We start from the raw sequence: 57,034 nt of genomic DNA, 5'->3' as shown, positions 1-57,034 counted from the left end.
CATCCTGCTCAGCAACACCCCGGACGTGCTCACCGAAACCACCGCTGACACCGGTTTCGCGTTAATCCTGGCCACCGCTCGGCGGGTGGTCGAACTGGCCAATCTGGTTCGCACCGGTCAGTGGAATCGCAACATCGGCCCGGCGCAATTCGGTACTGACGTGCATGGCAAAACCCTGGGCATCATCGGCATGGGGCGCATCGGTGAAGCGCTGGCTCAGCGCGGGCATTTCGGTTTCGGCATGCCGGTGATCTATCACAGTCACTCGCCGAAACCGGCGGTGGAGCAGCGTTTTGATGCGCAATACCGCAGCTTGCCGGAGCTGCTGCAACAGGCGGATTTTGTCTGCCTGACCTTACCGCTGACCGCTGAAACCGAGGGTTTGATTGGCGCCGAACAGTTTGCCTTGATGCGCCCGGAAACGATTTTTATCAATATTTCACGGGGCAAAGTGGTGGACGAAGCGGCGTTGATCCAGGCCTTGCGCGACGGGCAGATTCGCGCGGCGGGGCTGGATGTGTTCGAGCGGGAGCCGTTGAATCAGGATTCACCGTTGATGCAGTTGAACAACGTGGTGGCGACGCCGCACATTGGCTCGGCGACCCATGAAACCCGAGAGGCGATGGCCAAATGTGCGGTAGACAACCTGCTGATGGCGTTGGCGGGTGAGCGGCCGGTGAATTTGGTCAATGTTTTAGCCTGGAAGGCTTGAAGATCAAAAGATCGCAGCCTTCGGCAGCTCCTACGGGGAATTGAGTACACCCCGTAGGAGCTGCCGAAGGCTGCGATCTTTTTGCGTCACCCCATCAGGCCCGCCGCGCTTCCAGAAGATCCGCCGCACACCGCGCAATCCGCCGACACGCATCGGCCAATTTCACCTGATCCACCACCAACCCGATCCGGATATGCCCTGCCGCACTCGGCCCGAACGCTTCGCCGGCCAGCACTGACACGCCATACCCTTCCAGCAGGCGTTCGGCAAACCCTTGGGCGCATAACCCGGTTTGACGCACATCGACCATCACGAACATCCCGCCATCGGGTTTGATCGGGCGAATGCCTGGGCACGTACTCAAACGCGCACAGACCAGATCCCGCCGCTGGCGATATTCCTCGCGCATCTGCGCCACTTCCGGCAGGTCCGCGTCCAACGCGACCTGCGCGGCGTTCTGCACAAAATCCGGAATCCCGAACAACATGCACAACGACAAATGCACCAAATGTTCAGCCAAGGGTTTGGGGCCGATCACCCAGCCGACCCGCCAACCGCTCATGGCGTGGGATTTGGACAAACTGTTGATGGTCGCCGTACGCTCGGCCATGCCCGGCAGACTGGCCGGGCTGATGTGTTCACCGTCGTACAGCAAGTCGCTGTAGACCTCATCGCTGATCAGCCACAAATCGTGACGAACGCAGAGCGCCGCCAGTTCCTGCCAGATCGGCAAGGACAGGCTCGCGCCGGATGGATTGTTGGGACTGTTGAGCAGAATGACCCGGGTCTTGGGCGTGATCAGTGCCGCGACATCCGCCGGATCGACGCGAAAACCGTTCTCCGGACGCACCGCCACCGGCACCACTTTCGCCCCGCAGGCGCCGAACACACCTTCGTAGGTGACGTACATCGGCTCGGCGACAATCACTTCATCGCCCGGATCGAGCAGGCATTGCGCAACCGAATACACCGCACATTGTGCGCCCGGCAGCACGATCACATGCCCGGCATCCACCGCCTGACCACTGCGTCGCCGATGACGGCTGGCGATGCTGTTGCGCAGCGACCGAGTGCCGCGCACGTCCGAGTAATGCGTATCGCCGGCCAACAGGCTGTCGATGGCAGCCTGGACGATCGGTTTGGGCGTATCGAAATCCGGATCGCCCACCGACAGCAGCAGTACATCAATGCCCTGCTCGCGCATCTCCAGCGCTCGATCATGAATTTGCCAAGCTGCCGCTCCGTCACCGGCGATGCGTTGGGTCAGGGCTGAATAGCGCATGTACTTCTCCTGTCGCGCGTGTTCCAGACTCAACCCTATCTCAAATTACAAAACGCGCCACCATGGCGTTCAAATCCACGGCCAAACGTGATAATTCGTGGGTGGCGGTGCTGGTCTGGTTGGCACCGGCGGCGGACTGGGTGGCGAGGTCGCGAATATTGACCAGGTTGCGGTCCACTTCGCGGGAGACTTGGGCCTGTTCTTCCGAGGCGCTGGCGATCACCAGGTTGCGTTCGTTGATCAGGTGGATCGATTGGGTGATCTGCTCCAGCGCCACGCCGGCGGCGCGGGCCATTTCCAGGGTGCTTTGGGTGCGCTGGTTGCTTTGCTGCATCGAGGACACCGCTTCGCCGGTGCCGTTCTGGATGCCGGCGACCATTTTTTCGATTTCCTGGGTCGATTGCGCAGTGCGATGGGCCAGTGCCCGAACTTCGTCCGCCACCACGGCAAAACCACGCCCGGCTTCACCGGCACGGGCGGCTTCGATGGCGGCGTTGAGCGCCAGCAGGTTGGTCTGTTCGGCGATGGCGCGGATCACGTCCAGCACTTTGCCAATGTCACGCCCCTGAGCGGCCAGGCCTTCGATCATCACTGCAGTGTTTTGCACGTCATGGGTCATGGTCTGGATCGCGTCGACGGTTTCCACCACGCGGTTGCGACCTTCGCGGGCAGCCTGGGTTGATTGATTCGAGGCTTCGGACGTCGACACTGCGTTGCGCGCGACTTCTTCGACAGCGGCGGTCATTTCGTTGACCGCCGTGGCAGCCTGTTCGATTTCGTTGTTCTGCTGTTGCAGACCGCGCGAAGCTTCTTCGGTGACGGCGCTGAGTTCTTCGGCGGCGGCGCCCAACTGAGTGGCCGAACCGGCGATTTGCTCAATGGTGTTGCGCAGGTTGGTTTGCATCGTGGCCAACGCACCGAGCAAGCGAGCCGGCTCGTCATTGCCATCCACTTCGATGGCTTTGCTCAGGTTGCCGCCAGCAATGGTTTCAGCAGCCTGAACGGCGCGGTTCAACGGAGAGACGATACTGCGGGTCAACAGCCAGGCAAGCAACACGGTCATCAGCGCGGCAATCACCGAGACCGCAATGATGCCGTTGACGGCGGTGTGGTAATTCTCTTCAGCGACAATCCCTGCCGCTTTGGCGCCATCGTTGTTAAGCGCAATCAGTTTGTTGAGTTGCTCGCCCATCAGGTCGGTGCCGTCCTTGATACGCGTGTTGATCAGGCTGCGCATCTCATCGGTTTTGTTCTGGCGCGACAGGTCCATCATCTCGCGCTGGGCCTGCATGTAACTGTCGAAGGTGGCGCTGAAGGTTTTATACAGCGCGGCCTCGTCTGGGCCGGCCGGCAACGCGGCATAGTCGGCCTGGGCCTTGCGGGCTTTTTCAGTGAGCACGGTGATGCGGGTTTCGGCTTCCTGCAAACTCGCAGGCTCGCGGTTCACCAGAATCCGGAAGGACAGAATGCGCATGCGCAACACGTTCTCGGTGACATTGCCCAGGAAACTGACGCTGGGCAACTGGTTGCTGCCCATGTCGATGGAGCTTTGGCGGATGATCGACATCCGATTCACCGCGAACACACCCAGGACAATGACCAGCAAGGCAATGAAAGCGAAACCGAGGAAAGCTCGAGGCGCGATGTTCAGATTACGCAGGGACATAGGATGATTCTCGGGTGAGTGAGCGTCGAGCATCCGTGCCGTGATTGCTGTCAGGCGAGCAGGCAGCCGGCCGGATCAATTGGGCGCACCTGTTGAAATAGGTTTGGGTGCGCCTACAAGGGTTATCGGCTGGACTTGAGGTTTTTTGCGGGGGAAGTAGAAATATATTTCAAGAGGTTACGAGTGTTTCAGCGGTGAAACACTCATGCCATCGAGGACACGATTTTTTGTGGCGATGGGGCAAGTCCCCTCGCCACAAAAAGCTTTCTCGCCGCACCAGAAGGATCAGGCCTGGTAAGTTGCAATCCGCCATACCCGCGCAATGTCAGTTGCCCTTTCACGCAACAACCGGGGCGCCTCTGAACACGCCTGCTCCAGCGTCATCGGCCCACTCGCCAGGGCAAATGCCGCATCGATCCCATGTTCATACAACGCCTGATAGCCCTCGCCCAAGGTCCCGGCGATGACAATCACCGGGACCCCCTGCTGCCGGGCAATTCGCGCCACACCAAACGGTGTCTTGCCGCGCAACGTCTGCGCATCGAATCGGCCCTCGCCGGTGATCACCAGGTCCGCGCCTTTAACGGCCTCAGCCAGCCCGACCAGTTCGGCAACCACTTCGACACCGGCCTGAAACTGCGCGCCGAGAAACGCCTTGGCCGCGAAGCCCAAGCCGCCCGCCGCGCCGCTGCCCGGTTCGTCGCGCACGTCTTTATCGAGAACCTGAGCGCACAGATCGGCGAAATGCCCCAGGGCTTGATCCAGTTGCTGGACCTGTTCCGGCGAGGCGCCTTTCTGTGGCCCGAAAATCGCGGAGGCGCCGTGGGGGCCACACAGTGGATTGTTGACGTCGGCAGCGATGTCGAAGCGCACCGCGTTCAACCGTGGGTCCATCTCGCCCAGGTCGATGCTGGCCAATTGCGCCAGGGCCAGACCGCCGGGAGCGAGGATTTTTCCCTGAACGTCGAACAGTTTGACGCCCAGGGCCTGCATCGCCCCGGCGCCGCCGTCATTGGTCGCACTGCCGCCAATCGCCAGAATCACCCGTTGCGCCCCGGCATCCAGCGCCGCACGGATCAGTTCACCGGTGCCGAAGGTGCTGCTGATGCACGCATCGCGCTGCACTGGCGGCACCCGCTGCAAACCGCTGGCCTCGGCCATTTCGATGATTGCCGTGTGGTTGTGCGGCAACCAGCCCCAGACGGCTTCGACCGATGCGCCCAGCGGACCATGCACGGTGGTGCGCCGTAATTCACCCGCGCAGGCCGCCAGAATCGACTCGACCGTCCCTTCCCCGCCATCAGCCATTGGGCATTTGAGCAACTGTGCATCCGGCCAGACCTCCGCCAACCCGAGCGCGATGGCATCGGCCACGCCCTGGGCACTCAGGCTGTCCTTGAACGAATCGGGGGCGATGACGATTTTCATGAGTATTCTCCAGTTCCAATGCATCCATGCTGCCAGTTGCCCGGAGCGATGACGCCTGTCCGCTGCACAAGCGGGTGTGGCGTTTATTGTTCATTTCTACAAATGCCAGGCGTTTGTAGGAGCTGCCGAAGGCTGCGATCTTTTGACGTTGCCCTTTAAAAGCAAGATCAAAAGATCGCAGCCTTCGGCAGCTCCTACGGGGGGGGCGTCGTTTTTAGTCGGTTTGGGGGAGCAGTTGCACGCCCAGGTATAGCGCCAGCATCCCGTCCAGGCGCAACGGATCAACCCCACTCAACTCGGCAATCCGCTCCATGCGATAACGCAAACTGTTGCGATGGATGCCCAACGCATCCGCACACGCCTGGCTCTGCCCGTCGTGGTCACACCAACTGCGCAGGGTCGCCAGCAACTGGCCGTTGTTGTCTTTGGCAATGACTTTGCGTAGCGGTTTAAGCAATTCGTCGAGGGCATCGTCGTTGCGGTGCCGCCAGAGCATCACCGGCAGCCGATAACGGTTCAGCGTCAGCAACCGCGAGCGCGGCAGCACATCGCGGCCGTACGCCAGCAAGTCACCGACCCGACGATAGCAGCGGCGCAACCCCGGCAGCCCATCGGCCTGCCCGCCGACGGCAATGCGCAGAATGTTCCAGCCCAAGCCATCGAGTTTTTCCAGCAGGCGATCATGCTCGATCGTCTGGCTCGCCGGCCGGCACCACAGCAGCGATGACTTGGCGGAACTGACGCACCAACTGTCGGGGTAACGACTGATCAACCAGGCACTGAGCGCTTCCACGGTTTGTCCCGGCCCATGCTCCAGGCCCAATTCGAACAGGTACGGCACCCGCGTCAGTTGCGGCTTGAGCCCCAGTTGTTGCGCTTCATCGACCAGACGCGGCGAATCCCCGGCGTCGCTCAGCAGCAACGCGAGCAAATCATCGCAACGCTGACGCCGCCATTGCTGCTCGGCCTGTTGGTTGCGCTGGCCCACCAGCATCTCGGCGGTCATGCGCACCAGTTCGGCGTAGGTGCGCAGTTGCTCCGGTTCGCCGGTAATGCCGAGCACGCCGATCAGCCGTTGATCGAGCAACAGCGGCAGGTTGATGCCGGGTTGCACGCCTTTAAGATGAATCGCGGTTTGCGCGTCGATTTCCACCACCCGCCCGTTGGCCAGCACCAGTTGCGCACCTTCGTGGCGGGTGTTGATGCGCTCGGGTTCGCCGCTGCCCAGAATCAATCCCTGACTGTCCATGACGTTGACGTTATAGGGCAGGATGGCCATCGCCCGGTCGACGATGTCCTGGGCCAGGTCGTGATCGAGTTCAAACATGGGGCAAATCCTTGAAAGCGTGATGGGACAGGTTGTTCACCCGCACAGGCCTTGTTGGCAAACCCTGTGCTCAGGCACAAAGACAATCACCCAAAGGGTGGCCGAGACTCACAGGGCGATCAACGTTACCCTTTGCATCGCAAAAAATCATAATAAAGAGAGAGCCCGCCATGTCACAGAGCGCCGCCGCTACCCAGGCCATCGTTGACGACAAAAACGCCGTCTACAAACGCATTACCCTGCGTTTGATCCCCTTCATTTTCATCTGCTACCTGTTCAACTACCTCGACCGGGTGAACGTTGGATTTGCCAAATTGCAGATGCTCGACGCGCTGAAGTTCAGCGAAACGGTGTACGGCCTCGGGGCCGGGATCTTCTTTATCGGCTACGTGCTGTGCGGTGTACCCAGTAACCTGGCGCTGACCAAATTCGGCCCACGGCGCTGGATTGCGCTGATGATGATCGTCTGGGGCTCGCTCTCGACCTGCCTGCTGTTCGTCACCACGCCGACCGAGTTCTACACCTTGCGCCTGTTCACCGGCGCCGCCGAAGCCGGGTTCTTCCCGGGCGTGGTGCTCTATCTTTCGCAGTGGTTCCCAACCTTCCGCCGTGGCCGCATCATGGCGCTGTTCATGTCCGCCATCCCGGTCTCCGGCCTGCTCGGCAGCCCGTTTTCCGGCTGGATTCTTAACCACTTCGGCGCCGGCCAGGCAGGTTTGGCCGGTTGGCAGTGGATGTTTTTGCTGCAAGGCATCCCAACGGTCATCCTCGGCGCCCTCGCCTACTTCCTGCTCAGCGACAGCTATGCCAATGCCAAGTGGCTGACGCCCCACGAGCGCTCGGTGCTGGAAGCCGATCACGCCGAAGACCTGGCCAACAAGCCGAAAACCACCACCGACTCCCTGGCCGCCGTGTTCAAGAACCCGGCAATCTGGGCCTTTGGTCTGATCTACTTCTGCATCCAGAGCGGTGTTTACGCGATCAACTTCTGGCTGCCGTCGATTATCAAGAACCTCGGTTTCAGCGATAACCTGGTGATCGGCTGGTTGAGTGCGATTCCCTACCTGTTGGCAGCGGTGTTCATGTTGCTGGTCGGTCGCTCGGCGGACCTGCGCAAAGAACGTCGCTGGCACTTGGTGGTGCCCATGTTGATGGGCGCGGTGGGCTTGCTGATTGCGGTGAACTTCGCCACCACGCCGGCCATTGCAATTCTCGGCCTGACCATCGCCACCATGGGCGCCCTTACCGGCCTGCCAATGTTCTGGCCGGTGCCGACCGCCCTGCTCAGCGCGGGCGCGGCGGCCGGTGGTCTGGCGCTGATCAACTCCATGGGGCAGATGGCTGGATTCCTGAGCCCGTATTTGGTGGGTTGGGTCAAGGACAGCACCGGCTCGACCGATGCGGCGTTATACCTGCTGGCCGGCGTGATTGTCTGCGGGAGCCTGTTGGCGTTGCGGATGACGCGCACGTTGAAGGTTTAGACGGGTAGGTCAAAAGATCGCAGCCTGCGGCAGCTCCTACGGTAAATCGCCAATGTAAGCGATAACCCGTAGGAGCTGCCGCAGGCTGCGATCTTTTGCTTTTGGGGCTTTTTATCACCACTACCCCAAGAAGAATTGAGTGGATTTTCCGATTGCCCCCGATCACCGTTCTGGTATTTGATTGACGCCTTTCCATCGGCAAAAGGATTTCGTCATGAGTTACCGCACACTGGGTCATTCGGGTCTGCAGGTGTCCACCCTGACCCTGGGCACGATGATGTTCGGCGAACAGACCAGCACCGAAGATTCCCTGCGGATCATCGACAAGGCCTGGGACCAGGGCATCAATTTCATCGACACCGCCGATGTCTACACCGGCGGCCGTTCCGAAGAGATTGTCGGTGAAGCCATTGCCGGCAACCGTCACGAATGGGTACTCGCCACCAAAGTCGGTTTCGGCCCGGTGGACGGTGTGCCAAACCGCAGCGGTTTGAGCCGCAAGCACCTGTTCAATGGCATCGACGCCAGCCTGACACGCCTGGGCACCGATTATGTCGACATCTATTACCTGCACCGCGAAGACCACAACACCCCGCTGGAAGTGACGATTTCGGCCATCGGCGATCTGATCCGCCAAGGCAAGATTCGCTATTGGGGCCTGTCTAACTACCGTGGCTGGCGCATCGCCGAAGTCATTCGCGTGGCCGACAAACTCGGCGTTGACCGCCCGGTGATCAGCCAGCCGCTGTACAACATCGTCAATCGCCAGACCGAAACCGAGCAAATCACCGCCGCGCACGCTTATGGCCTCGGCGTGGTGCCTTATAGCCCGTTGGCGCGCGGCGTACTGAGCGGCAAATACGCACCGGACGTCACACCGGACGCCAACAGCCGCGCCGGCCGTCAGGACAAACGCATCCTCGAAACCGAATGGCGCGTCGAGTCGCTGCGCATTGCCCAGCAGATTCAGCAGTACACCCAGGGTCGCGGCGTCGGCATTGTCGAATTCGCCATCGCCTGGGTGCTGAACAACAGCGCCGTGACCTCCGCCATCGTCGGGCCGCGCACCGAGGAACAGTGGGACGCCTACACCAAGGCGCAAGAGGTGAAGATCACGGCGGAAGACGAGGCGTTTATCGATTCGCTGGTGACGCCAGGGCACTCGTCGACACCGGGCTTCAACGACGTCAGTCACTTCGTGTCGGGCCGTAAACCGCGTAATACCTGAAGAAACACACTCTCATGTGGGAGCGGGCTTGCTCGCGAAGGCGTCGTGTCAGTCAATATAGATGTCGACTGACACGACGCCTTCGCGAGCAAGCTCGCTTCCACAGGGGATTTATATCGATGACAGAATCAATGTTCGATCTTGATCATTCGATCAATGTTCTACGCTAAAACCACGTATCCTCCGCACCCGTTTCACGTTCAACCCCGCGAGGACAGTTTGTCTAAAGGTATCGCTTTATCGGTCACAGCCTCAGTGCTGTTTGCCGTCATGTATTACTACACGTCGTTGCTCACCCCGTTGAGCGGCGTAGAAATCTTCGGCTGGCGGATGCTACTCACCGTGCCCTGCATGACGGTGTTCATGGTGGTGTCCGGCGAATGGCGACGCTCGCTGGATATCCTCAAACGCCTGAGCGGCGCGCCCAAGCTGTTTGCCGCGCTGGTCGTTTCAGCAACATTGCTGGGCGTGCAACTCTGGCTGTTCATGTGGGCGCCGCTCAATGGCTACAGCCTCGACGTGTCGCTGGGCTACTTCCTGTTGCCGCTGGCGATGGTGCTGACCGGGCGGATTGCCTATGGCGAACGCCTGTCCTACTTGCAAAAAGTCGCGGTGTTTTTCGCCTCCCTCGGCGTAGTCAACGAGTTGTACCAAGTGGGTGGTTTTTCCTGGGCGACCTTGCTGGTGGTCATCGGATACCCGACCTACTTCGTGTTACGCAAATGGTTGAAGACCGACAACCTCGGCGGTTTGTGGCTGGACATGACCCTGATGCTGCCGGTGGCGTTCTGGTTTGTCTGGGGCGGAGCACAAGGTTTTGGTGTGTTCGATCAATACCCGTGGCTGTCGCTGCTGATCCCGGTGCTTGGCTTGATCAGTGCTTCGGCGTTGGTGGTCTACATCATCGCGAGCCGCTTGCTGCCATTCAGCCTGTTCGGCTTGCTGAGTTATGTCGAGCCGGTGCTGTTGCTTGGCGTCGCGTTGCTGCTGGGGGAAAGCATCAAACACGGTGAATGGCTGACCTACATTCCAATCTGGCTGGCGGTGGTGGTGCTGGTGTTTGAAGGGTTCAAACATATGGTCCGACAACGCCGCAGGCCGATGTAAACGTAGGAGCGAGGCTTGCCTGCGAAGCTTTTAGCGCCTTCAAGGGCCCCTTCGCGGGCAAGCCTTGCTCCTACGTGCAGCAAAAACGAAAAAGCCCGACCAGCATTGCTACTGATCGGGCTTTTCTATTTCTGCAACGGCTTACTCGGTAGCGAGCACGCCACGACGCACCTGATCCCGCTCGATGGATTCGAACAGCGCCTTGAAGTTGCCTTCACCGAAACCATCATCGCCTTTGCGCTGGATGAATTCGAAGAACACCGGCCCCATCAGGGTTTCCGAGAAGATCTGCAGTAACAGGCGCTTGTCGCCCGACTCAGACGAACCGTCCAGCAGAATCCCGCGCATTTGCAGTTGATCCACCGGCTCGCCGTGGTTCGGCAAACGGCCTTCGAGCATTTCGTAGTAGGTTTCCGGTGGCGCGGTCATGAAGCGCATGCCGATTTTCTTCAGGCGATCCCAGGTGTCGATCAGGTTGTCGCTGAGGAACGCGACGTGCTGGATGCCTTCGCCGTTGAACTGCATCAGGAACTCTTCGATCTGACCGGCGCCCTTGGACGATTCTTCGTTCAACGGGATGCGGATCATGCCATCCGGCGCGGTCATGGCCTTGGAGGTCAGGCCGGTGTATTCACCCTTGATGTCGAAGTAACGGATTTCACGGAAGTTGAACAGCTTCTCGTAGAAGTTGGCCCAGTAGGCCATGCGACCGCGATAGACGTTGTGGGTCAGGTGATCGATGATCTTCAGGCCCGCCCCTTCCGGGTTGCGGTCAACGCCTTCGATGAACACGAAGTCGATGTCGTAGATCGAGCTGCCTTCACCGAAACGGTCGATCAGGTACAGCGGCGCGCCGCCGATGCCTTTGATCGCCGGCAGGTTCAGTTCCATCGGGCCGGTTTCGATGTGGATCGGCTGGGCGCCGAGTTCGAGGGCGCGGTTGTAGGCTTTTTGCGAATCCTTGACCCGGAACGCCATGCCGCACACCGACGGGCCATGCTCGGCCGCGAAGTAGGAAGCGACGCTGTGGGGTTCGTTGTTGAGGATCAGGTTGATCTGGCCCTGGCGATACAGGTGCACGTCTTTGGAACGGTGGGTCGCGACCTTGGTGAAGCCCATGATCTCGAAGATCGGCTCAAGCGTGTTCGGGGTCGGCGATGCGAACTCAATGAACTCAAAGCCCATCAGGCCCATTGGGTTTTCGTATAAATCTGCCATGGTTGGCGCCTCATCATCATTTTTAGAATTAACGGATCGTTAGTTGCTAGCAATGCTGAGACTGGCGGGTGGCGCGCAGGAGATGCCCCTCACGCTGCGGGCGAGGAAGTCACCGTAGATCAATTGAAACCCGAAACTCTTCATTGTCGACCCAAGGCTCTTGCGGGCGAGGCTTCTGCTGCCAGAAGACGTTTATTATTGTATGCGTAACCCGATTCTACACAGCGTAAAACGGTTTGTCCGCCTTCTGTATCAAATCCCCTTTTTCGTGGCCGGTGCAAGCGGTTTGTTGCACAGGTAAATCCCCGCCAGAATCAGCCCGCCCCCCACGCACATGGGCAACGTCAGCTGTTCGTCCAACAGCAACGCACCGAGGATCACGGCGGTCAGCGGATTCAACGCGATGAACACGCCGGAGCGGGTCGCGCCGATTTTGCGCAGGCCGTCGTAATAGCCGATGTAGGCCAGTGCCGATCCTAGAATGCCGAGGTACATCAGGCTCAACCATTGCTGCGGGCCCAGGCTGAGGAGCGCATCGACACGCAACTCGCCGCGCACGGCACTGGCCAGCCACAGCATCGCCGTGCCCAGCAAAATCGAGTACATCACCGTTTGCACAGGCCCCAATGCCTGATTCAGGCTTTTGGAAAACAGTGAGTAAATACCCCAACTCAGCACACAGCCGAAGATCAGCAGATCGCCGATCCACGCCTGCGCGTTGGCCGCCAGCAACTGCGGGTTGCGGCTGACGATCACGGTTCCAGCCCCGGCAATACAGATCACGATCCCGGCCACTTTTGCCCGGCTCAAGCGCTCCTTGAACAACAACCATGACGCCAAGCCAATCACTGCCGGATTCAACGCCACGATCAACGACGCCCGGGAGGCATTGATGTAATGCAGTCCGTAGAAGAAGCACAGGTTGTAGAAAAAAATCCCGAAGAAGCCCAGCAGCGTCAATTGCAGCCATTGCCCCAGGCTTGGCCTTATCAGGGGCACACGGGCCAGCCCTGCGAACAACAGCAACGCCACACTGGCGAGTAAAAATCTGAGACTTGCCGCAAACAACGGGCTGAGGCCATCGGCCAGGAAACGCCCGGCCACGAAGGTCCCTCCCCAGATCATGGTGACGGCCGCCAACTTCAGATACACCGGCACATCCGAGGTGTTTGTCAGGTTTTGCTCATCGCTATTCATAAGTCACCGGAAGATCAGATGCCGTATCATCGGGCTAATGTCCGATCATCGTAAAATGAGTAAAAGCTCATGACCCTGACCCAACTGGAAATCTTCTCCCTGGTGGCCGAACTGCGTGGCTTCACTGCGGCGGCCAATCGCCTGGGGATCACGCAGTCGGCGGTTTCCCACGCGCTCAAATCGCTGGAACAAGAGTTGGGCGTCGACTTGCTGCGTCGGCATCAGTCCCAGGTCGAGCTCAGTGACATCGGTCAACAGCTACTGTTGCGCGCCCGGGCGATGCTCGGACTGGCCAACACGTTGCGCCAGGAAGCGGCCGATGCCCGGGGAATGAAGCGCGGCACGCTGCGCATCGGTTCATTCGGCCCGACCTCCTCGATCAAACTGTTGCCGAAGATCCTCCAGCATTACCGAGCAGCGCATCCCGGAATCGAAGTGCATATCGACGAAGGCCCCGACCGGCAGGTGATCCAGTGGCTCGAAGAGCGGCGTATCGACATCGGTTTTGTGGTGCTGCCCGAGGAACGGTTCGACACCTTTGCCTTGCTTGAGGATCAGATGGTCGCGCTGCTGCCTGTTGATCATCCGCTGACGGCGCGCGACAGCCTGAGGTTGAGTGACTTGTGCCACGACCCGTTTGTGCTGACCGAAGCCGGTTCTTCCGAGCTGGTTTCCCGGTTGTTCAGCGCCGCCAGACTGAAGCCGAACATCCGTTTTCGCTGCTCGCAACTGCTCAGCACTCTGGACACCGTCGGCCGTGGCGATGCGTTGACGGTCGTGGCCGAAAGCTCGTTGCCGGACGAACAGGATCGTCGCTATGTGAAAAGACCACTGCTGCCAGCCGTTAAACGCCAGGTCGGGTTGGCGGTGCTGGACCAGCGCCAGTCTTCGCCGGCGACACTGGCGTTTATCAAGTTGGCGACGAGTCTGTAAGGCAGTTGAGCAGCGTAAGCGCAAACGGGCATCTATCATGGCCAGTGAGTGAACTCTTTTTGGCAAGCCACATATGACGTTGCCAGCATTTGAGAGCCCTATTTCTTCTTATCAGGTTTCGCAAATGCCACTGACCGTCAAATCCCGCCGCTCGCGCCGCACCCGGATGGCCGTCACTGTTTTGAGCGCAGTGCTGCCGGTGCTTCTGGGATTTTCCATCCTCTACATGCAAGCCGAACGCGCATTGAAACAAAGTACCGAACAAACCGCCGACGAAGCCCTGCGCCAGTTCAATCTGATGCTCGACAACACCGCCGAGGCCGCGCGCGTGCTGCTGCCATTGGCCGGCGATAGCTGCAACGACGCCAAACTGGCCTTGCGTGAACAAGTCACTCGCCGGCCCTTCGTGCGCTCGACCAACCTGGTGTACGACAACATGATCTATTGCAGTTCGCTGTTTGGTGACTATCAGGAGAAGGTCAACCCCGGCGACTACACCAAGGGCCAGTTGTGGCTGATGAGCGGCAACCCGGTGACGCCCGACACGGCGTTGCTGGTGTATCGCCTCAGCGACGAAAAAAAGGGCGCGCTGACCACCCTCGACGGTTATCACCTGAGCAACGTGCTACGGCTGATCGGGCGCCAGACTGCGCTGCTGCTGGAAGTTGGCAATAACTGGCTGTCCGCCGACGGCAAAGTCCATGACGGCGCTCTGCCCGCCTTGCCGGTGGCGCAAAGCACCCGGGTATCCGAACCCTATGCCTTTACCGTGGCCGCCGGTTTCCCCGAGGGCGAAACCTGGCGCTACATGCGCCGCGAATACCCGCTGTTATTCAGCCTGCTGATCTTTTTTGGCGTGGTTTCGGGCTCGATCGGGCATTTTCTGCAGAAGCGAGCCTCATCGCCCAGCGTCGAATTGCAGCGCGCGCTGGAGGCTGGGGAGTTCATTCCGTACTTTCAACCGGTGGTGCACGGAGACACTAAAAGGTGGAGCGGCGCCGAAGTGTTGATGCGCTGGAAGCACCCTAAGGAAGGCCTGGTGCGGCCGGACCTGTTTATCCCGTTTGCCGAGCACTCGGGGCTGATCGTGCCGATGACCCGCGCATTGATGCGCCAGACCGCTGCGTTGCTGGGGCCGGTTTCGGCGTCGTTCGACGGGGCGTTTCATATCGGTATCAACATCACTGCCAGGATCTGGAACTGGTAGAGGATTGTCGCGAGTTTCTCCGTGCCTTCGCACCCGGCAGCATCAGCCTGGTGCTGGAGTTGACCGAGCGTGAACTGATCGAACCCACGGCCATCACTCATCAATTGTTCGAACAACTTCATGGGTTGGGGGTGATGATTGCGATCGATGACTTTGGGACCGGCCATTCAAGCCTGGGTTATCTGCGTCAGTTCAATGTGGATTTCCTGAAAATCGATCAGAGTTTCGTCGCCATGATCGGCGCCGATGCCCTCTCCGGGCACATTCTGGACAGCATCATCGAACTTTCGGCCAAGCTGGACTTGGGAATTGTTGCTGAAGGTGTGGAAACTCAGGAGCAAAGCGATTACCTGACGGCCCACCAGGTGAACTTTCTGCAAGGCTACCTGTTTGGCCGGCCGATGCCTGGCGCCGACTTCATTAATGCATTAAGTCACCATTAACTCATCGGTCAAATAACGAAACACTGCACCAAATTGAATCAAAAGACTGCTGTTGTTACATGAAGAAAAAGACAGGATTTACTCTTGGGCAATTAACTACTACAATTTTTCTTGCCTGTGCAAGATTGGCAGGTGAGCCATTATCACCGAGTCGCTTCAAGGCTCTTGGCTTATAGCTTTGTTTGCGGTTGGTATCAGCCAAACACACTATTGGAGTAAAGATATTGTCCAGACTCGCTGAATTTCGTGCAGCTGAAAAGGCCCTTCAAGAACAGCTCAAGCAGCTGGAATCCCTGAAGAACGATGCCGGGCTCAAGAAAGAAATCGAATTCGAAGAAAAGCTCCAGGGGCTGATGAAAACCTACGGCAAAAGCCTGCGCGACATCATCGCCATTCTCGATCCGAACCCGGCTAAATCGGGCCTGCAACAAGCCGCCGCGCCTAAAACCCGCCGCGCTCGTGTGGTCAAGGTCTATCACAACCCGCACACCGGTGAACTGATTGAAACCAAGGGCGGCAACCACCGTGGCCTGAAAGCCTGGAAAGAACAGTACGGCGCTGCCACTGTTGATTCCTGGTTGCGCGGTTAACCCCTCGCCGTCACAACAAAAGCCCTGCTAAAGCAGGGCTTTTTCATGGGTGATATCTAACAAATGCAACGATAGTCGTCGAACAAGTTGCCAATGTCTTGTGATGAGCCGCGCTTGAAAGCGTAAAACATCGGTGAAATCGCCCCAACGTATCAACGCCCAGAGCATTCGATAGTGGCACGCTAACTTTATGCTTAATGCCTTTGGGTATCTAAGCGTTGCTGATATCTGCCGCCAGGCAATGCCTCTTCTAAAGTTTCAAGCTGTTACGAGCAGCCTCTATTTCGTCCTGACTTGCCTTATAAACCTCCGCCTGCCCGGCATAGGAAAGAACATAGGCCTTGTCGGCCTCGACGGCGGCAACCAATGTTTGCGACAGCACATGCCGACCGTTTTGGGTGACCGTGCAAGTGGTTTCAAGCGCTGACAACTGACTCAATGTAGCCGGATGAATCTTGTTGCAGACACTTTGATAGCCCCCCTGGAAAAAGTCCTTCTGCACCGACTTGCGCATCTCCAGCAACACGCCCTGCAAATTCACCTGATGGCCACTTTCCACGGGGGTCGTCGTCAATTCCATCACCAGCACCTGATTACCCTCGGCGTCGTTTTTCACCGCACGCTGGCGGGACACCTGCGGCGTGGCTTCGTTTGGCGCGACGACTTCAACCTCCCAACCGGTTGGCCAGGTAATGCTCGGGGTGTCAGCCTGCGCCGCCGTGGCCAGAGCAAAAAAACCCGTGAAAACGAATAGCGAAGAGAACGGTCGGATCATTACGAGGGGCACTCACAGATTGAACGGCAAAGTCTGAGCCTCCCCCGGCCGCCAGGCAATAGCCGGCGGTTTTGGTTTGGCGATGTCGGGACGCTTGCGTATCATTGCGACCATTCGCCAGCCCCACTTATTTTCCGGAGGGCCCATGAGCCTGCACGAATTGAACACCTTCCCCGGCGTCACCGCCGCACCTGATACCGCGACCCAGAAGTTCGTTTTCAACCACACCATGCTGCGGGTCAAGGACATCACCAAGTCCCTGGATTTCTACACGCGCATTCTCGGTTTCTCGCTGGTTGAAAAGCGCGACTTCCCGGAAGCCGAGTTCAGTCTGTACTTCCTGGCGCTGGTCGATAAAAACCAGATCCCGGCCGATGCCGCCGCGCGGACCGAGTGGATGAAGTCGATCCCGGGCATCCTGGAACTGACCCACAACCACGGCACCGAGAACGATCCGGAATTCGCCTATCACAACGGCAACACCGACCCGCGCGGCTTCGGTCATATCTGCATCTCGGTACCGGACATTCGCGCGGCTTGTGAGCGTTTTGAAGCGCTGGGCTGTGATTTCCAGAAGCGTTTGAACGACGGTCGGATGAAGAGCCTGGCGTTCATCAAAGACCCGGATGCTTATTGGGTCGAGATCATTCAGCCTGCGCCGATGTAAAGCGAAATCAAAAGATCGCAGGCGTCGCCAGAATCAAGCACGACCGGTCTTTTGTAGGAGCTGCCGCAGGCTGCGATCTTTTTCGCCACACACAAAAAACCCCATGATCACTCATGGGGTTTTGTGTTTTCAGCGCTGGCCTTTAAGCCGGGGCCGACGTCCGGATCAGGTGATCGAATGCGCTCAGGGAAGCCTTGGCGCCCTCTCCCACTGCAATCACGATCTGCTTGTACGGCACAGTGGTCACGTCGCCGGCAGCGAACACACCCGGCAGCGAGGTTTCACCGCGAGCATCGACGATGATCTCGCCACGGGGCGACAACTCGACGGTACCTTTGAGCCAGTCGGTGTTCGGCAGCAAACCGATCTGTACAAAGATCCCTTCCAGCTCGACCGTGTTGAACTCGCCCGAATCGCGATCCTTGTAGACCAGACCGGTGACCTTCTCCCCGTCACCTTTCACTTCGCTGGTCAGCGCGCTGGTGATGACGTTGACGTTCGGCAGGCTGTACAACTTGCGTTGCAACACCGCATCGGCGCGCAGCTTGCTGTCGAATTCCAGCAGTGTGACGTGGCTGACGATACCAGCCAGGTCAATGGCCGCTTCAACGCCGGAGTTACCGCCGCCGATGACCGCCACACGCTTGCCCTTGAACAGCGGACCGTCGCAGTGCGGGCAGAAGCACACACCTTTGGCTTTGTATTGCTGCTCGCCCGGCACACCCATTTCGCGCCAGCGGGCCCCGGTGGCGAGGATCAGCGCCTTGGTTTTCAGGCCGGCGCCGCTTTCGAAGCGCACTTCGTGCAACTCGCCGGCATTCTTCGCCGGGATCAGCGCAGTGGCCCGTTGCAGGTTCATGATGTCGACGTCGTACTGCTTGACGTGTTCTTCCAGAGCGCTGGCCAGTTTCGGCCCCTCGGTTTCCTGTACGGAGATGAAGTTCTCGATGGCCATGGTGTCCAGCACCTGCCCACCAAAACGTTCAGCGGCCACACCCGTGCGGATACCTTTACGCGCGGCGTAGATTGCAGCCGAAGCACCGGCCGGGCCGCCGCCGACGATCAATACGTCAAAAGCTTCCTTGGCGCTGATCTTCTCGGCCTGGCGCTCGGCACCGCTGGTGTCGATCTTGGCGAGGATTTCTTCCAGGCCCATGCGGCCCTGGCCGAAGAGTTCGCCGTTGAGGTAGATGCTGGGCACCGCCATGATCTTGCGATCATCGACTTCGGCCTGGAACAACGCACCGTCGATGGCAACGTGGCGGATGTTCGGGTTCAGCACCGCCATCAGGTTCAACGCCTGGACGACGTCCGGGCAGTTCTGGCAGGACAGCGAGAAATAAGTCTCAAAGCTGAACTGGCCTTTGAGCGAGCGGATCTGTTCGATCACTTCAACGCTGGCTTTCGAAGGGTGGCCGCCGACTTGTAGCAAGGCCAGCACCAGCGAGGTGAATTCGTGGCCCATCGGGATGCCGGCAAAACGCAGACTGATGTCGGCACCCGGGCGGTTGATCGAGAACGATGGCTTGCGTGCATCGTCACCGTTGTCGAGCAACGTAATTTGAGTCGAAAGGCTGGCAACTTCTTTCAGCAGTTCGAGCATTTCCTGGGATTTCGCACCGTCGTCGAGGGAAGCAACGATCTCGATCGGCTGGGTGACCCGTTCCAGGTACGATTTCAACTGGGCTTTAAGATTGGCGTCCAACATACGGGCGATTTCCTTTTGTTTCGTTCATAAAAAAACGCCCGAGCGAATCTCGCCCGGGCGTTTTTGAGGGCGGTTGCAGCTTACTTAGGTGCGGAAACCCGCCCTGGTGTGGCTTTTTTCACAGACTTAGATCTTGCCGACTAGGTCCAGGGACGGAGCCAGAGTGGCCTCGCCTTCTTTCCACTTGGCTGGGCACACTTCGCCTGGGTGAGCAGCGACGTACTGAGCAGCCTTGATTTTGCGCAGCAGCTCGGAAGCGTCACGGCCAACACCGCCGTCGTTCAGTTCAACGATTTTGATCTGGCCTTCCGGGTTGATCACGAAGGTGCCACGGTCGGCCAGGCCAACTTCTTCGATCAGCACGTCGAAGTTGCGGGAGATGGCGTGGGTTGGGTCGCCGATCATGGTGTATTCGATTTTGCCGATCGCTGGCGAAGTGTTGTGCCAGGCCGCGTGAGCAAAGTGGGTGTCAGTGGAAACGCTGTAGATCTCGACGCCCAGTTTCTGGAACGCGGCGTAGTTGTCAGCCAGGTCTTCCAGTTCGGTTGGGCAAACGAAGGTGAAGTCGGCTGGGTAGAAGAACACGACCGACCACTTGCCTTTCAGGTCAGCGTCCGACACTTGTACGAAGTCGCCATTTTTGTAAGCGGTAGCTTTGAACGGTTTAACTTGGCTGTTGATGATAGGCATCGGTGACTCTCCGTCAGGGTTGAAAAGTTTGGTTAAGAAGTTGATGGGGTGAATCCTACCCACTCGATGGACGGATGGCTCATTGGCAAAGCTCATGCTGGTAATTGGTTTTCGCTATTAGCCGGACGTATTAATAGAAGAAAACTTACTGAGCAGCGCCAATGGCTTTTTCCGCAAGGGGCGTCATCCCAAGAAACGGGCTGGCTTCAACATAGCGCATGGCGGATTTCATATCCTTCCAGCCCACATAACTCATCAACGACTTCAAATCCCAACCGCTTTGGTGAGCCCACGTCGCAAAGCCCCGGCGCAAGGAGTGACTGGTGTAATGCTCGGCGGGAATGCCGGCGCGTTCCAGCGCCTGGCGCAGCAATGGAATCACGCTGTTGGCGTGCAAGCCCTCCTCGCTCAAATGCCCCCAACGGTCGATGCCGCGAAATACAGGACCACGAACCAGCGCGGCTTCGGTGATCCAGTCGATGTAGGCCTGCACCGGACACAAACGCTGCAACGCCGGGGTCTGGAACGTCTTGCCAAGGTTTTCCCGGTCGCTCTTGCTACGTGGCAGATAGAGGGTGATCCCCGATTGGGCGATGGCTTTTACATGCTCGATCTGCAAGCGACATAACTCATCGCTGCGAAAGCCGCGCCAGAAGCCCAGCAGGATCAGCGCCATGTCGCGCCGCGCTCTCAGTAATCCCGGCTGATTGCCTTCAGCACGGGCCGCTTGCGCTTCTTGCTCAAGCCAGGCGACCACTTGCTCCAGATGTTGAAGCTGCAACGGCTCGGCCTGCCTCTCCTGCGCCGGGTGCAATGCGCGAATGCCCTTGAACACCTGACGCACCACCGGCGCCTTGGTCGGATCGGCAAAGCCCTGACTGTTGTGCCATTGCGCCAACGCCGAGAGGCGCAGCTTCAGTGTATTGATCGACAGCACGCCCGCATGCGCGACCAGATAGCGCGCGACGCTGTCGCTGGTCGCCGGCAGAAACCCGCCCCAACTGACTTCGAAATGCTCGATGGCCGCCCGGTAGCTGCGTCGGGTGTTGTCGCGGGTGGCGGCTTGCAGGTAGCGATCCAGATCGGACATGGGCTCAACTCTCGAAAACGTACCGCTTTGGCGGGTAAAAACCGAATGAACAGCTCATCACACGGGGTAATACCAGTATATCCCGTGTCAGTTATTGAAAGGATTTAACTTTTAAGAGTGCGTGGTACAATGCTTTATTAGTGGTACATACTACAGTACGAAATCGTAGGAGAACTCATGGCTCGTGGCGGTGTAAATAAAGCGGTGGTGCAAGCAGCGCGTCTGGCGATCCTCGCCCGTGGCGAAAACCCAAGCATTGACGCAGTACGTATCGAGATGGGGAATACCGGCTCGAAAACCACGATTCATCGCTATTTGAAGGAACTGGATGGCGGCCCGGAACGCGTCGAAGACACGTCCGAACCTATTGATGATGAGCTGGCAGGCTTGGTTTCGCGGCTGGCGCAGCGCCTGAAAGAACAGGCGCAAGAGCCCATCGATCAGGCGCGCGAGCAGTTCGATCGTCAGCGCAAAGCATTGGAAACACAGCTTGATGAAGCCCGCGAGGCCAATAGCGAACTGCACCAGCAATACGAGATTCAAAGCCTGGCGCTGACCCAGGAGTCCGACGCGCTGCTGGAAACTCGTTCGATGCTGCAGACCGAGCAAACCCGCAACGCCGGGCTGAATCAGGCGCTGGCGGATTTCGAATTACGCTTGCAGGACAAGGACGAGCAGATCCGCTCCCTCGAAGAAAAACACCTGCACGCCCGGGATGCGCTGGAACACTATCGCAACGCCGTCAAGGAACAGCGCGAACAGGACCAGCGGCGCCACGAAAGCCAGGTGCAACAGATTCAGATGGAATTGCGCCAAGCTCAGCAAAGCGCCCTCGTCCGCCAAGATGAAATCACCCAGTTGCACCGCGACAACGAGCGAGTGCTGACCGAGAGTCGCGGCACGCTGCGGGAGCTGAGCCTGCTGCAGGAGCACCTCAAGCAAGCGAACAGCCGACAGGATCAATTGCTGGAGCAAGCCAATCGCGTCGACAGTGAGCGCACCCTGCTCCAGGAACGCTTGCGCATTGCTCTGCTGGAAAGCCAGGCACTCAAGCAGAACGTTGACGAGCAGTCGCAGATCAATCAGTCATTGGAAATTGAATTGGCAAAGACCCAGGCCCGCCTGGATGAAAGCGTGCGCCTGGCAGCGGTCGTTGCAACCGCGCCAGACACAGCGAAGGACGATTAACCCGCGACCGGCGTGCGCATGGTGACGAACTCTTCGGCGGCCGTGGGATGCACGCCGATGGTTTCGTCAAAATCGCGCTTGGTGGCGCCAGCCTTCAGCGCGATCGCCAGGCCTTGCACAATTTCGCCGGCGTCCGGGCCGACCATGTGGCACCCCAAGACCTTGTCAGTCTTGGCGTCCACCACCAGCTTCATCAGCGTGCGCTCCTGGCATTCGGTCAGGGTCAGCTTCATCGGCCGGAAACGGCTTTCGTAGATCACCACTTCGTGACCGGCTTCCCGGGCATCTTCTTCGCTCAGGCCAACGGTGCCAATGTTCGGCAAGCTGAACACTGCGGTTGGGATCATTTTGTAATCCACCGGACGATATTGCTCAGGCTTGAACAAGCGCCGCGCAACGGCCATGCCTTCAGCGAGCGCCACCGGGGTCAGTTGTACCCGGCCGATCACATCGCCCAACGCCAGGATCGACGGCTCAGCGGTTTGATACTGCTCGTCCACTTCGACAAAACCTTTCTTGTCGAGTGTGACGCCGGTATTTTCCAGCCCGAGGTTGTCCAGCATCGGACGTCGGCCCGTGGCGTAGAAAATACAGTCGGCTTCCAGCTCGCGACCATCCTTGAGCGTCGCTTTCAGGCTGCCATCGGCTTGCTTTTCTATGCGTTCGATATCGGCGTTGAATTGCAGGTTCATCCCGCGCTTGGTGAGCTCTTCCTGCAAGTGCTTGCGCACCGCGCCATCGAAGCCGCGCAGGAACAGATCGCCGCGATACAGCAGCGTGGTCTCGGCGCCAAGGCCGTGGAAAATCCCGGCGAACTCGACGGCGATGTAGCCACCGCCAACCACCAGAACACGCTTGGGCAGCTCTTTGAGGAAGAACGCCTGGTTGGAGCTGATCGCGTGCTCATGCCCCGGAATTTCGGGGATCTGCGGCCAGCCACCCGTGGCGATGAGGATATTTTTGGCGGTGTGGCGCTCGCCATTGATCTCGACCGTGTGCGGGTCGACGATCTTGGAGTGGCCTTCATGCAAGGTCACACCACTGTTGACCAGCAAGTTGCGATAAATACCGTTAAGGCGATTGATCTCGCGATCCTTGTTGGCGATCAACGTACCCCAATCAAACGTTGCCTGGCCCGGAGTCCAGCCGAAACCCGAAGACTGCTCGAAGTCTTCGGCGAAATGCGCACCGTAAACCAGCAATTTTTTCGGCACACAGCCCACGTTCACGCACGTACCGCCCAGATAACGGCTTTCGGCCACGGCCACTTTCGCGCCAAAACCGGCCGCGAACCGCGCCGCCCGCACACCGCCGGAACCGGCGCCAATCACATAAAGGTCAAAATCGTAGGCCATTTCTATCTCCTCGGCAGGCCATCAGCATACCCGCAGACGTCCGTTGGGCAAGCGTTGCGAACTACATGGGGGCAGAAAATGAAAAAGCCACCCGAAGGTGGCTTTCTCAATACAAGTGGGTCAGGCGTTATTAATAAGCCTTGCCAGTCTTGTAGAAGTTCTCGAAGCAGAAGTTGGTCGCTTCGATGTAGCCTTCAGCGCCGCCGCAGTCGAAACGCTTGCCCTTGAACTTGTAGGCAATCACGCAACCGTTCTGCGCCTGTTTCATCAAGGCGTCGGTGATCTGGATCTCGCCGCCCTTGCCTGGCTCGGTTTGTTTGATCAGGTCAAAGATGTCCGGAGTCAGAATGTAACGACCGATGATCGCCAGGTTCGACGGTGCATCTTCCGGTGCTGGTTTTTCAACCATATTGCGCACGCGGTACAGGTCATCACCGATCAAGTCACCGGCGATTACGCCGTACTTGTTGGTTTCCTGCGGGTCGACTTCCTGAATCGCGATGATCGAGCAGCGGTACTGTTTGTACAGCTTGACCATTTGGGTCAGCACGCCGTCGCCTTCAAGGTTGACGCACAAGTCATCCGCCAGCACCACGGCGAACGGTTCGTCACCGATCAGCGGACGGCCGGTCAGGATCGCGTGACCCAGGCCTTTCATTTCGGTCTGGCGAGTGTAGGAGAACGAGCAGTTGTCGAGCAGCTTGCGGATGCCGACCAGGTATTTTTCCTTGTCGGTGCCCTTGATCTGGTTTTCCAGCTCGTAGCTGATGTCAAAGTGGTCTTCCAGAGCACGTTTGCCGCGACCGGTCACGATGGAGATTTCGGTCAACCCGGCGTCCAGTGCTTCTTCGACGCCGTACTGGATCAGTGGCTTGTTTACCACCGGCAGCATTTCTTTGGGCATGGCTTTAGTCGCTGGCAGGAAGCGAGTACCGTAACCGGCTGCTGGGAACAAGCATTTCTTGATCATATAAGTCCTTGAAAGGGCTGTGTGTACGAGTTTCGGCGCAGTCTAATCAGGCGGCGTGCACCTTACAATGCCCCGCACTGGCTAACCGATGCCATCATAGAGAAATATTCTGGCGGATAGTTCCCGTGAGCCTTAATAGATAGCACAGACCGTTGAATTTGCGCCGACCGACAATCGCACCACCATACGCCCATCCGCACCCGTTGCGTGCATTTGGCGCTATGATGGCGCCATTGAACCCAGTCAACGAGGCAGATAGATGTCGGTAGCAAAAAGCGTCAACGGGTACCTGATCAATCAGGCAAAAGACGGCCAGTGGTGGGTGGACAGCGTCGGCGGCGAGAATATTGCCGGGCCTTTTCCGACCGAAGCGTTGGCGATCGAGGTGGCATCGGTGTTGCAAGATCAACCCGCAGGCCCGAAACGACGCGGCAAGGACAAATCCTGAACGGTTGCTGACACGACCGCAGCCCTGCCTTGATGCAGGGCTTTTTTATGTTTTATTTTCACAGGACTGGCCACTCGCCATAACCTTTCGATACCGGCGCTGTCACAGCGTTTAGCCCTTCCCTTGACGATGAACACGACATGAACAAATTTCTGGCACTGATTGCGGTACTGGCGCTGACTGGCTGTGCCACTTCAGAAAGCACTTACTTGAAAAACGGCGAACAAGGCCTGAGCATCGACTGCTCCGGCGAAGCCAATTCGTGGGCCACCTGCTACGAAAAGGCTGATGATTCCTGCGCCGGCACCGGCTACCGAATCGTCAGCACCAACGGCACCCCGGCCACCAAGGAAAGCGACAAGACCTTGGGCGTCGATGTCGGCAACTTCAAAAACCGCAGCGTAGTGGTGGTCTGCAAATAAGGCACACGGCCTTACATGTGGATTTCGGCGAACTTGATCCCGAGGCCGCGCACGGTCTCGATTAAATCATCCAGACGACTGAAGGATTCGACCTCATCGTTTTCATCCACCAGAAAATAACTACGCCCGGCACTCTTCTTGAAAAACACGATCCATTCGCCCGGAGTCGCCGGATTCTGAATCACGTGGGTGGCAGAGATATGGCCCTCTGCATGGCGCTCCCGAACTTGCTCTCGCTTCATGCGCGGCTCCAGAAATAACAATGCCGCACAAGCAGTGCTTGAGCGGCATCAGGGTGGACGGTCAATAGTCTATCAGCCGGAAATGCACACGTTGGCGGCATTGCGCACATCCCGTGGGCGCACCGGCACATTGGACATGCGCTCATGCAGCTTGATACTGCTGCCACCCGAGCGATCTTCGATGTCGAAGACAGCCGCCGGGCCTGAGGAAAACTTCCCGGGAACGATCACACGCATGCCATCCTTGTGCGGTTCAAGTTGCAAGGCACCACGGCTGTCAGCCAGCTTTTCGACCAGGCATTGCGCATACTCATGGGGCTTTTTGCCTGAGATCACGCTCATGGTCGGCAATGTCTCGTTGATTTCTGCGACATTCGCACAACCACTCACCGCCAACGCTAGCGGCAGGACCAGGACACCCCACTTCATACAAAACCTCCGATAAAGACCCTCCGACAGCGTAAATGCCGTTTTTCTCCGAGGCTCATTGCTTTTATCGCTCATAGAATTCCGAATAACTGTTTTTAATTGTCAAACCCGACGCCGACAGCCAGATAATAACCTGTTCGGGCTGATAAACTGCGCCCATTGCCCTGCTATCGTTTTGATTTTGTAGAAAAAGCCCTTCTGGAGGCGCCTCATGAAATTTATCCACCAGCGCGAGCACCTCAATGAAGACGACATCGTCGTCATCCAGTGCTCCCAAATGTGCAACATTCGCTTGATGAACGACGCCAACTTCCGCAGTTTCAAGAACGGCGGCCGTCACACCTATCACGGTGGTGCATTCGACACGTTCCCGGCGCGCATCACCGCTCCGAGCACCGGTTTCTGGAACATCACCATCGACATGATCACCCGCAAGGCGATCAGCGTGACCAAGAAGCCGACCCTGACCCACTCGATCAAGATTATCCGTCGCTCCAGCACAAAACTGAGCTGAGTGACGCCCAACCACGTACACAGGTAGTCATGACCGTGGCCCAAACGACCAAATACGTCATCAAGTACAAACTCAACGGCGAGCGCCGCTTCGAATTTGCCCAGCTTGAAAACGGCACCGAAGCCGAAGCCAAAGCCGCACTGGATGCCATTCATGGCCAGGGCGAAGACGTGATCAGCGACATCAGCGTCAGCAAAGCGTTGTAACGCGATCGGGAGCGACAACCTGGACGTCCGCTCCCCCGCCTGACATTCGACCGCAAGCGCCGGAGTGTTCGCTCGATCGGCGATCCCTAGACTGGCCCCCTCGACCTTGGGTTAAGGTGTCAGAACATGTCTACTTCCCCGATTCGCCCTACCTCCGCGTTGGACTGGCCGTTGCTGGAACGGCAACTCGATCAGGACGGCTGCGCCATCATCCCCTCGCTGCTGAGCCTGGAAACGTGCGATGCCGTCAGCGCGCTTTACCCGCAACACGACCCCTTCCGTTCGCAAGTCATCATGGCTCGTCACGGCTTTGGGCGCGGGGAGTACAAATACTTCAAATACCCGTTGCCGGACCTGGTCGCCGAGTTGCGCAGCGCGCTCTATCCACGACTGGTACCGATCGCCAATCGCTGGTACGAACACATGGACCTGCCGACCCGATTCCCCGACAGCCATGGCGCATTCCTCGAACGCTGTCATGCCGCCGGTCAGGAGCGACCGACGCCGCTGTTGCTGCAATACGGTCCCCAGGATTACAACTGCCTGCACCAGGACCTGTACGGCGAGCACGTTTTCCCACTGCAAGTGGCGATTCTGCTGTCAGACCCCGAGGAAGACTTCACCGGTGGTGAGTTCGTACTGACCGAGCAACGCCCGCGAATGCAATCGCGCCCCCAAGTCATCGGGCTAAAGGAAGGCGACGGGCTGATCTTTGCCGTCAACCAGCGCCCGGTCAAAGGTGTTCGCGGTTATTACCGCGTGACCCTGCGCCACGGTGTCAGTCGCCTGCACAGTGGAAAACGGCATACCCTTGGAATCATCTTTCACGATGCGTTATGAGCCCATGAGCCCAATCACCTTCGATCTGTTCGCCGACGCCGAGCCAGCGCAGCCGCCCCGACGGGAGCAGATCGGCGAACAATCCTACGTCCTCAGAGGCTTTGCCCTGCCGCTGATTGATCGACTACTGCCGGCGCTGGACGCCGTTCTGCTGACCGCACGGTTTCGTCAAATGGTCACGCCCGGCGGTTTCACCATGTCGGTGGCGCTCAGCAGTTGCGGCACGCTCGGCTGGACCACCGATCGCAGCGGCTACCTTTACACCCGCAACGACCCAAACACCGGCCAACCCTGGCCGCGCATGCCCGAAGTGTTTTTGGAGCTGGCGCAAGCGGCGGCGCGGGAGGCAGGATTTGTAGATTTTGTACCGGACTCCTGCCTGATCAACCGCTACATCCCAGGGGCCAAGATGTCATTGCATCAGGATAAAAACGAAGGTTCCTACGCCGCGCCGATTGTTTCCGTGTCCCTGGGTTTGCCGGCGATGTTCCTGTTCGGCGGTTTCGAGCGCAGCGACAAGAGCCGGCGGGTGCCGCTGTTTCATGGTGACGTCGTGGTCTGGGGTGGCGTTGACCGTTTGCGTTATCACGGCGTTTTGCCGATCAAGGACGGGCAGCATCCGCAATTGGGCGAGCAACGGATCAATTTCACCTTTCGTACTGCCGAATGAAGGTTCGAATTTGACCGCAAGACCCGGAGTGCTGCGTTCCCGGCGGCTGATTAATCTGTCTGAAACCCGTCACCGGACATGAAGCCATGACAACCTCTTCGACAAAAATCACCACCGAAAATGACCCGCGCTGGGCGGCCGTCGTCGCCCGCGACGCCAAAGCTGACGGGCAGTTTGTCTACGCGGTGAAAACCACCGGCATCTATTGCCGCCCAAGCAGCCTGGCGCGCTTGCCGAAGCCGCAGAACGTCGAGTTCTTCGATAACGCCGAACAGGCCGAGGCTGCCGGGTATCGCCCCAGCAAACGGGCGGCGAAGGATCAAAGCGCCGTGGCCGCCCAACATGCTGCGACCGTGGCAACGGCCTGCCGCCAAATCGAATCCGCTGAAAGCTTGCCAGCGCTCGATGAGCTGGCCGACGCCGCAGGACTCAGCAGTTTCCATTTCCATCGCGTATTTAAAGCCGTCACCGGCCTGACGCCCAAGGGCTACGCCACGGCCCATCGTTCACGCAAGGTTCGCGAGCGCTTGAGCGATGGCGGCTCGGTGACCGACGCCCTGTATGACGCGGGCTTCAATTCCAACAGTCGATTTTATGAAGCGGCGGACCAGTTGTTGGGCATGAAACCCGGCGATTACCGAGCTGAGGGCCAGAACAACGACATTCGCTTTGCCGTCGGCCAGTGCTCCTTGGGCGCGATTCTTGTCGCGCAAAGTGACCGGGGTATTTGCGCCATTTTGCTCGGCGACGATCCGCATCAACTGGTGTGCGATCTGCAGGACAAGTTCCGCCGGGCGAACCTGATTGGCGCCGATCATGGGTTCGAGCAATTGATCGCCCAAGTCGTGGGTTTTATCGAAGCGCCGGGTATCGGCCTGGATTTGCCGCTGGATGTGCGCGGCACGGCGTTTCAGGAGCGGGTCTGGCAAGCCCTGCTGGAAATTCCGGTCGGCAGCACCGCCAGTTACGCCGATATCGCCCAGCGCATCGGCTCGCCAAAAGCGGTACGCGCCGTGGCCCAGGCCTGCGGCGCGAACAGCCTTGCGGTGGCGATCCCCTGTCACCGGGTGGTGCGCAGCGACGGCAACCTGTCGGGTTATCGCTGGGGCGTCGAGCGCAAACGGCAGTTGCTGGCGCGAGAAACCCTGACTTAGACGATGCCGATGTACACCGCCACGGTTTCCGGGGCGGTGTAGGCTTCAAAATCGGTGGCGAATCGGCGCTTGATCTGCGGATTGGCTTCGAAATAGCGCCAGATGTGTTGCCAGGCACCTATGACCGCGCCGGGCATCGGCCCGCTGCCTTCGAATACCAGGTATTGGCCTTCTTCGATTCGAATCGTTTCGTAATCTTGCGCCGGAGTCAGGACAGCGATCCCGGCGGTGACATCGAACGCTCCCGAGGCATCGGATTCGTAGCCGGAGTACACGCCGTAGATCGGCGACGGGGGTTGTTGCGGTGCGATACGCTCACTCAAGCCTTCGCTGAAAAAACGCCCCCACATCGGGCCAATCTTCTCTGTTTCAGCGCTTTGCTCGGCATTGTTGAGGGTGCGCACCTTCAGCCCCGAAACGCTGAACGGTGCGACATAGACCTGTTTGATTTCCATGGTGGCGCCACTCCTTTTTAATGAGTTTGCGGCCCTGACGAGCCACATCGGTGCCTACCTTGTCAGCGATTTACGTCGACGACAACCCTTCCGCGCAACTGACCGGCGAGCAATCGCGGCGCCGCGTCGATCGCTTCGCTCAAAGCGATTTCGTGGCTGATCAGCGGCAACAAGGCGAAATCCAGATCCTCGGCCAGACGATTCCAGGCCAGGACTCGCTTGGCTTTGGGCTGGGTTACGCTGTTGATCCCGGCAAGTGTTACGCCTCGCAATATGAAGGGTGCGACGGAGGCCGGAAAATCCATGCCCTGCGCCAAACCACACGCAGCGACTGTGCCGTTGGCCTTGGTGCTCGCGCAAGCGTTAGCCAGGGTGTGACTGCCGACCGAATCGATCACGGCGGCCCAGCGCTCCTTGGCCAACGGTTTGCCCGGTTCGGAGAGTGTCGCGCGATCAATGATCTCGCTGGCGCCCAATTGCTTGAGGTAATCGTGCTCCGAGGTGCGACCGGTCGACGCCACGACGCGATAGCCGAGCCGGCTCAAGAGTGCGATGGCGAAACTTCCTACTCCGCCGTTGGCGCCAGTCACCAGCACGTCGCCCTGGCCCGGGGTGACACCGTTGTGCTCCAGCGCCAGGATGCAGAGCATCGCCGTATAACCGGCCGTGCCGATGGCCATGGCCTGAGCGGGTGTGAACGCTTTCGGTAACGGAATCAGCCAGTCACCATTGAGCCGGGCTTTCTGTGCCAGTCCGCCCCAATGCCCTTCGCCCACACCCCAGCCATTAAGCACAACCTGGTCACCGGCCTTGTAGTCCGGATGCCCGCTGACTTCGACAGTGCCCGCCAGATCAATTCCCGGCACCATGGGGAATTTTCGCACCACCGGACTGCTGCCAGTGATCGCCAGACCATCCTTGAAATTCAGCGTGCTGTACGCCACCCGCACGGTCACGTCGCCTTCGGGCAGTTGATCGTCACTGATCTCTTGCAGCGTGGCCCGGTAACCGCTGTCGTCTTTGTCGATCAAAATGCCTTTGAACATCGCTGCCTCCCAAGGGGTTTGTTGAGGTGGTGGTGCCATTGAAATAACACAAAGCAACACATTGCCGTACCCGACTTTGATCCAATCGGCAAATCCACCGAGCGTTTCCAGAACCTGAAGCTATGCTTTTTTCGCGGCCCTGAAATATCTGAAAAAGCCGCCTCGTCGATGGAGCTGACAATGCCTTACCCTCGTGCGCTTACCGTTTTTCTGATGCTCGGTCTTCTCGTCATCAGTGGCGTCCAGGCAGCACAGCCACAAGCACCGGCCGCACCCGCCGCCCAGGCGCCCGCGAGCCCGACCTGGCCTCAGGTACTGACGGCCGGTGACACCAAACTGACGATCTATCAACCGCAGCTCGACAGTTGGGACGGCTATACCCTTCAGGCGCGAGCAGCCGTCGAGGCCACCGGGGGCGATGGCAAATCCACTTACGGCATCGTGCAGTTCAGCGCCCATACATTGGTGGACAAAGCCACGCGCTGGGTCGTTCTCGATCAATACACCCTCACCAAAGCAGATTTTCCCTCCAGTGCAGCGCAATCCGACACCTGGGTGGCCGCGCTGAAAAAAGATGCAGCCAGCCGCAAGAAAACCATTTCCCTGGACCAGCTCGAAGCCGCTGTAGGCGTCCTGGCTGCCGAACAAAAATCCAGTAGCGATCCGATCGAGAACACCCCGCCCACCATCATCACTTCCGACGTCCCGGCACTGCTGGTGTATATCGATGGCGAGCCGGCTTACCGGGCGGTCGACGGTACTGCGTTGCAACGGGTAATCAACACCCGGCCGCTGCTGCTCAAGGATGCGCAAGGCAAACATTATCTGCATGTGTTCGATGGCTGGATGGTGGCGGATGAACTGGGCGGCCAATACGCGCCGCTGCCCTCTCCTTCTGCCGACCTGGAAAAAGCCAAGAGCGCTGCGATCCAGAGCCGCCAGGTGGATTTGCTGACCGGCCAGAGCGATCCGAAAGATAAAATTCCTACACTCGCCAAGCCACCCATCCCACAGATTCACATCGCCACGACGCCGACCGAGTTGATCGTTACCGACGGCGCGCCCCAATGGCAGCCGATCCAGGGCACGCAATTGCTCTATGTGACCAACACCACGGGGCACATCTTCAAGGAAGTCGGCGACCAGGACAGCTACGTGCTGATCTCCGGACGCTGGTTCAACGCAACGGACATGCAGGGCCCCTGGACCTTCGCCCCAGCGGATAAACTGCCCGCCGACTTCGCCAACATTCCCGATGACAGTGCCAAAGAGAACGTCAAAGCCTCGGTGGCCGGTACACCCCAGGCCCGGGAAGCGGCGATTGCTGCGACCATCCCGCAAACCTCGGCCATCAAGAAAAGTCAGGTGAAAATGACCGCGCCGCAGTTCGACGGTCAACCGCAACTCAAGGCCATCAGCGGCACACCGTTGCAATACGTGGTGAACACACCGACGCCGATCGTCATGGTCGATGCTAAGAGTTGGTACGCGGTCGAGAACGGTATCTGGTTCAACGCCACGTCAGTTCAGGGGCCGTGGTCTGTCGCCACATCGGTGCCGGCGGTGATTTATTCGATACCGCCCAGTTCGCCCATGCACTACATCACCTACGTCAAAGTGTATGAAGCCAATGGCGATACGGTGGTCGTGGGCTATACGCCTGGGTATCAGGGCTCCACGGTGGACCCGGCCAGTGGTGTGGTGGTTTATGGCACGGGCTATCCGTACACACCGTGGGTCGGCACTGTCTGGTACGGGCCGCCGGTGACCTATGGTTTTGGCGTCGCAATTCGCTACACCCCTTGGACTGGCTGGACCTTCGGTTTCGGCTTCGGCTGGAGTTGGGGTGGCAGCACCGTGGCCATGGGATGGGGTTGGGGCGCCTATCCTTGGTGGGGCAATTACGGCTGGGGTTACGCGTGGGGGCCACGTCTCTACCCGGCGCCGATGCCTTGGGGTGGTGCCGCTTATGGCTATCACGGCGGCGCGGTCGCCTGGGGGCCGGGGGGTTGGGCCGGCAGCACGGGCAACATCTATCGGCAATGGGGTGATCGCGCCTCGGTCAGCCGTTACGGCGCCGGTTACAACGCCTGGACCGGCAATCGCTGGGCCGGTCAGGTGGGATCTTCCTACAACTCCCGCACCGGCATCGCCACGGCGGGCCAGCGCGGCGCGGTGCATAACGTTTATAACGGCAACTATGCAGCGGGTCGCAGTGGAGTCGCGGTGGGCCCCAACGGCGGGGCCATTGCTGGCCAGAAAGTCACGGCGGGCAATGTGCGCAACGGCACTCAAGTCACCGCCAATCGCGGCGCGGTCTACAACCCCAACACCGGGAACACGACCCAGTACAAGGGCATTCAAGGGCGTAACAGCAGCGCCGCCAAAGTGGGTGACAACGTCTACGCCGGGCATGACGGCAACGTCTACAAAAAGACCGACGACGGCTGGCAGTCAATGGTCAAGGGCGGTACCACTCGGGTTAATCCTGCAAACACCCAGCAAGTCCAGAACCTCAACCGTGAATCGGCGGCGCGCTCTGCTGGTAATGAGCGCCTGAACAACTATCACAACTCCTCCCAGGTCATGAACCGTTCATTTGGCGGAGGGGGCGGCGGCGGATTCCATCGTCGTTGAATACGCCGCAGCTTGGCGGCCCCAGGCTTAAGACCTTTCAGAAAAACCGACGCTAACCTTTCAGAAAAACCGACTGGCCGGGCACCCGTCATTACTGATACAAAACCGACACTAGCGTCCCTGCCCTGTTTTGATGTCGGAGAAGTTTTCAAATGAGCCAATGGCCAGACACCCGCATTCTTGACCTGCTCGGGATCGAGCTGCCGATCATCCAGGCGCCCATGGCCGGGGCCCACGATTCAGCGATGGTGATTGCCACGAGTAACGCCGGCGGCCTGGGTTCTTTGCCCGCTGCATTGTTGAGCGTCGAGCAACTGCGCGAAGAGCTGAAAACCATTCGCCAGCACAGCCAGCGCCCGTTCAACGTCAACTTCTTCTGCCATCGACCGCCCGCGCCGGATGAGCAAAAGGCTCGGGAGTGGAAAAATCTGCTGGAGCCTTACTACCGGGAACTGGGCGTGGATTTCGATGCGCCCACGCCCGTGTCCAATCGCGCGCCGTTCGATGACGCAACGTGCGCCGTGATCGAAGAATTTCGCCCCGAGGTCGTGAGTTTTCACTTCGGCCTGCCCGAGCAATCACTGCTGGATCGGGTGAAAGCCACCGGTGCGAAAATCCTCTCTTCGGCGACCACCGTCGAGGAAGCGATCTGGCTGGAACAACACGGCTGCGATGCGATCATCGCCATGGGTTACGAGGCGGGCGGGCATCGCGGGATGTTTCTTAGCAGTGATTTGAACAGCCAGGTCGGAACGTTTGCGCTGGTTCCGCAGATCGCCGATGCCGTAGCACTGCCCGTGATTGCAGCGGGCGGAATCGGTGATGCTCGCGGGATTGCCGCCGCATTTCACCTGGGTGCCTCGGCGGTGCAAGTGGGAACGGCGTATTTGTTCACCCCGGAAGCCAAGATCAGCGCAGCCCATCACCAGGCCTTGCGCACGGCCAAGGAAAGCGAAACGGCGCTGACCAACCTTTTTACCGGGCGACCAGCACGAGGGATTCTCAATCGGGTAATGCGTGAACTGGGCTCGATCAACGAAAAAGCCCCAGCCTTCCCACTGGCCGGTGGTGCGCTGATGCCCCTGCGAGCCAAGGACCCCGCCGGTTTCGCCAACCTGTGGGCCGGGCAAGCGTTTACCTTGGGCGTTGAAATGACGGCGGCTGAATTGACCCGGCGTCTGGCCGAGGAAGCACTGGCGAAATTTACCGGACGCTAATCCTCCTGGATCAATGCACAACCTGTGGCAAGCCCCCTCGCCACAGGCATCCATGCGTCAACTTCGCACACGCGCATTCGGCAAGTTCCGTTTACAGGCATTTCGCTATATATTCGGATATATAGCGTTTCACCCCTCGCATCGGCGCAGTCACCCCCGAAAAAACTGCCCACTGCACTCGCCCACCACGGAGCTGTTTCATGACTACTCGTGCCTCACGTTTTGCCCCCACCTGCCTGGCCAGCCTGCTCGCTGTATTCGCTTTCGGTTCGGCCCAAGCGGATGAAGTCCAGGTAGCTGTCGCTGCCAACTTCACTGCGCCGATCCAGGCCATCGCTGCCGATTTCGAAAAAGACACCGGGCACAAACTGGTAGCGGCCTATGGCGCAACCGGTCAGTTCTACACCCAGATCAAAAACGGCGCGCCATTCGAAGTGTTCCTCTCGGCGGATGACACCACCCCGCAAAAACTCGAAACCGAAGGCGACACCGTCAAAGGCTCGCGCTTCACCTACGCCATCGGCACCCTGGCGTTGTGGTCGGCCAAGGAAGGTTACGTCGATGCCAAGGGCGAAGTACTGAAGAAAAACGAGTACCAGCACCTGTCCATCGCCAACCCGAAAGCCGCACCTTATGGCCTGGCCGCGACCCAGGTACTGGCCAAAGAAGGTCTGACCGACAAGGTCAAGGACAAGATCGTCGAAGGCCAGAACATCACCCAGGCCTACCAGTTTGTTTCCACCGGCAACGCAGAACTGGGCTTTGTCGCCTTGTCGCAAATCTATAAAGACGGCAAAGTCACCAGCGGTTCGGCGTGGATCGTTCCGGCGAGCCTGCACGACCCGATCAAACAAGACGCGGTGATCCTCAACAAAGGCAAAGACAACCCGGCCGCCAAGGCACTGGTTGAATACCTCAAAGGGCCGAAAGCCGCTGCTGTCATCAAGTCCTACGGTTACCAACTCTAAATGACGTTATCGAGTGCCGATTTTTCCGCCATCTGGCTGACCCTGAAACTGGCGTCCCTGACGACCGTCATCCTGCTGGTGATCGGCACTCCGATTGCGTTATGGCTATCGCGTACCCGCTCCTGGTTACGCGGTCCGGTCGGGGCGATCGTCGCCCTGCCGCTGGTGCTGCCACCCACAGTGATTGGTTTCTATCTGTTGCTGGCGCTCGGCCCTCACGGGTTCGTCGGCCAGTTCACCCAATCACTGGGGCTGGGCACCCTGACTTTCAGTTTTGCAGGGTTGGTGATCGGCTCGGTGCTGTATTCGATGCCGTTCGTGGTGCAGCCTCTGCAAAACGCTTTTTCCGCCATTGGCGCGCGCCCGCTGGAAGTGGCCGCCACCTTGCGCGCCAATCCCTGGGACACGTTTTTCAGCGTGATCCTGCCGCTGGCTCGCCCCGGTTTCATCACCGCCGCCATTCTTGGCTTTGCCCACACCGTCGGCGAGTTCGGCGTGGTGCTGATGATCGGCGGCAATATCCCGGACAAGACCCGCGTGGTCTCGGTGCAGATCTACGATCACGTCGAGGCCATGGAATACGCCCAGGCTCATTGGCTGGCCGGAGCCATGCTGGTGTTTTCATTCCTGGTGTTGCTGGCGCTCTACTCCAGCCGTAAAACCAAAGCGGGCTGGAGTTGATCGATGATTCAAACGCGCCTGAAACTGCATTATTCGGGGTTCGCCCTGGACGTGGACCTGCAATTGCCCGGTCGCGGGGTCACCGCGCTGTTTGGTCACTCCGGTTCGGGAAAAACCACCTGCCTGCGCTGCATTGCCGGGTTGGAAAAAGCCGAAGAAGGTTTCATCCAGATCAACGATGAGGTCTGGCAGGACAGCCGCAACAACATTTTCGTCCCGCCACACAAACGGGCCATCGGCTACGTCTTCCAGGAGGCGAGCCTGTTTCCACACCTGTCGGTGCTGGCCAATCTGGAATTCGGCCTCAAGCGCATTCCGAAATCCCAGCGCCGGGTCGATATGGCCCTCGCGACCGAGTTGCTGGGCATCGGCCACCTGCTGGATCGTCATCCGCAACACCTGTCCGGCGGCGAGCGCCAACGCGTCGGTATCGCCCGTGCATTGCTCACCAGCCCCAAACTGCTGCTGATGGACGAACCGCTCGCGGCGCTGGATAGCCAACGCAAAAACGAAATCCTGCCGTATCTTCAACGGCTGCACGATGAACTGGACATTCCGGTGCTCTACGTCAGCCATTCCCAGGATGAAGTCGCGCGGCTGGCTGACCACATCGTGCTACTCAGCGAGGGCAAGGCCTTGGCCTGCGGCCCGATTGGCGAAACCCTGGCGCGCCTTGACCTGCCGCTGGCGCTGGGTGACGACGCGGGCGTGGTGATCGAGGGCCGGGTCAGCGTCTACGACGCTGAGTATCAATTGCTGACCCTGCAACTGCCGGACGCCGCCCTGAACCTGCGCGTGCCCCATTCACCGATGGTCGAAGGCCAGGCATTGCGCTGCAAAGTGCAGGCACGGGACGTGAGTCTGAGCCTGCACGGTATCGAGCAAAGCAGCATCCTCAATCGCTTGCCGGTCACGGTGATCAGCGAACTCGGCGCGGACAACGCAGCGCACGTGCTGATTCGGCTGGACGCTGCCGGTACACCGCTGCTGGCGCGGATCACCCGCTATTCCCGCGACCAACTGAGCATCCATCCCGGCCAGAAACTTTGGGCACAAATCAAAGCAGTGGCGGTGCTCGCCTAAATCCGCCGGCACCATGGCGATAGCGCGCGGTCAATGGCTGTACAAGCCCTTGAATCGCCGCCCAGGACCACCGCCATGCCCGATACTGCGCTGACCGACGTACTGCCGCCGGACCTGCATTACGTCGATGACACCCAGCCCGGCATCACCCGTAAAAAGCTGCGCGGTAAATTCTGCTATTTCGACCCGGCGGGCCAGCGGATCAGCGACTCCGTCGAAATCAAACGCATCAATGCCCTCGCGGTGCCGCCCGCCTACACCGAGGTGTGGATCTGCGCCGACCCGCGCGGCCATCTGCAAGCCACCGGCCGCGATGCTCGGGGTCGCAAGCAATACCGTTATCACACCCGCTGGCGCGAAGTACGCGACGCCGACAAATACTCGCGCCTGCGGGAGTTCGGCATGGCGCTGCCCAAACTGCGCCAGCAACTGGAAGCGCTGCTGGCGGCACCGGGGTTCAGCCGCGACAAAGTCATGGCCACCATCATTACCTTGCTCGATGCAACACTGATCCGCGTCGGCAACACCCAATACGCTCGGGACAACCGCTCCTATGGCCTGACCACCCTGCGCAGCCGCCATGTCGAAGTCAACGGCAGCGCGATCCTGTTCCAATTCCGGGGCAAAAGTGGCGTCGAACACCAGATCACCGTGAAAGACCGACGCCTGGCGCGGATTATCAAACGCTGCCTGGAAATCCCCGGACAGAACCTGTTTCAGTACCTGGACGAAAACGGCGAGCGACACACCATCAGTTCCTCGGACGTCAACGCTTACCTGCAAACCCTCACCGGCGCCGACTTCACCGCCAAGGATTACCGCACCTGGGCTGGCAGCGTGCAGGCGTTGGCGGTGTTGCGAGAACTGCAATGGGAACCGGAATCCGATGCCAAACGACATGTGGTCGAGATGGTGAAGAACGTCGCCAAACAGTTGGGCAACACCCCGGCGGTGTGCCGCAAGTGCTACATCCACCCGGCGGTGGTGGATGGGTTTCTTCTGGGTTCATTGGCGAAACTGCCTCGACCGCGCGTCAGAAAAGGGCTGCGGGTCGAAGAGGTCGGCCTGGCAATGTACCTGGAACAGATGCTCAACACCGCCCCGTAGGAGCTGCCGAAGGCTGCGATCTTTTGATCTTGTTTTTTAAAAATCAACGTCAAAAGATCGCAGCCTTCGGCAGCTCCTACGGCGCAGGCCGAGTGATTGATCAGACGCACAACCGACGAACTGACCTGTCTATTTTTTGCACGATCGCCAAGGGCTTCTATAGTTGATCTGAACACGAATCAGCTACGGTGGTGCCATGGAAGACATTTTCGTTGTGAAACGTTGCAACAAGATCATCATCCATGGCCGCCGAGCCGGAGAAGTCAGCCACGCACCACCCGATGCGGCCGTCTGGTATCGCATCGCCGACACCCGTACCCAGGGCTTCATCGGCGATGGCTTCGATCTCGAAGAAGACGCCCGACGTGAATGCCATCAGCTCAACATCAGGTCGCAAGTGACGGCCCGGCAAGGCTGAAAAGTTCACTTTTTCATACCGGGTCTATACTCAAATCAGCTGAAGGACCGGCGACCCCATCGGCAGAGAGCTCGCACCCGCGGGCTTTTTGCTGCCATCTGCCAGGTTTCTTTGAAGGAGGTGTTTTCGCCATGTCCGAAAAAGAGTCCATCACCACCCTGCTCACCCTGCTTGACTCCCGTCAGGCTCGTCTCGCCGCCGCCTGCAAGGAAATTGCCGACTGGGTCGATCATCAAGGCGGGCATCCGACGGCGCTGAAAATTCGTGACCGGCTAAACGACATCGAAAAAGACACGCCGCTGATTCGCAGCACGCTGTCTTCTCTGCGCCCGGTCGAACCGCCGCTGCCCCGGTTCAGATAATTTGCCCCGGACAGTCGATTCAAGGACAGGCCTGACTCAGGAAGCATGAACGGCGACACCATCGTCACCGACGACCCTGCCTGCCTGATAGCCTCCTGCCACACCGCAACCCAGCCTGGCACTGGGCTTTTTTTTGCGACATCCCTTTCACATGGCGTTCACAACTCAAGCCCTACTGTGAGATCACTCCTTTGAAGAATCCCTTGGCCCGCCCGCATGCGGGCCTTTTTTTTGCCCTGGATTGCCCTAACGAACGCTGCTGCCGGTGAGAGGTCCAACGAATACACGTCACGAAGGAGACGTTCCAATGGTCACTCACTTCAAAGTCGGCGGGCATCTGGCTTGTGGTCACACAGGCGAAAAATTGGTATCGAGCAAAATACTGAACCAAGTGAAATGCCGAAGCTGCCGCAACACCGATGCATTCAAGGACGCGCGCAAAGACGAACGCAATGCGGCAAGACGCGCCGCGCGCAAGGCTAAGGTTACTCATACTGCCAATGATTGGCGGGCGGAATGGACTCAACGGCTGACTGCGATGGCAGGGCTACAGAGATTACCTAGAGGGTTTACCGGGCAAGCTTTCGTTTAGCGCGGACCCGCCCGTAACATCACTGAATCAGTATGCCTGTCAAAACCATCAGATCTGAAACGACAAAGGCCCGCATGAGAAACCTCATGCAGGCCTTTGATATATATGGTGCCGAAGCCGGAATCGAACCTTTCTTATTGTTATTGAAAATAAAGGGAAATTTTCAGGTCGAAAATTTTTCTACCTCTATGTGTACCCTTAGTCTGCGAGCGGACTCAGTAATGAGCGTTGCTACCGGATTCCACCAAGTAATCGCCATGGAAAATTCGGGTGCGGTCATCCATGCGGAAGGGTCCTTCGGTAAGTGGATTTTTCCAATGGTACGACTGGAACGCAGTAGAGCACCCCATGAAACAGAAACGGGCCGCAGTTGGAACCTGTTGGGCGACAAGCTCATTGATATCTTGATACGCCAGGATGACTTGGAGGACTTGGAGGACTTGAGACACAATAAGAGATGTCATCGCCTCCGCCATATTTGTACCGAAAAAGCCCCAATTATTCAGGGCTTTGTCGTTTCTGGGTTTTGGCAAAACGCCACAGCCCACACTTCAGCCCACACGCCGGATGGAGTATTGCTTTTCGACCAGCGGCTAATTTCTCCAATGTTCTCTTGCCTGCACCTACGGCCTTGAGAATGGGTTTAGACGTAGCTCGCAGAAAGCGCTGGAACGAATGTCTAGATCCTGACCTCTCCTCGATGCCGCCCGACAAATCATGCACATACAACAACGCCGCTCTATGAGCGTAATGCTGTTCACTTAAGCGGAGCAGCCTTTCGGTCTACTGGAAACGGGGTTTTCGAAATTTTCACCGTCCTTGGCCTTGAAGATCTTGGACGGTGATCCAGAAACAGCCCTCCAGTCCCAGCTCTTAACTCAGTCAACCTTCTCCCTGTGGCTGAGGGTTGGCCGCAGCCATCACGATCAGTTGCACGGCGATGTACTGACAAGCCGGTTTGAAACGGATGTCCGAGGGGGTTCGGCCAAACGCCACCGCTGCTTGACTGACCTCTCGATGAATCACGTTGTAAGCCAGTAGTAGCCCCCACACTTCTTGATAGATCAGATCGACCTTCTTGCTGCACAAAGTCATCGCGTTCTGTTGCATCGAACTCTTGATGTCTCTGAAGCCCAATTCAATCTCCCAACGCTCCTGATAAAGCTTGGCAACGACCTTGGTGTTGTAGGTCTTGGCTGGAAGCGACGTCATAACGGTTTTCACTTTGCCTTGAATTTCTTGCTGACTTCGCGTGCCTCCCAGTGCGTTGGAAGAGTTGGATTTCGCTTTCTGGCTTGCGCTGAGACTTTCATGCGCACCAAACGGTCGTGCTGGCTGTAACGGGCCACCTCCTCACAGACCAGTCCTTTTTTTGCCGGGATCAACCAATGGCGGTTGATGCCTGCGCTGCTCAGGCTGGACAGTAGCTCCGCGCCCCAGAACCCTTTGTCGAACAGCGTCACCGAGTGGTCGGGAATCTGCTGCAAGAACTCGTCGGCCAAGCGCATTTCACTGCGACTGTAAGGGCTTAGTTGGGCATCCAGAATCACGTGCCACTGCACATTCATCAACGCCACCAGGCAAATGGCCGTTGCCAATATGCAGCCTGGTGAAGATGCGCTGATCGGATTGACGCCCAAAGAGCGCTACGGTACCAACGTCTACAGCCAGTTAACGGTGGCGGTAGCCTTCTGACCCCGTTCAGGAGCTGCCGGGTGCAGCTCCTGAACAGATTTACTGTTTGTGCTGATGCAACATGGTCTGAATCTGATGCGTCGCCTGGCGGGTATTTTCCGCCAGCTTGCGGACTTCATCGGCCACCACTGAAAACCCGCGCCCGACCTCACCTGCCCTGGCCGCTTCGATGGCAGCATTCAAGGCCAACAGGTTGGTCTGGTCGGCGATGCCCTTGATGACGCTGACCACCGTCGCAATCTGGCCATACGTTGCCTGATTCTGCTCAAGCAACTGGTGATGGGCGGCCCTCGCCGACTGCTCATCGCTGATATCACGTACCGCACCGATCACCCGGGCCAACCGTCCCTGCTGATCGCGGACCGCTCGGCCACGCTCTCGACACCAGATGTAGTCACGTGTCTTGTGGCGCATCCGGTACTCAAACACGTACTCACCACTGCCTTGCACGGCGAGAATCTCCCGGTCAAAGATCGCCATGATCTTCGGCAAGTCGTCAGGATGAGTGATGCTGACTTGAGCATCCCAGCCGTCGGGCAACTCATGTGGGGAATACCCCATGAGGTGGCGGAATTGACTGAAAATCCGCATCCGGCTGCCGGGGTCCTGAACGTCACCGTTGACCACGGTGATGTCCCAGCAGCCTTCGGTCAATGTCGATTGCAACAGTTCCCAGATCTGCGTTTCCTGCTGATGCTGACGTGACAGCAGAGCGTGCCGACTCAACTCGGTCTCGATTAATTTTTCGCGTTGCTGACCCTGCTCAAGTTGCAGGCGCAACGCTTCAAGCGCTTGTTCACCGCGCTGCAATCGAGCGGCCTGATCCCTGGCGAACTCCTCGGCCGCAAGAAGCCGTTGGCTGGCTTGCGCTCTGTACTGCGCGAGCTGCTCCAGACACGCCCGCACCTGCGGCCAGGCGTCCAGCGCTTGTGCCTCAAGCACCTCATCGGCCAGCAATCGCGTCAGGATCTCAGCCAGTTGCAGCATCGGTTTATTTTTCTTGAAGAACATCCGTCTGTCCTTTGCTAATCGAGTCGACACTCAGAATCTCATAGCAAAGTGATGCAGATTACTTGAACGAGACTGCTGAGCTTTTTGCTTCTGCCTGCCACCCCCCCTGTAGGAGCGAGCCATCGTGCATCTGTAGGATAGCGATCCTCTCTCAACCCGCCGATACTCGTCCTCAGGCTCTGCCCACGTCCGAACGACGTTCCGGTCCTTAATGACTTCGTGACGAAAACAATAAGAATGTCGCACAGAGGTACCTACGAATGAGCCGTAATGATCATGGTCACGCCAGCCTCCTGGAAGCGTTCAGCGCAATGACACTGGAGCTTCAGCGCCTGGCGCAGAACAAAGACATCGAGCATTTTCATCACGCCGCGCTGAGCTGCATGAGCCAGTTATTGCCCTTCGACAGCGCCTGGTGGGGTCGTGCGGCGCTGATTGACGGGCTGCCTGAAGAACACAACTCCTACCTCTACAAACTGCCCCGAAGCTACCTGCCGGACTGGCAATCGATTCGCCATATCGATGTGACCGTCGGCAAGGTCCACGACAACCCGGGACAGGCCGTCATCGTCGACATGCGCACCCCCGCCAGCGGGCCCGGGCTCAATTGGCTCGGCGAGTCCTATGGCATTGGCGAATTGCTGTGCGTTGTGTACATCGACCCGCAAACCCACCTCAGCGATCACCTCACGGTGTATCGCGCTCCCGACGCAGCGCGCTTTACCGAGCACGATTGCCTGTTGCTGAACAACCTCATGCTCCATCTGGTGGCGGCGGTATCGGCCAATCAGATTCGCACCCTCGTGGCCATGCGCGAAGCCCTCACCAGCCCGCGCAATCTGGCGCTCGCCGTATGCGACCAGCGCGGCACACTGCACTGCGCGGAACATGGCTTCGTCAATTTGCTGCTCAGCGAGTGGCCGGACTGGACCGGACCTTGCCTGCCGGTGGCCATGGACGCTCAGGGCTACGAAGGCAAACACTTGCAGGTCGAAGCTTCGACGGTCGGCGATCTGTTCCTGCTGGCAGCTCGCAGCCGCACCGTGCTGGTGCAGTTGAGTCCACGGGAAAACGATGTCGCTCAGGGCTTCGGCGAAGGCAAGACCTACAAGGAAGTCGCCCGCGATCTGGGCATGTCGCCCAATACCGTGCGCCACCACATCCGCGCCATCTACAGCAAACTCGGGGTCAAGGACAAAGCCCGAATTGCCCATCTGCTGCACGCCCCACCTGACTGATCTACACCGCTGACTCGCGCTGACTTTTTCGCGGTCCTTTTGACCGCCACGGGCCGCTTTTGCCCTTTTTTTGCCCCTCTGCCAATTACGGGCGATCCGTTCGCCGCACAACAACTCAAAGAAGAGATGCAATGCCCATGACCAGTACCTTCACCCGCAACACTGCACTGGCCCTCATCGGTGGTCTGTCGAGCCTGCACGCCAGCGCCGCCGACCTCAACGCCCGGGATTTTTTCAGCGCCCCTTCGGGCACCACCCTGGGCGTGCTGTATTTACCGGCAAGCCGCGCCAGCGATTTCCACGGCCCGGCCGACAGCACCGGCAAGGCCGACCTGAAGGTCAACGCTGTGGCTTATCGCCAGGTATTTTTCACCGACATCTGCGGCACGCTCTGCACTCCACAGTTCATCGTGCCCTTCGCCGACATCAACGCACGCCTGCCGGGTGCCAGCCAGCACACTGGAGAAAGTGGATTCGGTGATCCTCAGGTCGGCGGCACGGTGTTTTTCATCAACGACCCCGCCTCGCGCACCTACAGCGGATTGCTGACCCTGATTACCCTGCCGGTAGGCGAGTACCACAGCAAAAATCCGGACGTGTCACCCAGTGCCAATCGCTGGGGCGCCACCTTCGTTTACAACTACACCCAGGGCATCGGTGAAAAATGGGTGCTGGAAGCCAACCTCGAAGCCCAACTTTATGGCAAGAACGACGACTACTTCGGCAGCGACCTGAAACAGGACCCGCTGTATCGCCTGCAAGCCTTTGCATCCTACGACTTCACTTCGAGCACCTATGGCGCGTTGCGGCTGATCCACGCCGATGGCGGTGAGTTACGCATCAATGACCAGCGCATCGACGACACCCACAAGCGCTACACCCAGGTGGGTTTCGAAGTCGGTCATTGGCTCGATCAACAGAATCAGTTGATGTTCAGCCTCTCGCAGAACGTCGCTACCGACAACGGCTATCACGGCACCGACGCGCTGCTGCGTCTGGTCCATGTGTTCTGAATTCATTCATCGGAGTTTGACCATGAACACCCAGACCAAACCGTTGACCCGTTCGCTCGCTTCATCGCAGTTGGCGTTGCTGGCCGCCATTGTGCTGTTCGCCGCCATCACCCCGACCATCCTCATGACCGCGCCAGCTGTGGCGGCGCAACTGGCGACGCAATGGCAATTGAGCCCGTCACAGATCGGCGATCTGTTCTCCACTGAACTCGGCGCCATGAGCCTGGCCACCCTGCCCGCTCTCTGGTGGCTCAAACGTGTCGACTGGCGCCGCGCCGCATTGCTGGCCGGGGTCCTGTTTATTGCAGCCAACCTGCTGTCGATGCTGGCCCACGATTATTCGATGCTCCTGGCATTGCGCTTCTGCAGTGCCCTGGCGGGCGGTTCGTTGATGATCATCTGCCTGTCCAGCGCGGCATCGACGTCCAACCCCGGTCGCGTCTATGGCTTATGGGTGATGGGGCAACTGGTGGTCGGGGCGATTGGTTTGAGCATACTGCCACGCCTGTTCGAACACTACGGGCTGTCAGCCTGCTACTTGATTCTCGCGGGACTGATGACCCTCTTTCTGCCACTGGCTCGATACTTTCCCCAAGGCAGCCCACCGACTGAAAATGCCGCCGAGCGAGTAGCCCTCGCTTCGAAGTGGAAGGCCGCACTGGGCATTCTTGGCATTCTGAGTTTTTACATCAGCCTAAGCGGTGTCTGGACCTTTATCGGTTCCATCAGCACCCACGCCGGCCTCTCTGCCGAGTCCAGCGGCGAGATTCTTGCCATCGCCACGATGACAGGCATCGTCGGCGCGGGTTGTGCCTCGCTGATCGGCAATTGTCTGCCACGCCTGCTGTTGTTGCTGCTGGGTTACGGGCTGATGGCAGGCTCGGTGCTGATGTTGCTGGGCCAACCGGAAATGCTGCGTTTTGCGCTGGCCGCGCTGCTGTTCAAGTTCACATGGACCTTCATTTTGCCGTTGATTCTGGCCTGCCTGGCCGACCTCGACCATTCCGGAAAACTGATGAACGCCTCCAACCTGGTGATCGGCGGTGGCCTGGCTATCGGCCCAACAGTGGCTGGCCGACTGATCGAAGCTAGTGGCGGTTTCCAGTCGCTGCTGATTGGAGGGGCCTGCATCACATTGCTTTCCCTGGTGCTGATTCTGAGCTCCCGCACTAGCGCGTGAGCAGCTTGTTTACCCTCAATAAAATGGAAAATAAGATGAGCCGAAAAAGTGCTTTTTTCTTCGACGAACTCAGCCTTTGGCACAGTGCCGGACTGCACGCCTTGACCTTGCCAGTGGGCGGTTGGGTGCAACCGCCTGCGGCTGCCGGCCACGCCGAATCGCCGGAAACCAAACGCCGGTTGAAGAGCCTGCTGGATGTTTCCGGCCTGACCCGACACCTACTGGTGCAAAGCGCCAATGCGGCAACGCATGACGACCTGCTGCGGGTGCATACGCCTGACTACCTGCAACGTTTCAAGGCCATGAGCGATGCCGGGGGCGGTGAATTGGGGCCGAACGCGCCCATCGGGCCCGGCAGTTATGAAATCGCCAGGCTCTCCGCCGGCCTGGCCATGGCCGCGGTCGATGCCGTGCTGTCCGGCGAGGTCGACAATGCCTACTCCCTGTCACGCCCACCGGGCCACCACTGCCTCGCCGACAGCGCCATGGGCTTCTGCTTCCTGGCCAATATCGCCATTGCCATCGAGGCCGCAAAAGCGCGCCGTGGCCTGGGCAAAGTCGCGGTGATCGACTGGGATGTACACCACGGCAACGGCACGCAATCCATCTTTGAAGAGCGTGGTGATGTACTGACCATTTCGCTACATCAAGACGGCTGCTTCCCTGCCGGTTACAGCGGTGAAGCCGATCGCGGCCGTGGCGCGGGATTGGGGGCGAATATCAATATACCGTTGCCCCCCGGCAGTGGTCATGAGGCTTATCTCTATGCGATGGAGCGCATCGTCATTCCGGCGTTGGAGCGCTTCGAGCCGGAGTTGATCATCGTCGCCTGCGGTTACGACGCCAACGCCGTCGACCCGCTCGCCCGGATGCTGTTGCACAGTGATTCGTTCCGGCAAATGACCCGCTGTGTGCGCAAAGTCGCCGAACGCTTGTGTCACGGCCGTCTCGTTCTGGTGCATGAAGGTGGGTATTCCGAAGCCTATGTGCCGTTTTGCGGGTTGGCGGCCATCGAGGAACTGGTGGGCGTCAGGACTGAAGTCACAGACCCCCTGCTGGCATTTGTGCAGATGCAGCAACCGAAAGAGGCGTTCGCGGCGTTTCAGCGGCATCTGATCGATGAGTTGGCCGACGCACGCTGAGCCTTGGTCCTGACAAGTTTCCGGGTGAGTTCAAGAGCCCGTGCGTCACGCAAACCGATGCCATGACCGGCATCGGTTTTTTGCCACCCAAGATCAAACGTCGGACCTTGATTGCACTTCCGGGCAAGCTTCGAAGGGCTATGGCAGCCACCGACATAGAGCCCGGCAGCCGCAGACAAGCCGTATTCGACCCTATGGATTAGCCTCAGGCTTTTCTTTGTTATCGACCAGGAAAACCCATGAGCGATATTGCACTGCTGCCTTAAGTTGTAGCTTTCCTCAGTCGAAACCATGCACTGTTCATCGACGGTGGCTACGTCCAGAGTCATTTCAGCCAGACGCTAGAAGTGATCAATCCCGCCACTGGCCGGGTCATTGCCCAAGTCGCCGATGCCGATCCGGTGGATATCGATGCGGCAGTGGCGTCGGCTAACCGTGGCTTCAAGCATTGGCCCCAGGTCACACCGGCGACTCGCGGCAACGTGCTGCTGAAACTCGCCGACCTGCTGGAGCAACACCGCGAAGAACTGGCGCAGATCGAAACCTGCCAATCAGGCAAAATCATCCAGATTTCTCGGGCGTTCGAAGTCGACCAGGCCGCCCACTTTCTGCGCTACTACGCCGGCTGGGCGGCCAAGATCGGCGGTCAGACCATCACCCCATCACTGCCCTCCTTCGCCGGTGAACGCTATACCGCCTTCACCCTGCTCGAACCGGTCGGCGTGGTGGTGGGCATAGTGCCGTGGAATTTCTCGACCATGATTGCCATCTGGAAACTTGCCTCGGCGCTGGTGACCGGTTGCAGCATCATCATCAAACCCAGCGAATTCACGCCGCTGACCATCCTGCGGATCGCCGAGCTGGCTATCGAAGCCGGCCTGCCAGCCGGGGTGCTGAACGTATTGACCGGTGGTGGTTTAGTGGGCAAAGGCCTGATCGAACACCCAGGCACGGACAAGGTTTCGTTCACCGGCTCGGTGCCGACCGGTATCGCCGTCGGCCAGAGTGCCATGGGGGCCGGGTTGACCCGTACCACGCTTGAACTGGGCGGCAAAAACTCGGCGGGCTTCCTGCGCGATGTCGACCTGCACAAGGCCGTTAACGGCATTATCGAAGCCGGGTTCCTGCATTCCGGGCAAATCTGCGCCGCTGCCGAGCGCTTCTTCTTCCATCGTTCACAGATCGAACCGGTCATGGACAAACTGGCGCAACGCCTGAGCAAACTGAACATCGGCTCTCCACTGGAGGAGCGCACCGAATTCGGCCCGGTCACCAACCGCCAGCATCAACTTAAACTCGGCGAGTTTTTCGCCAAGGCTCGCGCAGAAAACAGCACCATCATTTACGGCGGCAACCTGATCGACCGCCCGGGCTGCTACGTCGAACCGACGGTGATCCTCGCCAACAGTGTGAACGACACGCTGCTCAACGAGGAGACATTCGGCCCGATCGCGACCTTCTTCCCTTACGACACCGAAGAAGAACTGCTGGAGTTGATGAACAATACGCCTTATGGCTTGAGCGCCAGCCTATGGACCAACGACTTGAGCAAGTCCCTGCGCATGGTGCCTGCCATCAATGCCGGAACTGTGTGGGTAAACATGCACACAATGCTTGATCCGGCGGTTCCATTCGGGGGTAAAAAATCCTCAGGGATAGGTCGCGAGTTTGGCAGTGCGTTTATAGATGACTACACCGAACTTAAGTCCGTAATGATTCGCTACTGATAGCGGTTAATCCGGCCGGGGGCTCGTCAAGGAAGGTCTGCACCACACCACAATCATGGCCTGTATTAGTCCACTCCACACATGACCGCTTTTAGAAACCCAAGACCGCCCAGTTTTCGTGGACTGAGCGGTCATGGGGCTGCCTTGCGACAACTCGGTAAGTACAGGGATTAACCTCCCTCCCATTTAGCTATAAACCCCACCCTTGGGCAGTTTTCATCAATTTCAAATTCCCACCTGACTGATGAACTTGGTCGTCAGACAGGCATCCAGCCCTTCAGTACCCCCTTCACTGCCGTCGTGCCAGATAACGCGCAATTCGTTTATCGAGCACCGCTTCTCGCTGCTTGAGCTTTTTCGGTGTCAGGTGATTGGCTTGGTCGGCTCATGCCGGCCCGCGATCAGCAGTTTGTAACGGCCAGTCACCTGGTGCACTTTGCGCACCTCCTCAACCGCCTGCCGCGACAGCGGCACCAGATACGGCGGTACAACCCCTACCCCTTTTTCCCTGATCAGCTTCTTCAACTGCTTCACCGTCCCGGCCGGGATCGTCCACAGTGCGGCGTCAAGATCGAACTGATCGATCGTTGCGCTGCGCAGCTCTATCGTGCGTACGCCAGTCAGCAGCAACAACCGGATCGCGCTCTTGGTGTAGTCCTTTAGGTCTGCCGCCTCCAGCGCGACCAGGAACGCTTTCAGCTCCCGCTGCCGAAGCATTGGGTTATGCTTTTCGGGTGGTTCTTTGACGGCCACGATATCCAGATCTGCCGCCGGGTTGACCTCCAGATAATCGGAGGCGATGCCGAAGCGGAATATCTCGTTGAGCCAGGTCCTGCACTTGCGGGCTACATTCAGCGCGCCGCGCTTCTCGATTCCACGCAGGCACGCCAATACCTCGGCTCGGCGAACCTCAGCAATCGGGATCTTGCCCAGCGCCGGCACCATGTCCTTGTCCAGATAGAGCTGGGCTTGTACCGCAGCGCCCTTTTTGGACTTCGCCCACCGTGGCAACTTGAAGGCGTACCACTCGCCAGCCACAACCTCGAACGTCTTGACCGACGAATCTGCGGCGACCCGCTTCTCGTTCCGGCGTTGCGAACGCGGGTCTATGCCCTTGGCAACCAGCGACCGCGCCCCATCGCGCCGCTCGCGGGCATCCTTAAGGCTGATTTCTGGATAGGTCCCCAGCGACATACGCGGCTGTTTGCCGTGCCAGGAAAAACGGAAGTGCCACGACTTCGTGCCATTCGTCGCGACGTACAGAGAAAGGCCGCCGCCATCAGTGATGGAATATTCTTTTTCGCCGGCTTTGGCTTGCCGGACAGCCGTATCAGTGAGGGGCATTAGTACATCACCACGTCAGTCGAACTGGGGAAGTGCTGGATGATGTACTAAAAATGTGCGGAACGCATCGGAAGGCATCGAAACCGCACGCAATAAAAAAGCCGCACTAGGCGGCTTTTGTCAGGGCTTCGCGGTACTCGGCGAAACCCGGCGGAACTAGAAGTGGTGCCCGAAGCCGGAATCGAACCGGCACGCCCTTACGAGCGGGGGATTTTAAGTCCCATGCGTCTACCAGTTTCGCCATTCGGGCGGTAGCGCGGTCAAGCAATCTTGCGGCTGCCGGTAAACACCTGGCAGTTCTGACGCTTGTGCAACAGAGGGGGAAATATATACACCCCGCCCCGGTGAAGCAAGTTCGCAAAGGCCCTTTTCAAGACTAAATCTTGCAGAACTTCGAAAATAAAAAAGCTCCGTAGATCAAGGATCTACGGAGCTCGTTTAAAGTGGAGGCCGAGGTCGGAATCGAACCGGCGTAGGTGGATTTGCAATCCACTGCATAACCATTTTGCTACTCGGCCTCAAACATCGGATGTCAGTAGCACGACACCAGATGCATACAAACGCTGAGCTTCGAGAGTTGATTAAATCATTCTCTAACCCCTTGAAAACATTAGACTTTTTCAGCCGTCAGTGCTTTCGATGGCGTGAATTATGTACTGATTTCCCGAGACTGGCAACCCCTTGATTTCAAAAAAATTTCTGCCTGGTAGATCCCGCTGGATTTCACGCCGCTCCTGGTTTGCTCTTTAGAATTTTCCTCCCAGTGGATATTCCACTGCCAGGCGGATTTGGTTGGCATCTAGTTCCGCCTGCGCCGCATTCCCGCGATGAACAGCATGGCGCAAAGTAAATGCAAGGTTCTTCGCCGCGCCCGATTGCACCACGTATTTGGCCTGGATGTCGCGTTCCCAGTGTTTGCCGCCCTGCCCGTACCCCAACCATTTGTAACCGCCATTCGGGTCCATGTGGCTGCCGTCGATTCCGCTGCCGCGAACGTAGAGTGCGCCGAAGGTCAGGCCGGGAATGCCGTAGCCGGTCATGTTCAGGTCGTATCGTGCCTGCCAGGAGGCTTCCTGTGGGGCGTTGAAGTCGGACAGAGCCACGGCGTTGCTCAAGTAGATCGCGCCCCGTGTGACGTAATCGTAGGGCGTGTCACCTTCGACCTTCTGATAACCCAGACCGAAGCTGTGGGAAGCGGCCTTGTAGGTTGTCAGAAAACTCCAGGTCGTATTGTCGATTCGGCCGGACAACGCTTTGCCGGTGTCCTGGGTGCGATAGAGATTGAGATCGAACGTCAGGTCCTGACCGGCGGCCAACGGCTGGGTATAGACCGCGCCCAAATAGTGCTGACGCCAGGTATCGGCGTAAACCGCGCTGAACAAGCTGGCGTTAAGTCCCTTCAATGCGGTGTTGCGCACGCCTACCAAATCAAAACTGTCGCCCTGCTTACCATTCGAGTAATTGACCACAAAGCCTTGGTCATGGCTGGTGGCGTTGCGGTCGGTACTTTCGTTGAAGTGTCCGCCGTAGAGCGTCGTGGCAGGCAGTTCACGGCTGGTCAGCAACCAGCCAGTGGCCGTTTCAGGCAGCAGACGGCTGTCTGACGAGCCAAACACTGGGGTTTTCACCCGCTGTTCGCCGTAGCGCAACTCGGTGGAGGAAAACCGTAGTTTAGCCACGGCGCCGCCACGACTGAATTCATCCTTGGGATGACCGTCGTTGTCGACGCCGAGCAACCGCGCCTTGCCGGCCCGCCCGCCTCCGCTGTCCAGCTCCCAACCGGAATAGGCATGAGCGTCGAGGCCAAAACCTAAGGTCCCGGTGGTATAGCCGGAAGTGAAATCGGCCATCAGGCCGTAGGCCCATTCCTCGGCCAGGTCGCTGCGTTGGGCGCGAGGTTTGTAGGCGTTGCGCGCACCGTTGCTCAGCGAGCCATGTTCATAGTCGCGGCGGTCGTAGACGCTGCGGTTCAGCAGGCTCCACTGACTGTCTTCGACAAAGCCTTTGGCGTTGTCTTGTTCTGAAGCGCAGGCGAGCAGCGACTGCCCGCCCAATGCCAATAGCAGGGTATGCGTCGATAGGGTTTTCACGGGGCAACTCCACACAAGTCTGGGGTCTGCAAGGTGTCCCCGCCGAACGGGGACACCCAGGGTCATGTCAGAGGTATTTGAGGATCGCGATGTCGCGGCGACGCTGCTTGAGCCCGGCGAACCAGCATGTCGGGAAGAACAACAACACCCCGAGAATCGCGCTCCACAGCCACACCGTGGGCAGATTATCGAAGCCGTAATACGCGCCCTGATTGGCGCCCCAGATCGCAACCGCCACCAGGTACATGGCTTTGAGCACGTACAGGTGCAGCAAATAGAAGAACATTGGCGCGCCGCCGTAGATCGCCAAGGTCGCGGTGGACCAGCGATCCTGCATCTTTTCAAAAAACGCCAGCAGAAGCAGGCCCAGACCCAGTGTCGGCATCAGGAACATCAGCGACGGCGGATACTTTTTCGCGCTCATGAAGCTCATGAACGTGCGCAACGAATCACCGGTCTGCACCCAAGGCTTCTCGCCATAGACGTTCAAGTAGCGAATAAACACGAACGCCACCAGCAAACCAACGCCAAGTTTGACCAACCGGGAAATCCGCTGCGCCGGCTCCATGTCCTTGCCGAACCACGGCCCAATGGCCCATCCCAGCAGAATCACCCCGATCCAAGGCAACACTGGATACGTAGTGCGCGCCCGGGTGAATTCGGTGATGTCGATAAACACTCGCTGATGCAGGATTGACCACGGCACGAAGAAAGGTGATTCAGGCCCGACGGTCACGTTGTCGAACAGGTTATGCCCGGCGACGATGGCCACCCCAAGCACAATCAGCCAGCTACGTTTGAAGTGCAGCAATCCGGCGAGCACGATCATGCAGATGCCGATGCACCAGATCACTTGCAGCCATAAGGTCTTGGGCGGGAATTCGGCGTTCCAGGCAAAACACACAAAGGTGACTTCCAGAAATACCAGGAAGAACCCGCGTTTAAGCAGAAACACCGAGGTCTCGCTGGCGCTGTGTTTCTGGCTGTAGAGCCAGGCCGACAAACCCGTGAGGAAGATAAACACCGGCGCGCAGATTTCGCTGAGCATGCGGGTGAAATACAGATCCGGCGTCACACTCAACGCGTCAATCGGATCGGTGACCTGACGGTGCAACAGGAAGGTTTCCCGTACATGGTCAATCAGCATTAACAGCATGACGAAACCACGCAAAGCGTCGATCGCCAGCATGCGGGTGTTGGCCTTGGCCAATGGCGTGGCCAACGCAGGGGAAATGCTTCCTGCCTGCCCGGCCAATCCTGAAGATTGGGACATAGTGGTGACTCCTTAAAGGACGATGGATCAGGCCTGTTTCTTCAACCGGGCGACTTCGGATGCCGGCGGTTGCGACGGGGCCCGTGGCAACGCCGGTTTACCCTCGGTTCGATAGAACGACAGCGTGGAGCTGAAGCTCTTCAAATCGAACGCCTCGGTCTTGCCTTGAGGGCTTACGCGTTCGCCGGGGCTGCGGTCCTTGTATTCGACGGCCACCACATACGTGCCCTGCCACGGCAAGTCGAAGCTGACCTTTCCCGCCGCATCGGTGCGCCGGGTGAAGACCTCGCCGGAGCCGGTTTCCAACATAACATCCTGATCCGCCAGCGGTTTTTGCGAATAGTACACTTGGAACTGCGCGTTGCTGCCTTCGACGACGCCGGTGGGCACGATGTCCAGGGTCAGCTCCGGTTTTCGCGCACGCAAATCGCCGACCCAACGGGTGGCTGGCGTCCAGTGGGTTTTCAACGTCTTGTCGGCTTCGTGCAGGTCGAAGATTGGATAATGCGGATCTTGGGCGAGAAGTGAGTCATCGCCCTTGGCCTGATGGGCCACCGTAAAGGCCTGACGCTGCAACGTCAGATTCAATGGTTTCGAATTGTTGCCAATCGACCACCCCTTGAGTTGCTGGAACCGGTCCATCCCGCCTGGGGTGACTTCCAGCATGTTCTTGTCATATTCGCCGTAGTACAGCGCCAAGGGTTGCCCGGGCGGCTGTTCGTACCAGATCTGATGCGCCTCGCTGCTGGCGGCCAGCATAAAAACGCCGTAACCCAATAGTGCTTTTGCGTTGCTCATTCGCATTTTTTCGCTCCGATTGGTGTTATTTCGCAATTCGCTGCAGCCGCTTCATCCTCCCGAAATCAGCAACCTCACAAACCACGCCCCTCTCTCTGTACGCATTACAGCGCAGAGACTTTTGCGCTTTGTTCTGAAAACAGGCTGAGTGGGGCCATCGGACACTGTTTTGCGGCGTGAAACAGCGGTTTATGCGGCTTGCGCCAGGATGAGGCGGGTTGAGGAGTTCAAGCGAGGCCATGTCCAAACGCGGTGCATAACGCACCGCAAGACACAAGCGGGCTTGCTCGCGAAAGCGGTGTATCAGTCGACATCTTTACCGACTGACACGGCCTCTTCGCGAGCAAGCCCGCCCCGACAGGGGGGATTTGTGTTGGGGATGGAGTGGATTGAGGACTTAGTGCCTAAGCAACTTACGCAACGGCACGCCGTCCTTGAGCACGGGGGATTTGATAACGATATAGCTGAAGTACTTCGAAATACCGATGTTCTTGTCGAGCAGGCTTTCAATCACTTCCTGATAGTGCTGAATACTGCGGGTCATGAAGCGCACCAGATAATCGTAGCCACCGCTGATCAAATGGCATTCAAGCACTTCATCGACCAGGCGAATATTGGACTCGAACTTGGCGAAGTCTTCGCGCTTGTGGTCGCTCAGGGTGATCTCGGTGAACACGGTCACCGAGTCAGTGATTTTCGCCAGGTTCAAGTGCGCCTTGTAGCTGGAAATATACCCGGCCGATTCCAGCCGTTTAACCCGTTGCAGGCAGGGGCTGGCCGATAAACCCACGGCATCGGCGAGGCTGACGTTGGTCATTCGCCCATCCTTTTGCAGCTCGACCAGGATGCTGATGTCGATTCGGTCCAGTTTTACTAAACCTTCCATTGCGTACCTCGTGACTGCCGTTTGTAAGACAATCTTCTAGCAAAATCAGCGCCGTAAAGACAGTTGATGCTGCGCCACCAGATCCGCCATGCTGTTGATGCAGTAATCGCCAGCACAGGGTGTCGAGTGTTTGACCCGACCGCGACAGATCAGGCACACATCGCTGCTGGCTTGCGGACTGGCCGAAGGCCGGGTCACTTGCAGGATCTGGCTCGGTTCCAATCCATTGCTTTGCAGCCACTGCGAATCCTGTAACGGGTCGCCGGCCAGTGAAATGAAATCGTCCGCGTTGATCCCCAGTCGCTCGCACAGCAACCCACGATCCTCGGCATCCCGGTCGCCCTGTACCAGCAAGCGATAGAACTTGCGCAAGTACAACATCGCCCCCGGCGCGTCTTCGAACAGTGACCAACCGGCCACCGACCGGGCGAAGCTCATGCCCTCCTCCCAGCTCGCTTTCTGGCCCCAGCGTTCGGCCAACTGCCGATGGGCAAAGCACAGCAGCCCACTGAAGCCTAGCTCACTGAAGCGCGGATACAGGGCGCGCACCACCTCGCTGTATTCGGCCAGCACCTGTTCCTTGTCCGGGTGCCCGCCCCGGCTGTCGAGCAACGGTTGCAACGCCGCCCAGACACCCGAGTCGCGATCGACCAGGACTTCATCGCAATCGATCAGCAACGCTCGATAATCAGTCAGCCCCATGGTGTGCACAGCCTCCAATGATGCATTCGATCACTCCATGCTCCGTAAACGCTCACGGGCGCTGCCTTGCAGCAGCGCCCCACGCCTGCGGGAACTCAGTTCAAGACGCGTGCCAAAGCGGCTTGCAGAATGTGCAGTGCTTCGTCGACCTGGGCTTCGGTGGTCACCAGCGGTGCGAGGAAGCGCAAGACGTTGCGGTACACGCCGCACTTGATCACCAGCAAGCCACCCTTGCGGGCTTCATCGATCAGGCGCTGGTTCAGGTCGGCGTCCGGGGTACGGGCGTCATCGTTCTTGATCAGCTCGATGGCGAGCATGAAGCCGGTGCCGCGCACGTCGCCGATTTGTGGGTGACAGGCCTGCAAGTTCAGTAACCCTTTGCGCAGACGCTCGCCCAATGCTTCGCCGCGCGTCAGTAGTTTTTCTTCTTCAAAAGCATCGATCACCGCCAATGCTGCTGCGCAGGACAACGCATTCCCACCATAGGTGCCACCCAGGCCGCCGGGCAACGGCGCGTCCATGACCTCGGCTTTGCCGACCACACCCGACAGCGGCAAGCCACCGGCGAGGCTTTTGGCGACGGTCACCAGGTCAGGCTGAATGCCGGCGTGCTGGAAGCCGAACCATTTGCCGGTGCGACCGAAACCGGTCTGGATTTCATCGAGGATCAGCACGATGCCGTGTTTTTCCGTCAACGCACGCAGCCCCTGGAGGAACTCAACCGGTGCCGACAGGAAGCCACCGTCGCCCTGCACCGGTTCAATGATGATGGCGGCAACCCGCTCCGGCGCCACTTGCGTGGCGAGCAATTCGTCCAGTGCCTTGAGCGCCATGTCGCTGGTGACGCCGCGATAGGCATTCGGATACGGCGTGTGGAACACCTCCGGCGCGAACGGCCCGAAGTTCTGTTTGTAGGGCTGGCTCATGCCGGTCAGCGTGGTGCCGAGCAAGGTCCGGCCATGGAAACCGCCGCGAAAGGCAATCACTGCCGAACGATGGGTGTGGGCGCGGGCGATTTTCACTGCGTTTTCCACGGCTTCGGCGCCGGAGGTGAAGAACGCGGCTTTATAGGCTTCTTTACCGCCGATCATTTCGCACAGCCGTTGGGCCAGGTCCAGATAAGGTTGATAGGCAACCACCTGGAAGCAGGCATGAGAAACCTTTTGCAATTGCGCCTGCACC

At 58.7% G+C, this 57,034-nt stretch carries 54 protein-coding genes, 2 tRNA genes and 2 pseudogenes (2 of these 58 only partly in view); 31 read left to right on the top strand and 27 right to left on the bottom strand.

Annotation, left to right across the window (positions count from 1 at the left end):
* Positions 1-712, top strand: the 3' portion of a protein-coding gene (locus tag V5E99_RS21610) for a 2-hydroxyacid dehydrogenase (RefSeq protein WP_499804278.1). The gene continues 266 nt to the left of window position 1, outside the view; the window shows 712 of its 978 coding nt (coding positions 267-978); its start codon lies off the left edge, out of view; the stop codon is at positions 710-712.
* Between the two features lie 94 nt (positions 713-806).
* Here V5E99_RS21610 and V5E99_RS21605 read toward each other — a convergent pair whose 3' ends face one another.
* From V5E99_RS21605 to V5E99_RS21590, 4 genes are all read right to left on the bottom strand, one after another.
* A complete protein-coding gene (locus V5E99_RS21605; protein WP_499804277.1) occupies positions 807-1,994 on the bottom strand; it encodes a pyridoxal phosphate-dependent aminotransferase in 1,188 nt (395 codons plus the stop codon).
* Positions 1,995-2,034: 40 nt separating this feature from the next.
* Positions 2,035-3,660 (bottom strand): methyl-accepting chemotaxis protein, encoded by a 1,626-nt coding sequence (locus tag V5E99_RS21600; RefSeq protein WP_499804276.1) that lies wholly within the window; start codon positions 3,658-3,660, stop codon positions 2,035-2,037.
* Positions 3,661-3,945: 285 nt separating this feature from the next.
* The gene (locus tag V5E99_RS21595; protein ID WP_499804275.1) at positions 3,946-5,088 is read right to left on the bottom strand and encodes a glycerate kinase; all 1,143 of its coding nucleotides are present in this window, start codon (positions 5,086-5,088) and stop codon (positions 3,946-3,948) included.
* A 214-nt stretch (positions 5,089-5,302) separates the two neighbouring features.
* Complete coding sequence (locus V5E99_RS21590) at positions 5,303-6,415, bottom strand: sugar diacid recognition domain-containing protein (protein WP_499804274.1); 1,113 nt, start codon at positions 6,413-6,415, stop codon at positions 5,303-5,305.
* A gap of 170 nt (positions 6,416-6,585) precedes the next feature.
* Between V5E99_RS21590 and V5E99_RS21585 the strand changes: the two genes are divergently transcribed.
* The 3 genes from V5E99_RS21585 to rarD all read left to right on the top strand — a co-directional run bounded on the left by V5E99_RS21585 (position 6,586) and on the right by rarD (position 10,231).
* Positions 6,586-7,896 (top strand): MFS transporter, encoded by a 1,311-nt coding sequence (locus V5E99_RS21585; RefSeq protein ID WP_499804273.1) that lies wholly within the window; start codon positions 6,586-6,588, stop codon positions 7,894-7,896.
* 214 nt (positions 7,897-8,110) lie between these two features.
* Positions 8,111-9,124 carry an aldo/keto reductase gene (locus tag V5E99_RS21580; RefSeq protein ID WP_499804272.1) on the top strand — a complete coding sequence of 338 codons (1,014 nt, stop codon included), beginning with the start codon at positions 8,111-8,113 and terminating at the stop codon, positions 9,122-9,124.
* Between the two features lie 219 nt (positions 9,125-9,343).
* Positions 9,344-10,231, top strand: coding sequence for an EamA family transporter RarD (gene rarD / locus V5E99_RS21575; RefSeq protein ID WP_499804271.1), 888 nt, complete (start codon positions 9,344-9,346; stop codon positions 10,229-10,231).
* Positions 10,232-10,372: 141 nt separating this feature from the next.
* Here rarD and hppD read toward each other — a convergent pair whose 3' ends face one another.
* On the bottom strand, positions 10,373-11,449 hold the full coding sequence (hppD, locus tag V5E99_RS21570; RefSeq protein ID WP_499804270.1) for a 4-hydroxyphenylpyruvate dioxygenase: 1,077 nt from the start codon (positions 11,447-11,449) through the stop codon (positions 10,373-10,375).
* A gap of 252 nt (positions 11,450-11,701) precedes the next feature.
* On the bottom strand, positions 11,702-12,646 hold the full coding sequence (locus tag V5E99_RS21565; protein ID WP_499804269.1) for a DMT family transporter: 945 nt from the start codon (positions 12,644-12,646) through the stop codon (positions 11,702-11,704).
* Between the two features lie 69 nt (positions 12,647-12,715).
* Between V5E99_RS21565 and V5E99_RS21560 the strand changes: the two genes are divergently transcribed.
* The 3 genes and pseudogenes from V5E99_RS21560 to V5E99_RS21550 all read left to right on the top strand — a co-directional run bounded on the left by V5E99_RS21560 (position 12,716) and on the right by V5E99_RS21550 (position 15,819).
* Positions 12,716-13,579, top strand: a complete 864-nt coding sequence (locus tag V5E99_RS21560; protein WP_499804268.1) for a LysR family transcriptional regulator — start codon at positions 12,716-12,718, stop codon at positions 13,577-13,579.
* A gap of 73 nt (positions 13,580-13,652) precedes the next feature.
* Positions 13,653-15,229: pseudogene (locus V5E99_RS21555) on the top strand (EAL domain-containing protein).
* A 224-nt stretch (positions 15,230-15,453) separates the two neighbouring features.
* The gene (locus V5E99_RS21550; RefSeq protein ID WP_123408041.1) at positions 15,454-15,819 is read left to right on the top strand and encodes a histone-like nucleoid-structuring protein, MvaT/MvaU family; all 366 of its coding nucleotides are present in this window, start codon (positions 15,454-15,456) and stop codon (positions 15,817-15,819) included.
* Positions 15,820-16,069: 250 nt separating this feature from the next.
* Here the strand turns inward: V5E99_RS21550 and V5E99_RS21545 are convergent, their stop codons facing one another.
* Positions 16,070-16,594, bottom strand: a complete 525-nt coding sequence (locus V5E99_RS21545) for a DUF4946 domain-containing protein (RefSeq protein WP_499804267.1) — start codon at positions 16,592-16,594, stop codon at positions 16,070-16,072.
* 145 nt (positions 16,595-16,739) lie between these two features.
* Between V5E99_RS21545 and gloA the strand changes: the two genes are divergently transcribed.
* Positions 16,740-17,261, top strand: coding sequence for a lactoylglutathione lyase (gloA, locus tag V5E99_RS21540; RefSeq protein ID WP_054050577.1), 522 nt, complete (start codon positions 16,740-16,742; stop codon positions 17,259-17,261).
* Positions 17,262-17,403: 142 nt separating this feature from the next.
* On the opposite strand, the gene ahpF is transcribed toward gloA, so the two are convergent.
* The 3 genes from ahpF to V5E99_RS21525 form a co-directional block, all read right to left on the bottom strand.
* Positions 17,404-18,969: an alkyl hydroperoxide reductase subunit F gene (gene ahpF / locus V5E99_RS21535; RefSeq protein WP_499804266.1), complete on the bottom strand. Its 1,566-nt coding sequence runs from the start codon at positions 18,967-18,969 to the stop codon at positions 17,404-17,406.
* 126 nt (positions 18,970-19,095) lie between these two features.
* Positions 19,096-19,659 carry an alkyl hydroperoxide reductase subunit C gene (gene ahpC, locus V5E99_RS21530; RefSeq protein ID WP_054050573.1) on the bottom strand — a complete coding sequence of 188 codons (564 nt, stop codon included), beginning with the start codon at positions 19,657-19,659 and terminating at the stop codon, positions 19,096-19,098.
* A 145-nt stretch (positions 19,660-19,804) separates the two neighbouring features.
* Positions 19,805-20,749, bottom strand: coding sequence for a site-specific integrase (locus tag V5E99_RS21525; protein ID WP_499804265.1), 945 nt, complete (start codon positions 20,747-20,749; stop codon positions 19,805-19,807).
* A 177-nt stretch (positions 20,750-20,926) separates the two neighbouring features.
* Between V5E99_RS21525 and V5E99_RS21520 the strand changes: the two genes are divergently transcribed.
* Entirely contained in the window at positions 20,927-21,937 is a 1,011-nt protein-coding gene (locus tag V5E99_RS21520) for a DNA-binding protein (protein ID WP_499804264.1), read from the top strand.
* Here the strand turns inward: V5E99_RS21520 and gorA are convergent.
* Complete coding sequence (gorA, locus tag V5E99_RS21515) at positions 21,934-23,292, bottom strand: glutathione-disulfide reductase (RefSeq protein WP_499804263.1); 1,359 nt, start codon at positions 23,290-23,292, stop codon at positions 21,934-21,936. The two genes, V5E99_RS21520 and gorA, sit on opposite strands and share 4 nt — an antisense overlap.
* Positions 23,293-23,422: 130 nt before the next feature.
* Complete coding sequence (gene galU, locus V5E99_RS21510; RefSeq protein ID WP_201196763.1) at positions 23,423-24,262, bottom strand: UTP--glucose-1-phosphate uridylyltransferase GalU; 840 nt, start codon at positions 24,260-24,262, stop codon at positions 23,423-23,425.
* Positions 24,263-24,521: 259 nt separating this feature from the next.
* Here galU and V5E99_RS21505 point away from each other — a divergent pair, with 259 nt between their 5' ends.
* Positions 24,522-24,710 (top strand): hypothetical protein, encoded by a 189-nt coding sequence (locus V5E99_RS21505; RefSeq protein WP_059405464.1) that lies wholly within the window; start codon positions 24,522-24,524, stop codon positions 24,708-24,710.
* 140 nt (positions 24,711-24,850) lie between these two features.
* Positions 24,851-25,132 (top strand): hypothetical protein, encoded by a 282-nt coding sequence (locus V5E99_RS21500; RefSeq protein ID WP_499804262.1) that lies wholly within the window; start codon positions 24,851-24,853, stop codon positions 25,130-25,132.
* Positions 25,133-25,143: 11 nt separating this feature from the next.
* Here the strand turns inward: V5E99_RS21500 and V5E99_RS21495 are convergent, their stop codons facing one another.
* Both V5E99_RS21495 and V5E99_RS21490 read right to left on the bottom strand, forming a co-directional pair.
* A complete protein-coding gene (locus V5E99_RS21495) occupies positions 25,144-25,374 on the bottom strand; it encodes a hypothetical protein (RefSeq protein WP_499804261.1) in 231 nt (76 codons plus the stop codon).
* 72 nt (positions 25,375-25,446) lie between these two features.
* On the bottom strand, positions 25,447-25,803 hold the full coding sequence (locus V5E99_RS21490) for a hypothetical protein (protein ID WP_499804260.1): 357 nt from the start codon (positions 25,801-25,803) through the stop codon (positions 25,447-25,449).
* Positions 25,804-26,014: 211 nt separating this feature from the next.
* Here V5E99_RS21490 and V5E99_RS21485 point away from each other — a divergent pair, with 211 nt between their 5' ends.
* The 5 genes from V5E99_RS21485 to ada all read left to right on the top strand — a co-directional run bounded on the left by V5E99_RS21485 (position 26,015) and on the right by ada (position 29,187).
* Positions 26,015-26,317, top strand: a complete 303-nt coding sequence (locus V5E99_RS21485) for a DUF1883 domain-containing protein (RefSeq protein WP_499804259.1) — start codon at positions 26,015-26,017, stop codon at positions 26,315-26,317.
* A 29-nt stretch (positions 26,318-26,346) separates the two neighbouring features.
* Entirely contained in the window at positions 26,347-26,523 is a 177-nt protein-coding gene (locus V5E99_RS21480) for a hypothetical protein (RefSeq protein ID WP_462009979.1), read from the top strand.
* 126 nt (positions 26,524-26,649) lie between these two features.
* Entirely contained in the window at positions 26,650-27,363 is a 714-nt protein-coding gene (locus tag V5E99_RS21475) for a 2OG-Fe(II) oxygenase (protein ID WP_499804258.1), read from the top strand.
* A gap of 4 nt (positions 27,364-27,367) precedes the next feature.
* Positions 27,368-28,033: a DNA oxidative demethylase AlkB gene (gene alkB / locus V5E99_RS21470; protein WP_499804257.1), complete on the top strand. Its 666-nt coding sequence runs from the start codon at positions 27,368-27,370 to the stop codon at positions 28,031-28,033.
* 86 nt (positions 28,034-28,119) lie between these two features.
* The gene (gene ada, locus V5E99_RS21465; protein WP_499804256.1) at positions 28,120-29,187 is read left to right on the top strand and encodes a bifunctional DNA-binding transcriptional regulator/O6-methylguanine-DNA methyltransferase Ada; all 1,068 of its coding nucleotides are present in this window, start codon (positions 28,120-28,122) and stop codon (positions 29,185-29,187) included.
* Here ada and V5E99_RS21460 read toward each other — a convergent pair.
* Positions 29,184-29,642 carry a GyrI-like domain-containing protein gene (locus tag V5E99_RS21460; RefSeq protein ID WP_499804255.1) on the bottom strand — a complete coding sequence of 153 codons (459 nt, stop codon included), beginning with the start codon at positions 29,640-29,642 and terminating at the stop codon, positions 29,184-29,186. The two genes, ada and V5E99_RS21460, sit on opposite strands and share 4 nt — an antisense overlap.
* Positions 29,643-29,704: 62 nt before the next feature.
* Complete coding sequence (acuI, locus tag V5E99_RS21455; protein WP_499804254.1) at positions 29,705-30,688, bottom strand: acrylyl-CoA reductase (NADPH); 984 nt, start codon at positions 30,686-30,688, stop codon at positions 29,705-29,707.
* A gap of 180 nt (positions 30,689-30,868) precedes the next feature.
* Between acuI and V5E99_RS21450 the strand changes: the two genes are divergently transcribed.
* From V5E99_RS21450 to V5E99_RS21405, 10 genes are all read left to right on the top strand, one after another.
* A complete protein-coding gene (locus V5E99_RS21450) occupies positions 30,869-33,325 on the top strand; it encodes an autotransporter (RefSeq protein ID WP_499804253.1) in 2,457 nt (818 codons plus the stop codon).
* Between the two features lie 152 nt (positions 33,326-33,477).
* Complete coding sequence (locus V5E99_RS21445; RefSeq protein WP_499804252.1) at positions 33,478-34,542, top strand: NAD(P)H-dependent flavin oxidoreductase; 1,065 nt, start codon at positions 33,478-33,480, stop codon at positions 34,540-34,542.
* Positions 34,543-34,742: 200 nt separating this feature from the next.
* Positions 34,743-35,510, top strand: a complete 768-nt coding sequence (modA, locus tag V5E99_RS21440; protein ID WP_499804251.1) for a molybdate ABC transporter substrate-binding protein — start codon at positions 34,743-34,745, stop codon at positions 35,508-35,510.
* Complete coding sequence (gene modB / locus V5E99_RS21435; RefSeq protein WP_499804250.1) at positions 35,511-36,191, top strand: molybdate ABC transporter permease subunit; 681 nt, start codon at positions 35,511-35,513, stop codon at positions 36,189-36,191.
* 3 nt (positions 36,192-36,194) lie between these two features.
* Positions 36,195-37,274, top strand: a complete 1,080-nt coding sequence (gene modC / locus V5E99_RS21430) for a molybdenum ABC transporter ATP-binding protein (RefSeq protein ID WP_499804249.1) — start codon at positions 36,195-36,197, stop codon at positions 37,272-37,274.
* A gap of 75 nt (positions 37,275-37,349) precedes the next feature.
* Entirely contained in the window at positions 37,350-38,381 is a 1,032-nt protein-coding gene (locus V5E99_RS21425) for a DNA topoisomerase IB (protein WP_499804248.1), read from the top strand.
* A 196-nt stretch (positions 38,382-38,577) separates the two neighbouring features.
* Entirely contained in the window at positions 38,578-38,799 is a 222-nt protein-coding gene (locus tag V5E99_RS21420) for a hypothetical protein (RefSeq protein WP_499804247.1), read from the top strand.
* Positions 38,800-38,930: 131 nt separating this feature from the next.
* On the top strand, positions 38,931-39,161 hold the full coding sequence (locus tag V5E99_RS21415; RefSeq protein ID WP_123408000.1) for a hypothetical protein: 231 nt from the start codon (positions 38,931-38,933) through the stop codon (positions 39,159-39,161).
* A gap of 307 nt (positions 39,162-39,468) precedes the next feature.
* Positions 39,469-39,753, top strand: a complete 285-nt coding sequence (locus V5E99_RS21410; protein ID WP_499804246.1) for a hypothetical protein — start codon at positions 39,469-39,471, stop codon at positions 39,751-39,753.
* A gap of 32 nt (positions 39,754-39,785) precedes the next feature.
* Positions 39,786-40,388, top strand: coding sequence for a hypothetical protein (locus V5E99_RS21405; RefSeq protein ID WP_499804245.1), 603 nt, complete (start codon positions 39,786-39,788; stop codon positions 40,386-40,388).
* Positions 40,389-40,510: 122 nt separating this feature from the next.
* Here the strand turns inward: V5E99_RS21405 and V5E99_RS21400 are convergent.
* Positions 40,511-41,333, bottom strand: a pseudogene (locus tag V5E99_RS21400) (IS4 family transposase); the annotation flags it as partial.
* Between the two features lie 154 nt (positions 41,334-41,487).
* On the bottom strand, positions 41,488-42,459 hold the full coding sequence (locus V5E99_RS21395; protein ID WP_499804244.1) for a methyl-accepting chemotaxis protein: 972 nt from the start codon (positions 42,457-42,459) through the stop codon (positions 41,488-41,490).
* Positions 42,460-42,719: 260 nt separating this feature from the next.
* Here V5E99_RS21395 and V5E99_RS21390 point away from each other — a divergent pair, with 260 nt between their 5' ends.
* The 5 genes from V5E99_RS21390 (at position 42,720) to V5E99_RS21370 (ending at position 48,759) form a co-directional block, all read left to right on the top strand.
* Positions 42,720-43,697, top strand: a complete 978-nt coding sequence (locus V5E99_RS21390) for a helix-turn-helix transcriptional regulator (RefSeq protein WP_499804243.1) — start codon at positions 42,720-42,722, stop codon at positions 43,695-43,697.
* A 131-nt stretch (positions 43,698-43,828) separates the two neighbouring features.
* Positions 43,829-44,710 carry a transporter gene (locus V5E99_RS21385; protein ID WP_499804242.1) on the top strand — a complete coding sequence of 294 codons (882 nt, stop codon included), beginning with the start codon at positions 43,829-43,831 and terminating at the stop codon, positions 44,708-44,710.
* 22 nt (positions 44,711-44,732) lie between these two features.
* Complete coding sequence (locus V5E99_RS21380) at positions 44,733-45,890, top strand: MFS transporter (protein WP_499804241.1); 1,158 nt, start codon at positions 44,733-44,735, stop codon at positions 45,888-45,890.
* A gap of 35 nt (positions 45,891-45,925) precedes the next feature.
* On the top strand, positions 45,926-47,032 hold the full coding sequence (locus V5E99_RS21375; protein WP_499804240.1) for a class II histone deacetylase: 1,107 nt from the start codon (positions 45,926-45,928) through the stop codon (positions 47,030-47,032).
* A 296-nt stretch (positions 47,033-47,328) separates the two neighbouring features.
* A complete protein-coding gene (locus tag V5E99_RS21370; RefSeq protein ID WP_499804280.1) occupies positions 47,329-48,759 on the top strand; it encodes an aldehyde dehydrogenase family protein in 1,431 nt (476 codons plus the stop codon).
* A 363-nt stretch (positions 48,760-49,122) separates the two neighbouring features.
* Here V5E99_RS21370 and V5E99_RS21365 read toward each other — a convergent pair whose 3' ends face one another.
* The 9 genes from V5E99_RS21365 to gabT form a co-directional block, all read right to left on the bottom strand.
* Positions 49,123-50,103: a tyrosine-type recombinase/integrase gene (locus V5E99_RS21365; RefSeq protein WP_499804239.1), complete on the bottom strand. Its 981-nt coding sequence runs from the start codon at positions 50,101-50,103 to the stop codon at positions 49,123-49,125.
* Between the two features lie 163 nt (positions 50,104-50,266).
* Positions 50,267-50,353, bottom strand: a tRNA-Leu gene (locus V5E99_RS21360).
* Positions 50,354-50,547: 194 nt separating this feature from the next.
* A tRNA-Cys gene (locus V5E99_RS21355) sits at positions 50,548-50,621 on the bottom strand.
* 228 nt (positions 50,622-50,849) lie between these two features.
* Complete coding sequence (locus V5E99_RS21350; RefSeq protein ID WP_499804238.1) at positions 50,850-52,193, bottom strand: OprD family porin; 1,344 nt, start codon at positions 52,191-52,193, stop codon at positions 50,850-50,852.
* A 67-nt stretch (positions 52,194-52,260) separates the two neighbouring features.
* Positions 52,261-53,466 (bottom strand): acetyltransferase domain-containing protein, encoded by a 1,206-nt coding sequence (locus tag V5E99_RS21345; protein WP_499804237.1) that lies wholly within the window; start codon positions 53,464-53,466, stop codon positions 52,261-52,263.
* Positions 53,467-53,493: 27 nt separating this feature from the next.
* On the bottom strand, positions 53,494-54,264 hold the full coding sequence (locus tag V5E99_RS21340) for a DUF4198 domain-containing protein (RefSeq protein WP_499804236.1): 771 nt from the start codon (positions 54,262-54,264) through the stop codon (positions 53,494-53,496).
* 397 nt (positions 54,265-54,661) lie between these two features.
* On the bottom strand, positions 54,662-55,150 hold the full coding sequence (locus V5E99_RS21335) for an Lrp/AsnC family transcriptional regulator (RefSeq protein ID WP_008055821.1): 489 nt from the start codon (positions 55,148-55,150) through the stop codon (positions 54,662-54,664).
* 45 nt (positions 55,151-55,195) lie between these two features.
* Entirely contained in the window at positions 55,196-55,852 is a 657-nt protein-coding gene (locus V5E99_RS21330; RefSeq protein WP_499804235.1) for an HAD family hydrolase, read from the bottom strand.
* 95 nt (positions 55,853-55,947) lie between these two features.
* A protein-coding gene (gabT, locus tag V5E99_RS21325) for a 4-aminobutyrate--2-oxoglutarate transaminase (protein ID WP_499804234.1) crosses the window boundary here: on the bottom strand, positions 55,948-57,034 show its 3' portion. Its footprint extends 206 nt past the window's final position; the window shows 1,087 of its 1,293 coding nt (coding positions 207-1,293); its start codon lies off the right edge, out of view; the stop codon is at positions 55,948-55,950.

The sequence above is a fragment of the Janthinobacterium sp. LPB2021202312-11-4 genome, assembly GCF_037049705.1.
In the GTDB taxonomy this organism is placed as follows: Bacteria; Pseudomonadota; Gammaproteobacteria; order Pseudomonadales; family Pseudomonadaceae; genus Aquipseudomonas.
Note: the sequence above shows the minus strand (reverse complement) of the source record. Positions and strands in the feature narration are given on the sequence as shown.

Bases quoted from the DNA above. Each gene is read 5' to 3' on its own strand.
- acuI (WP_499804254.1), bottom strand. From the start codon at position 30,688: ATGTTCAAAGGCATTTTGATCGACAAAGACGACAGCGGTTACCGGGCC.
- V5E99_RS21520 (WP_499804264.1), top strand. From the start codon at position 20,927: ATGGCTCGTGGCGGTGTAAATAAAGCGGTGGTGCAAGCAGCGCGTCTG.
- V5E99_RS21605 (WP_499804277.1), bottom strand. From the start codon at position 1,994: ATGCGCTATTCAGCCCTGACCCAACGCATCGCCGGTGACGGAGCGGCA.
- V5E99_RS21375 (WP_499804240.1), top strand. From the start codon at position 45,926: ATGAGCCGAAAAAGTGCTTTTTTCTTCGACGAACTCAGCCTTTGGCAC.
- V5E99_RS21390 (WP_499804243.1), top strand. From the start codon at position 42,720: ATGAGCCGTAATGATCATGGTCACGCCAGCCTCCTGGAAGCGTTCAGC.
- V5E99_RS21345 (WP_499804237.1), bottom strand. From the start codon at position 53,466: ATGTCCCAATCTTCAGGATTGGCCGGGCAGGCAGGAAGCATTTCCCCT.
- modA (WP_499804251.1), top strand. From the start codon at position 34,743: ATGACTACTCGTGCCTCACGTTTTGCCCCCACCTGCCTGGCCAGCCTG.
- V5E99_RS21330 (WP_499804235.1), bottom strand. From the start codon at position 55,852: ATGGGGCTGACTGATTATCGAGCGTTGCTGATCGATTGCGATGAAGTC.
- hppD (WP_499804270.1), bottom strand. From the start codon at position 11,449: ATGGCAGATTTATACGAAAACCCAATGGGCCTGATGGGCTTTGAGTTC.
- V5E99_RS21595 (WP_499804275.1), bottom strand. From the start codon at position 5,088: ATGAAAATCGTCATCGCCCCCGATTCGTTCAAGGACAGCCTGAGTGCC.
- V5E99_RS21420 (WP_499804247.1), top strand. From the start codon at position 38,578: ATGGAAGACATTTTCGTTGTGAAACGTTGCAACAAGATCATCATCCAT.
- V5E99_RS21560 (WP_499804268.1), top strand. From the start codon at position 12,716: ATGACCCTGACCCAACTGGAAATCTTCTCCCTGGTGGCCGAACTGCGT.
- V5E99_RS21490 (WP_499804260.1), bottom strand. From the start codon at position 25,803: ATGAAGTGGGGTGTCCTGGTCCTGCCGCTAGCGTTGGCGGTGAGTGGT.
- V5E99_RS21590 (WP_499804274.1), bottom strand. From the start codon at position 6,415: ATGTTTGAACTCGATCACGACCTGGCCCAGGACATCGTCGACCGGGCG.
- ahpC (WP_054050573.1), bottom strand. From the start codon at position 19,659: ATGCCTATCATCAACAGCCAAGTTAAACCGTTCAAAGCTACCGCTTAC.
- V5E99_RS21485 (WP_499804259.1), top strand. From the start codon at position 26,015: ATGAAATTTATCCACCAGCGCGAGCACCTCAATGAAGACGACATCGTC.
- gloA (WP_054050577.1), top strand. From the start codon at position 16,740: ATGAGCCTGCACGAATTGAACACCTTCCCCGGCGTCACCGCCGCACCT.
- V5E99_RS21340 (WP_499804236.1), bottom strand. From the start codon at position 54,264: ATGAGCAACGCAAAAGCACTATTGGGTTACGGCGTTTTTATGCTGGCC.
- V5E99_RS21365 (WP_499804239.1), bottom strand. From the start codon at position 50,103: ATGCCCCTCACTGATACGGCTGTCCGGCAAGCCAAAGCCGGCGAAAAA.
- V5E99_RS21475 (WP_499804258.1), top strand. From the start codon at position 26,650: ATGTCTACTTCCCCGATTCGCCCTACCTCCGCGTTGGACTGGCCGTTG.
- V5E99_RS21335 (WP_008055821.1), bottom strand. From the start codon at position 55,150: ATGGAAGGTTTAGTAAAACTGGACCGAATCGACATCAGCATCCTGGTC.
- V5E99_RS21585 (WP_499804273.1), top strand. From the start codon at position 6,586: ATGTCACAGAGCGCCGCCGCTACCCAGGCCATCGTTGACGACAAAAAC.
- V5E99_RS21505 (WP_059405464.1), top strand. From the start codon at position 24,522: ATGTCGGTAGCAAAAAGCGTCAACGGGTACCTGATCAATCAGGCAAAA.
- V5E99_RS21460 (WP_499804255.1), bottom strand. From the start codon at position 29,642: ATGGAAATCAAACAGGTCTATGTCGCACCGTTCAGCGTTTCGGGGCTG.
- ada (WP_499804256.1), top strand. From the start codon at position 28,120: ATGACAACCTCTTCGACAAAAATCACCACCGAAAATGACCCGCGCTGG.
- V5E99_RS21445 (WP_499804252.1), top strand. From the start codon at position 33,478: ATGAGCCAATGGCCAGACACCCGCATTCTTGACCTGCTCGGGATCGAG.
- V5E99_RS21480 (WP_462009979.1), top strand. From the start codon at position 26,347: ATGACCGTGGCCCAAACGACCAAATACGTCATCAAGTACAAACTCAAC.
- V5E99_RS21405 (WP_499804245.1), top strand. From the start codon at position 39,786: ATGCCTGTCAAAACCATCAGATCTGAAACGACAAAGGCCCGCATGAGA.
- V5E99_RS21385 (WP_499804242.1), top strand. From the start codon at position 43,829: ATGCCCATGACCAGTACCTTCACCCGCAACACTGCACTGGCCCTCATC.
- V5E99_RS21600 (WP_499804276.1), bottom strand. From the start codon at position 3,660: ATGTCCCTGCGTAATCTGAACATCGCGCCTCGAGCTTTCCTCGGTTTC.
- V5E99_RS21395 (WP_499804244.1), bottom strand. From the start codon at position 42,459: ATGTTCTTCAAGAAAAATAAACCGATGCTGCAACTGGCTGAGATCCTG.
- V5E99_RS21525 (WP_499804265.1), bottom strand. From the start codon at position 20,749: ATGTCCGATCTGGATCGCTACCTGCAAGCCGCCACCCGCGACAACACC.
- modB (WP_499804250.1), top strand. From the start codon at position 35,511: ATGACGTTATCGAGTGCCGATTTTTCCGCCATCTGGCTGACCCTGAAA.
- V5E99_RS21415 (WP_123408000.1), top strand. From the start codon at position 38,931: ATGTCCGAAAAAGAGTCCATCACCACCCTGCTCACCCTGCTTGACTCC.
- V5E99_RS21380 (WP_499804241.1), top strand. From the start codon at position 44,733: ATGAACACCCAGACCAAACCGTTGACCCGTTCGCTCGCTTCATCGCAG.
- gorA (WP_499804263.1), bottom strand. From the start codon at position 23,292: ATGGCCTACGATTTTGACCTTTATGTGATTGGCGCCGGTTCCGGCGGT.
- V5E99_RS21580 (WP_499804272.1), top strand. From the start codon at position 8,111: ATGAGTTACCGCACACTGGGTCATTCGGGTCTGCAGGTGTCCACCCTG.
- V5E99_RS21425 (WP_499804248.1), top strand. From the start codon at position 37,350: ATGCCCGATACTGCGCTGACCGACGTACTGCCGCCGGACCTGCATTAC.
- ahpF (WP_499804266.1), bottom strand. From the start codon at position 18,969: ATGTTGGACGCCAATCTTAAAGCCCAGTTGAAATCGTACCTGGAACGG.
- V5E99_RS21500 (WP_499804262.1), top strand. From the start codon at position 24,851: ATGAACAAATTTCTGGCACTGATTGCGGTACTGGCGCTGACTGGCTGT.
- V5E99_RS21410 (WP_499804246.1), top strand. From the start codon at position 39,469: ATGGTCACTCACTTCAAAGTCGGCGGGCATCTGGCTTGTGGTCACACA.
- V5E99_RS21495 (WP_499804261.1), bottom strand. From the start codon at position 25,374: ATGAAGCGAGAGCAAGTTCGGGAGCGCCATGCAGAGGGCCATATCTCT.
- alkB (WP_499804257.1), top strand. From the start codon at position 27,368: ATGAGCCCAATCACCTTCGATCTGTTCGCCGACGCCGAGCCAGCGCAG.
- V5E99_RS21545 (WP_499804267.1), bottom strand. From the start codon at position 16,594: ATGATCCGACCGTTCTCTTCGCTATTCGTTTTCACGGGTTTTTTTGCT.
- V5E99_RS21450 (WP_499804253.1), top strand. From the start codon at position 30,869: ATGCCTTACCCTCGTGCGCTTACCGTTTTTCTGATGCTCGGTCTTCTC.
- V5E99_RS21565 (WP_499804269.1), bottom strand. From the start codon at position 12,646: ATGAATAGCGATGAGCAAAACCTGACAAACACCTCGGATGTGCCGGTG.
- galU (WP_201196763.1), bottom strand. From the start codon at position 24,262: ATGATCAAGAAATGCTTGTTCCCAGCAGCCGGTTACGGTACTCGCTTC.
- modC (WP_499804249.1), top strand. From the start codon at position 36,195: ATGATTCAAACGCGCCTGAAACTGCATTATTCGGGGTTCGCCCTGGAC.